The organism is Streptomyces pyxinae (assembly GCF_024756275.1).
Taxonomy (GTDB): domain Bacteria; phylum Actinomycetota; class Actinomycetes; order Streptomycetales; family Streptomycetaceae; genus Streptomyces; species Streptomyces pyxinae.
Genome location: NZ_JANUGQ010000018.1, coordinates 1 through 57,671 on the forward strand (window position 1 = coordinate 1; position 57,671 = coordinate 57,671).

Annotated in this window: 45 protein-coding genes, 1 tRNA gene and 2 pseudogenes (1 of these 48 running past the window's edge); 28 read left to right on the forward strand and 20 right to left on the reverse strand. The window is 74.7% G+C overall.

What is annotated here, in order from left to right; all coding sequences use genetic code 11:
• From NX801_RS20200 to NX801_RS20220, 5 genes and pseudogenes are all read right to left on the reverse strand, one after another.
• Window positions 1-183 (reverse strand): annotated as a pseudogene (locus tag NX801_RS20200) (RNA polymerase sigma factor SigF); the annotation flags it as partial.
• A gap of 245 nt (window positions 184-428) precedes the next feature.
• Window positions 429-2,978, reverse strand: a complete 2,550-nt coding sequence (locus NX801_RS20205) for a SpoIIE family protein phosphatase (RefSeq protein WP_258789203.1) — start codon at window positions 2,976-2,978, stop codon at window positions 429-431.
• A gap of 322 nt (window positions 2,979-3,300) precedes the next feature.
• Complete coding sequence (locus NX801_RS20210) at window positions 3,301-7,866, reverse strand: HAMP domain-containing protein (protein ID WP_258789204.1); 4,566 nt, start codon at window positions 7,864-7,866, stop codon at window positions 3,301-3,303.
• Window positions 7,867-8,451: 585 nt separating this feature from the next.
• Window positions 8,452-9,285: an aldo/keto reductase gene (locus NX801_RS20215; RefSeq protein ID WP_258789205.1), complete on the reverse strand. Its 834-nt coding sequence runs from the start codon at window positions 9,283-9,285 to the stop codon at window positions 8,452-8,454.
• A 250-nt stretch (window positions 9,286-9,535) separates the two neighbouring features.
• Entirely contained in the window at window positions 9,536-11,335 is a 1,800-nt protein-coding gene (locus NX801_RS20220; protein WP_258789320.1) for an AMP-dependent synthetase/ligase, read from the reverse strand.
• A gap of 1,201 nt (window positions 11,336-12,536) precedes the next feature.
• Between NX801_RS20220 and NX801_RS20225 the strand changes: the two genes are divergently transcribed.
• On the forward strand, window positions 12,537-12,938 hold the full coding sequence (locus NX801_RS20225; RefSeq protein WP_258789206.1) for a (2Fe-2S) ferredoxin domain-containing protein: 402 nt from the start codon (window positions 12,537-12,539) through the stop codon (window positions 12,936-12,938).
• A gap of 32 nt (window positions 12,939-12,970) precedes the next feature.
• Here the strand turns inward: NX801_RS20225 and fdhD are convergent, their stop codons facing one another.
• A complete protein-coding gene (gene fdhD / locus NX801_RS20230; protein ID WP_258789207.1) occupies window positions 12,971-13,864 on the reverse strand; it encodes a formate dehydrogenase accessory sulfurtransferase FdhD in 894 nt (297 codons plus the stop codon).
• A 279-nt stretch (window positions 13,865-14,143) separates the two neighbouring features.
• Here fdhD and NX801_RS20235 point away from each other — a divergent pair, with 279 nt between their 5' ends.
• From NX801_RS20235 to NX801_RS20245, 3 genes are all read left to right on the forward strand, one after another.
• Window positions 14,144-15,082 (forward strand): beta-ketoacyl-ACP synthase 3, encoded by a 939-nt coding sequence (locus NX801_RS20235; RefSeq protein ID WP_258789209.1) that lies wholly within the window; start codon window positions 14,144-14,146, stop codon window positions 15,080-15,082.
• Between the two features lie 208 nt (window positions 15,083-15,290).
• A tRNA-Leu gene (locus tag NX801_RS20240) sits at window positions 15,291-15,375 on the forward strand.
• A gap of 121 nt (window positions 15,376-15,496) precedes the next feature.
• On the forward strand, window positions 15,497-16,414 hold the full coding sequence (locus NX801_RS20245) for a ribokinase (RefSeq protein ID WP_258789211.1): 918 nt from the start codon (window positions 15,497-15,499) through the stop codon (window positions 16,412-16,414).
• Between the two features lie 78 nt (window positions 16,415-16,492).
• Here the strand turns inward: NX801_RS20245 and NX801_RS20250 are convergent, their stop codons facing one another.
• Together NX801_RS20250 and mmuM are read right to left on the reverse strand one after the other, a co-directional pair.
• Window positions 16,493-16,753 (reverse strand): hypothetical protein, encoded by a 261-nt coding sequence (locus tag NX801_RS20250; RefSeq protein WP_258789212.1) that lies wholly within the window; start codon window positions 16,751-16,753, stop codon window positions 16,493-16,495.
• Window positions 16,754-17,027: 274 nt separating this feature from the next.
• Window positions 17,028-17,972 carry a homocysteine S-methyltransferase gene (gene mmuM, locus NX801_RS20255; RefSeq protein ID WP_258789213.1) on the reverse strand — a complete coding sequence of 315 codons (945 nt, stop codon included), beginning with the start codon at window positions 17,970-17,972 and terminating at the stop codon, window positions 17,028-17,030.
• A gap of 634 nt (window positions 17,973-18,606) precedes the next feature.
• Between mmuM and NX801_RS20260 the strand changes: the two genes are divergently transcribed.
• Window positions 18,607-19,524 carry a S1 family peptidase gene (locus NX801_RS20260; RefSeq protein WP_258789214.1) on the forward strand — a complete coding sequence of 306 codons (918 nt, stop codon included), beginning with the start codon at window positions 18,607-18,609 and terminating at the stop codon, window positions 19,522-19,524.
• A 95-nt stretch (window positions 19,525-19,619) separates the two neighbouring features.
• Here NX801_RS20260 and NX801_RS20265 read toward each other — a convergent pair whose 3' ends face one another.
• The 4 genes from NX801_RS20265 to NX801_RS20280 all read right to left on the reverse strand — a co-directional run bounded on the left by NX801_RS20265 (window position 19,620) and on the right by NX801_RS20280 (window position 26,742).
• Entirely contained in the window at window positions 19,620-22,625 is a 3,006-nt protein-coding gene (locus tag NX801_RS20265) for an AAA family ATPase (protein ID WP_258789215.1), read from the reverse strand.
• A gap of 420 nt (window positions 22,626-23,045) precedes the next feature.
• Complete coding sequence (locus NX801_RS20270) at window positions 23,046-24,887, reverse strand: S8 family peptidase (protein ID WP_258789216.1); 1,842 nt, start codon at window positions 24,885-24,887, stop codon at window positions 23,046-23,048.
• 941 nt (window positions 24,888-25,828) lie between these two features.
• A complete protein-coding gene (locus NX801_RS20275) occupies window positions 25,829-26,185 on the reverse strand; it encodes a hypothetical protein (protein ID WP_258789321.1) in 357 nt (118 codons plus the stop codon).
• A gap of 95 nt (window positions 26,186-26,280) precedes the next feature.
• On the reverse strand, window positions 26,281-26,742 hold the full coding sequence (locus NX801_RS20280) for an ATP-binding protein (RefSeq protein ID WP_258789217.1): 462 nt from the start codon (window positions 26,740-26,742) through the stop codon (window positions 26,281-26,283).
• A gap of 210 nt (window positions 26,743-26,952) precedes the next feature.
• Between NX801_RS20280 and NX801_RS20285 the strand changes: the two genes are divergently transcribed.
• The 3 genes from NX801_RS20285 to NX801_RS20295 all read left to right on the forward strand — a co-directional run bounded on the left by NX801_RS20285 (window position 26,953) and on the right by NX801_RS20295 (window position 29,062).
• Window positions 26,953-27,816 (forward strand): helix-turn-helix domain-containing protein, encoded by an 864-nt coding sequence (locus NX801_RS20285; protein WP_258789218.1) that lies wholly within the window; start codon window positions 26,953-26,955, stop codon window positions 27,814-27,816.
• A complete protein-coding gene (locus tag NX801_RS20290; RefSeq protein WP_258789219.1) occupies window positions 27,817-28,053 on the forward strand; it encodes a DUF397 domain-containing protein in 237 nt (78 codons plus the stop codon).
• A 199-nt stretch (window positions 28,054-28,252) separates the two neighbouring features.
• Window positions 28,253-29,062 (forward strand): SAM-dependent methyltransferase, encoded by an 810-nt coding sequence (locus NX801_RS20295; protein ID WP_258789220.1) that lies wholly within the window; start codon window positions 28,253-28,255, stop codon window positions 29,060-29,062.
• Window positions 29,063-29,102: 40 nt separating this feature from the next.
• Here NX801_RS20295 and NX801_RS20300 read toward each other — a convergent pair whose 3' ends face one another.
• From NX801_RS20300 to NX801_RS20315, 4 genes are all read right to left on the reverse strand, one after another.
• Window positions 29,103-31,070 (reverse strand): M64 family metallopeptidase, encoded by a 1,968-nt coding sequence (locus NX801_RS20300; RefSeq protein ID WP_258789221.1) that lies wholly within the window; start codon window positions 31,068-31,070, stop codon window positions 29,103-29,105.
• A 76-nt stretch (window positions 31,071-31,146) separates the two neighbouring features.
• The gene (locus NX801_RS20305) at window positions 31,147-32,493 is read right to left on the reverse strand and encodes a 6-phospho-beta-glucosidase (protein WP_258789222.1); all 1,347 of its coding nucleotides are present in this window, start codon (window positions 32,491-32,493) and stop codon (window positions 31,147-31,149) included.
• Between the two features lie 289 nt (window positions 32,494-32,782).
• On the reverse strand, window positions 32,783-32,998 hold the full coding sequence (locus NX801_RS20310) for a ferredoxin (protein WP_258789223.1): 216 nt from the start codon (window positions 32,996-32,998) through the stop codon (window positions 32,783-32,785).
• Between the two features lie 5 nt (window positions 32,999-33,003).
• The gene (locus NX801_RS20315) at window positions 33,004-34,209 is read right to left on the reverse strand and encodes a cytochrome P450 (RefSeq protein ID WP_258789224.1); all 1,206 of its coding nucleotides are present in this window, start codon (window positions 34,207-34,209) and stop codon (window positions 33,004-33,006) included.
• Between the two features lie 153 nt (window positions 34,210-34,362).
• Here NX801_RS20315 and NX801_RS30805 point away from each other — a divergent pair, with 153 nt between their 5' ends.
• Together NX801_RS30805 and NX801_RS20325 are read left to right on the forward strand one after the other, a co-directional pair.
• Window positions 34,363-35,280: a TetR/AcrR family transcriptional regulator gene (locus NX801_RS30805; RefSeq protein ID WP_309505866.1), complete on the forward strand. Its 918-nt coding sequence runs from the start codon at window positions 34,363-34,365 to the stop codon at window positions 35,278-35,280.
• Window positions 35,281-35,317: 37 nt separating this feature from the next.
• The gene (locus NX801_RS20325; protein ID WP_258789225.1) at window positions 35,318-35,767 is read left to right on the forward strand and encodes a YchJ family protein; all 450 of its coding nucleotides are present in this window, start codon (window positions 35,318-35,320) and stop codon (window positions 35,765-35,767) included.
• A 127-nt stretch (window positions 35,768-35,894) separates the two neighbouring features.
• Here NX801_RS20325 and NX801_RS20330 read toward each other — a convergent pair whose 3' ends face one another.
• Both NX801_RS20330 and NX801_RS20335 read right to left on the reverse strand, forming a co-directional pair.
• Window positions 35,895-36,161 carry a hypothetical protein gene (locus NX801_RS20330; RefSeq protein ID WP_258789226.1) on the reverse strand — a complete coding sequence of 89 codons (267 nt, stop codon included), beginning with the start codon at window positions 36,159-36,161 and terminating at the stop codon, window positions 35,895-35,897.
• Window positions 36,162-36,303: 142 nt separating this feature from the next.
• Window positions 36,304-37,524: a PucR-like N-terminal domain-containing protein gene (locus NX801_RS20335; RefSeq protein ID WP_258789227.1), complete on the reverse strand. Its 1,221-nt coding sequence runs from the start codon at window positions 37,522-37,524 to the stop codon at window positions 36,304-36,306.
• Between the two features lie 568 nt (window positions 37,525-38,092).
• Between NX801_RS20335 and NX801_RS20340 the strand changes: the two genes are divergently transcribed.
• The 16 genes and pseudogenes from NX801_RS20340 to NX801_RS20415 all read left to right on the forward strand — a co-directional run bounded on the left by NX801_RS20340 (window position 38,093) and on the right by NX801_RS20415 (window position 54,888).
• Entirely contained in the window at window positions 38,093-38,743 is a 651-nt protein-coding gene (locus NX801_RS20340) for a hypothetical protein (protein WP_258789228.1), read from the forward strand.
• A 174-nt stretch (window positions 38,744-38,917) separates the two neighbouring features.
• Entirely contained in the window at window positions 38,918-40,537 is a 1,620-nt protein-coding gene (locus tag NX801_RS20345; RefSeq protein ID WP_258789229.1) for a DUF6801 domain-containing protein, read from the forward strand.
• Between the two features lie 292 nt (window positions 40,538-40,829).
• A pseudogene (locus NX801_RS20350) lies at window positions 40,830-41,765 on the forward strand (ABC transporter ATP-binding protein); the annotation flags it as partial.
• Between the two features lie 182 nt (window positions 41,766-41,947).
• Window positions 41,948-42,874 carry an MlaE family ABC transporter permease gene (locus NX801_RS20355; protein WP_258789230.1) on the forward strand — a complete coding sequence of 309 codons (927 nt, stop codon included), beginning with the start codon at window positions 41,948-41,950 and terminating at the stop codon, window positions 42,872-42,874.
• 26 nt (window positions 42,875-42,900) lie between these two features.
• A complete protein-coding gene (locus tag NX801_RS20360) occupies window positions 42,901-43,707 on the forward strand; it encodes an MlaE family ABC transporter permease (RefSeq protein WP_258789231.1) in 807 nt (268 codons plus the stop codon).
• Window positions 43,704-44,969: an MCE family protein gene (locus NX801_RS20365; protein ID WP_258789232.1), complete on the forward strand. Its 1,266-nt coding sequence runs from the start codon at window positions 43,704-43,706 to the stop codon at window positions 44,967-44,969. Before NX801_RS20360 ends, NX801_RS20365 begins: the two co-directional genes overlap by 4 nt.
• On the forward strand, window positions 44,966-46,132 hold the full coding sequence (locus tag NX801_RS20370) for an MCE family protein (RefSeq protein WP_258789233.1): 1,167 nt from the start codon (window positions 44,966-44,968) through the stop codon (window positions 46,130-46,132). The genes NX801_RS20365 and NX801_RS20370 overlap by 4 nt, the downstream gene beginning before the upstream one ends.
• Complete coding sequence (locus NX801_RS20375; RefSeq protein WP_258789234.1) at window positions 46,129-47,157, forward strand: MCE family protein; 1,029 nt, start codon at window positions 46,129-46,131, stop codon at window positions 47,155-47,157. The genes NX801_RS20370 and NX801_RS20375 overlap by 4 nt, the downstream gene beginning before the upstream one ends.
• Window positions 47,158-47,239: 82 nt before the next feature.
• Window positions 47,240-48,325 (forward strand): MCE family protein, encoded by a 1,086-nt coding sequence (locus NX801_RS20380; RefSeq protein WP_258789235.1) that lies wholly within the window; start codon window positions 47,240-47,242, stop codon window positions 48,323-48,325.
• Window positions 48,326-48,357: 32 nt separating this feature from the next.
• Window positions 48,358-49,671 carry an MlaD family protein gene (locus tag NX801_RS20385; RefSeq protein WP_428986188.1) on the forward strand — a complete coding sequence of 438 codons (1,314 nt, stop codon included), beginning with the start codon at window positions 48,358-48,360 and terminating at the stop codon, window positions 49,669-49,671.
• Window positions 49,668-50,825 carry an MCE family protein gene (locus NX801_RS20390; protein WP_258789236.1) on the forward strand — a complete coding sequence of 386 codons (1,158 nt, stop codon included), beginning with the start codon at window positions 49,668-49,670 and terminating at the stop codon, window positions 50,823-50,825. Before NX801_RS20385 ends, NX801_RS20390 begins: the two co-directional genes overlap by 4 nt.
• Complete coding sequence (locus tag NX801_RS20395) at window positions 50,822-51,394, forward strand: hypothetical protein (RefSeq protein WP_258789237.1); 573 nt, start codon at window positions 50,822-50,824, stop codon at window positions 51,392-51,394. The genes NX801_RS20390 and NX801_RS20395 overlap by 4 nt, the downstream gene beginning before the upstream one ends.
• Window positions 51,391-51,987, forward strand: a complete 597-nt coding sequence (locus tag NX801_RS20400) for a hypothetical protein (RefSeq protein ID WP_258789238.1) — start codon at window positions 51,391-51,393, stop codon at window positions 51,985-51,987. The genes NX801_RS20395 and NX801_RS20400 overlap by 4 nt, the downstream gene beginning before the upstream one ends.
• Before the next feature lie 87 nt (window positions 51,988-52,074).
• Window positions 52,075-52,602 (forward strand): hypothetical protein, encoded by a 528-nt coding sequence (locus NX801_RS20405; RefSeq protein WP_258789239.1) that lies wholly within the window; start codon window positions 52,075-52,077, stop codon window positions 52,600-52,602.
• Window positions 52,603-52,750: 148 nt separating this feature from the next.
• Window positions 52,751-53,458, forward strand: coding sequence for a hypothetical protein (locus NX801_RS20410; RefSeq protein ID WP_258789240.1), 708 nt, complete (start codon window positions 52,751-52,753; stop codon window positions 53,456-53,458).
• Window positions 53,459-53,592: 134 nt separating this feature from the next.
• Window positions 53,593-54,888, forward strand: a complete 1,296-nt coding sequence (locus NX801_RS20415) for a lytic transglycosylase domain-containing protein (protein ID WP_258789323.1) — start codon at window positions 53,593-53,595, stop codon at window positions 54,886-54,888.
• Here NX801_RS20415 and NX801_RS20420 read toward each other — a convergent pair.
• Window positions 54,874-55,941, reverse strand: coding sequence for an ATP-dependent DNA ligase (locus NX801_RS20420; protein ID WP_258789241.1), 1,068 nt, complete (start codon window positions 55,939-55,941; stop codon window positions 54,874-54,876). The two genes, NX801_RS20415 and NX801_RS20420, sit on opposite strands and share 15 nt — an antisense overlap.
• Before the next feature lie 92 nt (window positions 55,942-56,033).
• Between NX801_RS20420 and ligD the strand changes: the two genes are divergently transcribed.
• Both ligD and NX801_RS20430 read left to right on the forward strand, forming a co-directional pair.
• A complete protein-coding gene (ligD, locus tag NX801_RS20425) occupies window positions 56,034-57,053 on the forward strand; it encodes a non-homologous end-joining DNA ligase (RefSeq protein ID WP_258789242.1) in 1,020 nt (339 codons plus the stop codon).
• A gap of 162 nt (window positions 57,054-57,215) precedes the next feature.
• Complete coding sequence (locus NX801_RS20430) at window positions 57,216-57,473, forward strand: WhiB family transcriptional regulator (protein WP_258789243.1); 258 nt, start codon at window positions 57,216-57,218, stop codon at window positions 57,471-57,473.
• Between the two features lie 129 nt (window positions 57,474-57,602).
• On the opposite strand, the gene NX801_RS20435 is transcribed toward NX801_RS20430, so the two are convergent.
• On the reverse strand, window positions 57,603-57,671 hold the end of the coding sequence (locus NX801_RS20435) for a peptidoglycan-binding domain-containing protein (RefSeq protein ID WP_258789244.1). 393 nt of this gene lie beyond the right edge of the window; the window shows 69 of its 462 coding nt (coding positions 394-462); its start codon lies beyond the right edge, outside the window; its stop codon occupies window positions 57,603-57,605.

Genomic DNA, 57,671 nt, shown 5'->3' on the forward strand with positions numbered 1-57,671 from the left:
CCGCTTGGCGGCGTACCGCACCAGGGACATGTTCATCTCGATCAGCGTGTTGCGGGCGTACGCGTACGCGTGGGTGCCCTCCTCCACGACCGCGAGCTGCTGGAAGAACAGCTTGCTCAGCTCTCGCGCGTCCTTCGGCGCCAGCGAGCGCGGGTCGGCCACCTCGGGCAGGGCCACGCCCATGTCCGCCGTCCCGGTCTCCGCAAGCACGGTCACCACCGTGTCCGTCGTCGCCGTCGTCATGTCGCGTCCCTCCCCATTCAACAAGGGCATCCTTCTCGTCCCCCGACGAGCCCGTGACCGCCGCCTACCCGGAGCCACGCGTCTCATGCGTACGAATTTCCACCCGGGTTCCGCGCGGCTTCCGCCCGGCCGTCACGGAGTGCGGGACCCGGTCACCGGTGGCCCGGTCCCGCGCCCGTACGCGGTCACTCGACCTGCAGCCCCACCACACAGGTGTCGTCGTCGGTGTCCGCCCTGCTGTGCGCCAGCAGCCGGTCGAGGCGCTGTTCCAGGGAGGCCGTCGACTCGCCCGCGGTGCCCAGCAGATGGGTCAGCGAGTCCTGGAGCGAGGAGTCCCTCCGCTCCACCAGCCCGTCGGTGTACATCAGCAGGGTGTCGCCCGCCGACAGCTGGGCCTCGGCCTCCTCGTACTCCGCCTCCGGCAGGGCGCCGAGCAGTATCCCCCGGATGAGCGGCAGCGTGTCGGTGCGGCCGCCGCTCACCAGGACCGGCGGCAGATGGCCGGCCCGGGCCCAGCGGAGCACCCGGCGCTCCGGGTCGTAGAGCCCGCAGACGGCGGTGGCGGTGACCCGCTCCGTCAGATGGTGGGCCACGATGTTGAGCCAGCTCAGCAGCTGGGCCGGGCCCGCCCCGGTGACGGCGAGGCCGCGCAGCGCGTTCCGCAGGACGATCATGCTGGTGGCGGCCTCGATGCCATGGCCCGCCACATCGCCCACACAGACCAGCACCCGCTTGGACGGCAGCACGAAGGCGTCGTACCAGTCGCCGCCCACCAACTGCTCCTCGCCCGCCGGGCGGTAGCGCACCCCGACCCGCAGTCCGGGGGCGTCCAGCGGACCGCGTGCCGGCGGCATGATGGCGTGCTGGAGCTGGAGGGTGAGCCGGTTGCGCTCCGCCGCCTCCTGCTCGGTGTGGGCCAGCCGGTCCCGGGTCGCGGCGAGCGCCACCTCGGTCCAGTGCTGGGCCGAGATGTCCTGATAGGCGCCCCGCACCTTCAGCAGCCGGGAGTCCGCGTCGAGCACCGGCTCGGCGATCACCCGGACATGCCGGGTCACCCCGTCCGGCCGCATCAGCCGGAACGCCGTGGACGCGGCCCGGCGGTGCTGGAACAGCGTGCGCAGGAACCGGTTGATCGCCACCGCGTCGTCCGGGTGGGCATGGGCCGGCAGCCGCTCCAGCGGGACGGGCGCCGCGGTCGGCGGCAGCCCGTGCAGCAGATGCATCTGCTCGTTCCAGGTGATCTGCCCGGTGACGGCGTGCTCCTCGAAACCACCGATCCGGCCCAGCCGCTGGGCGTGCTGGAGCAGGCTGGCGAGCCGGCCCGACTCGTCCTCGGTGCGCCAGATCAGCAGCACCGCGCCGCCCTGCCGGCTGGCGCTGATGTCCGCGACCGCCTCCAGCGCGACCTGGTCGACCAGCGCCGTCAGGGTCATCCGCCGGGCCCGGAACGGCTCTCCGGTCGCGTAGACCCGTTCGATCGTCTCGAACAGCTCGCTCTTCCCGGCGGCCATCGGGTACGCCTCCAGGAACAGCGCACCGCCGATCGCCCCGCGCGCCCGGCCCGCCGGGTCGATGAAGTGCCCGTTGACATGGTGGATCCGGAAGTCGGTGAGCTGACCGGACCGGTCCAGCTGCGGCAGCAGCACCAGGGCCGGGTCGTGCAGCCCGTCCGCGAGGTCCACCAGTTCCGCCACGTCCCGCTGGACGGCATCGGCCGGTCCGGCGGCGGCCGGGAGCACCGCGGGCCCGGCCTCCAGAGTGTGGGCGCACAGCTCCGCCAGGGCCTCGATCTGCCGCTCGATCTGCGGCGGCTGCGGCGCCAGCGGCTCGGGCCAGCACATCTCCAGGACGCCCAGGATGCGGCCCCCGGTGCCCGCGGGGACGGCCACCCGGCCGCCCTCGGGCACGGCGGCGGCACCGATGGACGGCACCCCCGGCTCCGCGAGCGAGGTGTACCGCACGGCGCGCCGCTCGGTGAGCGCCCGCCGGGCCACCGTCGCCACGCCCGGCGGCACATACCGCCAGCGGGTCGCCTCCTCGGCCGGGAAGCCGGCGTGCCCGGCCAGGGTGAGGGAGGCGTCCGGACCGGCCGCCCAGATGGCGACGGCGGTGGCACCCAGCGGGGCCAGCGCGTGCTCCAGCAGGGACTGGGCCACCGCCTGGGTGTCGCCGGCCGCCAGCGCGCCGCTCTCCGCCGTGCGCAGCCGTACCGCGGCGGCGGCCTCGTCGGCGGCCTCGTCGGCGGCGTCGTCACCGGCCGGATCGGTGGCCGAGACGAATTCGCTCGCCGCCTCCGAGAGCCGGTCGCGGGCCGTGCGGTTGATGATGTCGGCGGCCAGCTCCAGCCGGGAGACCCCCGCCTGCTCGGCCAGGTCCGCCAGTTGCCGGCCGGCCTCGGCCGGACCGCAGCGGAGCCGTTCCACCAGCACGCCCTTGGCCAGTTCGATCAGCGCCCGGCCGTCCGCCGCCGCGTGCGCCGCCCGGACCTCCCGGCGGAGCCGCTCGACGGTGGCCGCCAGCCGCCCGACCGAGGTGACCCGCACCTCCGCCGGCTCCCCGGCCGCCGACGTGCCGCCGGACGGTACGGCCGCCGGCTCCCCGGCCCCGGTCGAGGACGTCCCGGTGCCGGGTCCCACCGGCCGGGGATCGCCGGCCGGTCCCGGGACGTGGGCACCGGTGGGCGCCGTGGCCACCGGCTCCGGGGCCGGCTCGTCGGGGAGCTGCGGAGTCTTCACCGTGCTGCTGCTCCTCGGTGCGACGGAGAGGGGGAGGGGGAGGCCGGCCGGAGACCGTCCGCCCGGCGGCCGGGCGGAGCGGGCGGGCAGGCACCGCCCGCCGGACGGCCCGGTGGGGTGGGCGGGCGGGCGGAGTCCGCCGGACGGTCCCGTGGGGTGGGCGGGCGCGCGGAGCCGGCCGGCCGGAGGCCGCCCCCGGGACGGCAGCCGCCCGCCGGACGGCGGCGGGGGCTCGGCCGGCCGGCGGCCGGACGGCCCGGTCGCGCTTCCGGCCCCGGTCCCGGTCCCGGGGCGCCCGGCCGGGCGACGGCGGTGCGGGGGGTCACGGGGTCAGCCACCGCCGCACACAGGCGATCAGATCGTTGGCGTCCAGCGGCTTGGTCACATAGTCGCTGGCGCCGGCGGCCAGGCACTTCTCCCGGTCGCCCGGCATCGCCTTGGCCGTGACGGCGACGATCGGCAGCCCGGAGTGGGCCGGCATCCCCCGGATCTCCGCGGTGGCGGCGTACCCGTCCATCTCCGGCATCATCACGTCCATCAGGATCAGATCGATCTCCGGATGCCCGCCCAGCGCGTCGATGGCCTTCCGGCCGTTCTCCGCGTGCAGCACCTTGATCCCGTGCATCTCCAGGATGCCGCTGAGCGCGAAGAGGTTGCGGGCGTCGTCGTCGACCACCAGGACGGTACGCCCGGCCAGCGCCGCGTCCGCGTCCTGGGCGGAGAGCTGGTCCGGCTCCTCGGACCGCATCAGCGGCAGGACGTCGCCGGGCTGCTCGGCCGACAGGTGCAGGGCGACCCGCTCGCGCAGCTCGTCCAGGCTGGACAGCAGCTCCAGCGGCCGGTTCCGGGCGTGTGCCACCAGCGCGCGCTCGTGCTCGGCGCTCATCCGGCGGCTGTTGTGGGCCAGCACCGGCACATTGGCCAGCGCCGCGTCACCGGCCAGGTCGGACAGGAAGCGCAGCGCCTCGCCGTCGGCCATGTCCAGATCGAGCACCACGCAGTGGCAGGCGTCCGCGGCCAGCGCGCCGGCCGCCTCCTGGGCGCCGACGACGCCGATCACCTCCACCGCGCCCCGGGAGCCGGTGGCGTCCCCGCTGTCCGCGAGCTCGGCCACCGCGCTCTCGGCCACCAGGGACATCAGCCCGCGCGGACGCTCCTCGACCACCAGCAGTCGGCGGCCGCGGGGCACCGGACGGGCGCCGGGCGGGGTGGGCCGGCGCTCCGCCGGGGGCAGCTCGGCGGTGGCCTGGTCGGCCGGCGGGGGAGTGGTGTGCTCGTCGAACTCCCGGTGGCGCACCGGGAGATAGAGGCTGAAGACGCTGCCCTTGCCCGGGGTGCTCTCGGCGGTGACCGCGCCCCCCAGCAGATAGGCGATCTCCCGGCTGATCGACAGCCCGAGGCCGGTGCCGCCGTACTTGCGGCTGGTGGTGCCGTCCGCCTGCTGGAAGGCGCCGAAGATCGCCTCCAGGTGCTGTTCCGCGATGCCGATGCCGGAGTCCTTGACCCGGAAGACCACCGCCGGGCCGGTGCCGCGCAGGGTCGGCGGCAGCTCCCGGTCCTGGGCGGGCTCGATCCGCAGCTCCACGCCGCCGTTCTCGGTGAACTTCACCGCGTTGGAGAGCAGATTGCGCAGGATCTGCCGCAGCCGGGCGTCGTCGGTGAGCAGGTCCACCGGGGCGCCCGGCGCGGTGGTGATGGCGAAGCTCAGACTCTTCTGGGTGGTCAGCGGCTGGAAGGTGGCCTCCACGTACTCCAGCAGCCGGCGCAGCGGCACCCGCTCCAGATTGAGGTCCATCTTGCCCGCCTCGACCTTCGACAGATCGAGGATGTCGTTGATCAGCTGGAGCAGATCGGAGCCGGCCGAGTGGATGATGCCCGCGTACTCCACCTGCTTGGGGGTGAGGTTGCGGCTCGGGTTCTGGGCGAGCAACTGGGCCAGGATCAGCAGGCTGTTGAGCGGGGTGCGCAGCTCATGGCTCATATTGGCCAGGAACTCCGACTTATACTTCGAGGCCAGCGCCAGCTGCTGGGCGCGTGCCTCCAGCTCGCCCCGGGCCTGCTCGATCTCCAGGTTCTTCGCCTCGATGTCGCTGTTCTGCGCGGCCAGCAGCGCGGCCTTCTCCTCCAGCTCGGCGTTGGAGAGCTGCAACTCCTCCTGGCGCACCTGGAGTTCGCCGGAGCGGGCCTGGAGCTCGGCGGCCAGCCGCTGGGACTCGCCCAGCAGCTCATCGGTGCGGGCGTTGGCGGTGATGGTGCTGACATTGACGCCCACGGTGCCCATCAGCCGCTCCAGAAAGTCCCGGTGGAGCGCGGTGAAGGCGCTGAACGAGGCCAGCTCGATCACGCCGAGCACCTGGTCCTCGACCATGATGGGCAGCACCACCAGGCTGCCGGGGGCGCTGCGGCCGAGGCCCGAGGAGAGCGCCACATAGTCGCCCGGCACGTCCTCGGCGGCGATGACCCGGCGGCTCAGCGCGGCCTGGCCCACCATGGACTCGCCCAGCCGGAAGCGGGCCGTCTCCGGGGAGCCGGCCGGCCGCCCGTAGGCGCCGACCAGGGTCAGCTCGGTGCCGGCGTCGCTCTCCTCGGCCAGGTAGAAGGCGCCGTACTGGGCGTTCACCAGCGGCGTCAGCTCGTCCATGATGTTCGCCGCCACCACGGAGAGGTCCCGGTGGCCCTGCATCAGGCTGGAGAACCGGGCCAGATTGGTCTTCAGCCAGTCCTGCTCCTGGTTGGCCCGGGTCGTCTCGCGCAGCGAGCCCACCATGGAGTTGATGTTGTCCTTGAGCTCCGCCACCTCGCCGGAGGCGTCCACGGTGATCGACCGGGTCAGGTCGCCCTCCGCCACGGCGCTGGTGACCTCCGCGATGGCCCGCACCTGACGCGTGAGGTTCCCGGCCAGCTCGTTGACGTTCTCGGTGAGCCGCTTCCACATGCCGGAGACGCCCTCGACCTCGGCCTGCCCGCCGAGCCGGCCCTCGCTGCCCACCTCCCGGGCGACGCGCGTCACCTCGGCGGCGAACGAGGAGAGCTGGTCGACCATGGTGTTGATGGTGGTCTTCAGCTCCAGGATCTCGCCCCGGGCGTCCACGTCGATCTTCTTCGACAGGTCACCGTTGGCGACGGCGGTGGTGACCAGGGCGATGTTCCGCACCTGACCGGTGAGGTTGTTCGCCATCGAGTTGACGTTGTCGGTGAGGTCCTTCCAGGTGCCGGCCACATTGGGCACCCGGGCCTGGCCGCCGAGGATGCCCTCGGTGCCCACCTCGCGGGCGACGCGCGTCACCTCGTCCGCGAACGCGGAGAGGGTGTCCACCATCGTGTTGATGACGTCGGCGAGCGCCGCCACCTCGCCCTTCGCCTCGACGGTGATCTTCTGTGACAGATCGCCGCGCGCCACGGCGGTGGCCACCTGGGCGATCGAACGCACCTGGCTGGTCAGCTTGGACGCCATGACGTTCACATTGTCGGTGAGGTCCTTCCAGGTGCCGGAGACCCCGCGCACGGTCGCCTGGCCGCCGAGATTGCCCTCGGTCCCCACCTCGCGGGCCACCCGGGTGACCTCGTCCGCGAAGGCGGAGAGCTGGTCGACCATCGTGTTGATGGTCTCCTTCAGCTCCAGGATCTCGCCGCGCGCGTCCACCCGGATCTTCTGCGACAGATCGCCCTGGGCGACCGCGGTGGTCACCTCCGCGATGGAGCGCACCTGGGCGGTGAGGTTGTCCGCCATCACATTGACCGACTCGGTCAGCGCCTTCCAGGTGCCGGAGACGCCCTTGACGTCCGCCTGCCCGCCGAGCCGGCCCTCGGTGCCGACCTCCCGGGCCACCCGGGTGACCTCGTCCGCGAAGGCGGAGAGCTGGTCGACCATCGTGTTGATGGTGTTCTTGAGCTCCAGGATCTCGCCGCGCGCGGTGACGTTGATCTTCTGCGAGAGGTCGCCCTGCGCCACCGCCGTGGCCACCTGGGCGATGGAGCGCACCTGGTTGGTGAGGTTGCCGGCCATGAAGTTCACCGAGTCGGTGAGGTCCCGCCAGGTGCCGGAGACGCCCTTGACGTCCGCCTGCCCGCCGAGGATGCCCTCGGTGCCCACCTCGCGGGCCATCCGGGTGACCTCGTCCGCGAAGGCGGAGAGCTGGTCGACCATGGTGTTGATGGTGTTCTTGAGCTCCAGGATCTCGCCCCGGGCGTCCACCGTGATCTTCTGCGACAGGTCGCCCTTGGCGACGGCGGTGGTCACCTGCGCGATGTTGCGCACCTGGTTGGTGAGGTTGCCGGCCATGAAGTTCACCGAATCGGTGAGATCCCGCCAGACCCCGCCGACGCCCGGCACCTCGGCCTGGCCGCCGAGCCGGCCCTCGCTGCCGACCTCCCGAGCCATCCGGGTGACCTCGTCCGCGAACGAGGAGAGCTGGTCGACCATCGTGTTGACGGTCTCCTTCAGCTCCAGGATCTCGCCGCGCGCGTCCACGTCGATCTTCTGCGACAGGTCGCCCTTGGCGACCGCCGTGGCCACCTGGGCGATGTCCCGCACCTGAGTGGTCAGATTGCCCGCCATCGCGTTGACGGAGTCGGTGAGGTCGGCCCAGGTCCCCGAGACGCCCGGGACCACCGCCTGCCCGCCGAGCGTGCCCTCCGTGCCCACCTCGCGGGAGACCCGGGTCACCTCGGAGGTGAACAGCGAGAGCTGGTCGATCATGCCATTGAAGACGGTGGCGATCTCGCCCATCAGCCCGTCGGCGTCGTCCGGCAGCCGGGTGCCGAAGTCGCCGTCCCGTACCGCCGTCAGCCCGGCCAGCAGCTGCCGCAGCTCCGGCTCACCGACGCCACCGGCGCCGCGCGCGGTGCCTCTCGCCGGCGCCGTACGCGTACCGGTCGTGTCAGCCATGCCAACCTCACTCAGAATCGGGCGCACGAGAGGGTCGTACGGTGCCCCGCCGCCCCTCCGGGCGACCGGGCCGTTGTCCCCCGGTGCTGCGATCCGCCGCCCCACCGGACGGCAAATTCGTCAAAGGCTAGCCCAGAACCCGGGACCCCCACAAAGGGCCGCCGGCCCCGCCCCCGTCCTGCCACCACCCGCCGGAGCGCGCCGGTCCGCGCCTCCGGGCGCTCCGCGCGCCCCCGGGAGGGGACACGGCGCGCGCGCCGGGAGAGCAGGCCCCGGGAGCCCGGAGAAAGGGGATACGGCCATCCGCCCCGGAGCGGCTACGACGCCCCCGCCGGCGCGGCCTGTCGGCGTCGGCGGGGGCACCGCGTACGGCGAGCGGCATGGCCACCGGACGCGACCGCGCCGCCGGGACGGCCGGACCCGGGACGATCGGTTCGGGATGCCGGACCGGGACGATCGGTCCGGAGCGATCGGTCCGGCCTTCCGGACCCGGGCGACCGGACCGCCGTCGGGCCCGGGCCCGGCCGTCCGTGCCCCTTGGCCGGGCGACATCCGGGTGACGGCCGTCCTACAGCCGGGCGACGGTCAGACGACCTCGAACTCCGCCGGGTCGGGGCCGAGGCGCTTGGCCTCGTCCAGCGCGGCGAGCGCGGCCAGGTCGTCGTCGTCCAGCGTGAAGCCGAAGACGTCGATGTTCTCCTGGATGCGCGAGGGCGTCACCGACTTGGGGATGACCACATTGCCCAGCTGGAGGTGCCAGCGGAGCACCACCTGCGCCGGGGTCTTCCCGTACTTCTGGGAGATCGCCACGATGGTCGGTACCTCCAGCAGGCCCTTGCCCTGCCCCAGCGGCGACCACGCCTCGGTGGCGATGCCGTGCCGGGCGTGGAAGGCGCGGGACTCGGCCTGCTGGAGCTGCGGGTGCAGCTCGATCTGGTTGACCGCGGGCACCACCGAGGTCTCGCCGAGCAGCTGCTCCAGGTGCTCGGGCAGGAAGTTGGAGACACCGATGGCCTTGGCGCGGCCGTCCGCCTGGATCTTCTCGAACGCCTTGTAGGTGTCGGTGAACGTGCCCTTGGACGGCATCGGCCAGTGGATCAGGTACAGGTCCACATAGTCGAGGCCGAGCCGGTCGAGCGAGGCGTCGAAGGCGCGGAGCGTGGAGTCGTACCCCTGGTCCGTGTTCCACAGCTTGGTGGTGACGAACAGCTCCTCGCGGGCGATCCCGGAGGCGGCGATGGCCTGGCCGGTGCCCTTCTCGTTCTCATAGATCGCAGCCGTGTCGATGCTGCGGTACCCGGCGTCCAGCGCCGTGCCCACCGCCTTCGCCGCCTCGTCGTCCGGGACCTGCCAGACGCCGAAACCGAGCTGCGGCATGCTGACGCCGTTGTTGAGGCTGATGGAGGGGACCTTGCTCACGAGAGGTCGTTCCTAACGTCGTCTTCCGGTTGGTACGCCCAGCGTCAACGATCACGGCGGGCGGGTTGTTCCCGCCACGCGGAGACGCCTCCGGCCGGGCGGTCCCGGCCCCCGACGTGCCGGAGGAGCGGTGACGAGACGGAGAAGCGGCGCCGTGCCGGGGAGACGGCGGCCCGGCGCGGGAACGGCGGTGGCGCGGCCCGGAACGGCGGCGGTGCGGTCCGGAACGGCGGGGGCCGGGGGGCGGGCCTCAGCGGTACAGCGCCGCTATCTCGCGGGCGTACGCCGCCTCGATCGCCCGCCGCTTCAGCTTCAGCGACGGCGTGAGCAGCCCGTGCTCCTCGCTGAACGGCCGGGCCAGGATCCGGAACGTACGGATCGACTCGGCCTGCGACACCGCCGTGTTGGCGGAGACCACCGCCCGCCGGATCTCCGCCTCCAGCTCCGGGTCGCGCACCAGCTCGGCGGGTGGCGGCTCCGGCCGGTCCCGGAGCGCCAGCCAGTGCGCCACCGCCTCCGGATCGACCGTCACCAGCGCGGCGACGAAGGGCCGGTCGTTGCCGACCACCAGGCACTGGGCCACCAGCGGATGGGCGCAGACCCGCTCCTCCAGGGCCATCGGCGACACGCTCTTGCCGCTCGACGTCACCAGGATCTCCTTCTTCCGGCCGGTGATCGTCAGATAGCCGTCCGCGTCGAGCGATCCCAGGTCCCCGGTGGCCAGCGCGCCGTCCCGCAGCACGGCGGCGGTGGCCTCCGGGTCGCCCAGATATCCGGAGAAGACATGGGGGCCGCGGAGCCACACCTCGCCGTCCTCCGCGATCCGTACCGAGGTGCCCGGTACGGGCGGGCCGACCGTGCCGTACTTGACCCGGCCGGGCGGATTGGCGGTGGCGGCCGACGCCGACTCGGTCAGGCCGTACCCCTCGTACACGGTCACCCCGGCTCCCGCGAAGAACAGCCCGAGCCGGCGGCTCATCGCGGAGCCGCCCGACATGGCGTGCCGCACCCGCCCGCCCAGCGCCTCCCTGACCTTGGCGTACACCACCTTCTCGAAGAACTGGTGCTGGAGCCGGAGCGCCGCCGAGGGGCCGGGGCCCAGGCCGAACGCCTTGTGCTCCTGCGCCTCGGCGTACGCCACCGCCACCTCCACGGCCCGGTCGAACGGGGCCGCCCGGCCCTCGGTCTCCGCCCGGCGCCGGGCGGCCGCGTAGAGCTTCTCGAAGACGTGCGGCACGGCGAGCACGAAGGTCGGGCGGAAGGACGCCAGGTCCGGCAGCAGGGCGCTCGCCGTGAGCGCCGGCTGATGGCCGAGCCGGACCCGTCTCCGTACCGCCGCGACCTCCACCATCCGCCCGAAGACGTGCGCCAGCGGCAGAAAGAGCAGAGTGGACGCCTCCTCGCCCGGCCGGGCGCCGAAGACCTCCTGCCACCGGCCGACCAGGGTGTCCGCCTCGAACATGAAGTGGCCGTGGGTGAGGACGCACCCCTTGGGCCGGCCGGTCGTCCCCGAGGTGTAGATGACGGTCGCCACCGACTCCGGGGTCACCGCCCGCCGGTGCCGGTGCACCACCTCCTCGTCCACCCGCTCGCCCGCCGCCACCAGCGCGGCCACCGCCCCGGCGTCCAGCTGCCAGAGCCGCTGCAGCCGGGGCAGCCGGTCGACCACCGACCCGACCGTCATGGCGTGGTCCTCGTGCTCCACCACGCACGCCGTCACCCCGGCGTCGTGCAGCATCCAGTGCACCTGGTCGGCGGAGGAGGTCGGGTAGACGGGCACCGACTGCGCCCCGACCGTCCACAGCGCGAAGTCGAAGAGCGTCCACTCGTAGCGGGTACGCGCCATCAGCGCCACCCGGTCGCCGAACCGGACGCCCTCCGCCAGCAGCCCCCGGGCCAGTGCCAGTACCTCGTCACGGAACTCCAGCGAGGTCACCTCCCGCCATCGCCCCGCCGCGTCCTTGCGGCTCAGCGCCGCCCGGTGCGGCTCGGTCCGGGCGTGCTCGAACACCGCGTCGGCCAGCCCGCCGACCGGGGGAGCCGTCGGCAGGGGCGGCACAGTGGACTCGCGCAATGGTGCTCCTCGTGGCGCTCTCACAGCGGGGAGTGACCGTACCCCAGACGGGGGCCCGCGGGGAGGGGGTTCGGGTGGACCGGTGGCCGGTGCATCCCCACAGGTCACACCCGCATTCCTGGTCCGGCCGGGCGGACCGGCCGAAATTACTGACCCATGGGTAAGTAGCGGCCCGGCAAATCTCCACAGAATCCGTACGCCCCACCCACCGCCCGGCCGCCGGTCGGGGCGTCCGGCTCCCCCCCCCGGGGGGCGCGGGTGCTTGGCCGGGAATCCGGCGGGCCGGGGCGCCCGGCTCCTCCCAGGCGCGGGTGCGTGGCCCCGGCGGGCCGGCCTCCTCGTTCCCAGGGGACCCGGGGCGTGGGCCGGGCTTCTGGTTCCGGGGCCCCGGCTCCTGTCTCCGGCCGGACCGGGCCCGGCTCCCGCCGGTCCGGGGACCGGGCTCCGGCAGCCGGGCGGCCCGCGCGATGCCCGTGCCCGGCATCCGGCCCCGGGGGTCGAGTTCCGGCTCCGGCGGGCCCGGGTCCGGCATCCGGCGGTCCGGGCGGCTCGTTTCCGTGGGCCCGGGCCCCTGTTCTCAACCGGCCCGGATACGTGGCCTCGGGACGCGGCGGGCCCCGGTTTCCGAGGGCCCGGGCGCCCGGTGCCTGCCCACGGGTCCGGCACCTGGTCTCCGGAGGCCCGGGCACCTGGTTCCGGCGGATCCGGGCCCATGGCACTTGCCCGCAGGTCCGGGACCTGGTCTTCGGAGGCCCGGGACCCGTTTGTGGCGGTTCAGGCCCCTGGCTCCGGCGGGTCCGGGCGCCCGGCTCCCGAAGCTCGGGTGGGTGGCCCGGCGGGTCCGGGCACCTGGTGCCTGCCCGCAGGTCCGGTCCCTGGTTCAGGCGGCCCGGGCCCCCGGTCCTCCAGGGCCGGGCACCTGATTCCGGCGGTCCGGGCCCCGGTCCCGGAGGCTCGGACCCCGGTTCCGGAGGCCCGGGTGGGATCGGGGACCTGCCCCGCCCGGCGGTCGTGATCACCGGGGCCGCTACGGTGCTTCCATGCCCGCACCCGCCACTCCCGCCGCCGCCCTTGCCCGTACCGGCCCGCCGGGGCCCCCGGCCGCGCGGCCTCCGCTCCGGCGCCCCGGCGGAGGCGTACCGGCCGCCGGGATCACGCCCGACCCGGATCCGGCCCCGTGACGCGCTCCTGGATACGCCCCGGCGCGTCCCGCCCCTGCTCCCTGGTCGTCTGCCGGGGCTGCTGCTGCGGCGACGCCCGCAAGCACCCGGGCACCGACCACGCCGGCCAGCTCGACCGGCTGCGCGCCGCGGCCGCCGCCTCCGGTGGCCGGCTGACCGTCCGGACCAGCGACTGCCTCGGTCCCTGCGGCCAGGCCAATGTGGTGGTCGTCCAGCCCTCCGGCGAGGCCCGCCGGCGCGGGGCCCGGGCCGCCTGGGTCGGCTTCACCCTGGACGACGACAGCCTGGACGAGATCCTCGCCTGGGTGGACGCGGGCGGCCCCGGTGTCGCCGAGCCCCCGGCCGGCCTGGCGCTCCAGTTCATCGATCCCCCCGGCCGGGACGCCGCCCGGCGGTAGCCGCCCCGGCACCTCCCCGGGGAGTCGGTGCCTCAGCGGGGCGCGGACGCGTCCCCGGCGGGGGCGTACCCCCGGCCCGGCCCCGGATCCGCCGCCTCGTCCAGGGCGAGCCGCTCCTCGCCCGCGTACACGTTCATGTGCGGCCCGCGCAGAAAGCCGACCAGGGTCATCCCGGTCTTGGCCGCCAGGTCCACGGCGAGCGAGGACGGTGCCGAGACGGCCGCCAGGAACGGGATGCCGGCCATCACCGCCTTCTGCGCCAGCTCGAACGAGGCCCGGCCGGAGACCAGCAGGACGGTCCGCCCCAGCGGCAGCCGCCCCTCCCGCAGGGCCCGGCCGACCAGTTTGTCCACCGCGTTGTGCCGGCCCACGTCCTCCCGTACGTCCAGCAGTTCGCCGTCCGGCGAGAACAGCGCCGCCGCGTGCAGCCCGCCGGTCCGGTCGAAGACCCGCTGCGCCGCGCGGAGCCGGTCCGGCAGCTCCGCCAGCAGCGCCGGCGCGACCCGGAAGTCCGGGGCCCCGGCGAGCGGGAAGCGGGTGGTGGTGCGCACCGCGTCCAGGCTCGCCTTGCCGCACAGCCCGCACGAGGAGGTGGTGTAGACGTTCCGCTCCAGCGTGATGTCCGGCACCGGGACGCCGGGCGCCAGCCGGACGTCCACCACGTTGTAGGTGTTGGAGCCGTCCTCGGCGGCGCCCGCGCAGTAGACGACGTTCCGTACGTCCTCGGCGGCGCCCAGCACGCCCTCGCTGACCAGGAAGCCCACCGCCAGCGCGAAGTCGTCCCCGGGGGTGCGCATGGTGATCGCCAGCGGCCTGCCGTCGAGCCGGATCTCCAGCGGCTCCTCCGCGACCAGGGTGTCCGGCCTGGCGGACACGGCCCCGTCCCGGATCCGGAGCACCCGGCGGCGTTCGGTGACCCGTCCCATGACTTCCGACCCCGCTTCTCCCGGTGCTGCGCCCGGAGTACCCGTACGAACCGACCGTCACATTGTCGCGCACCGGTCCCGCGCCCCGCCGCGTACCGTCCCCCTGGCCTCCTACCGCTCCCCCTCCCCGCCCCGGCCCCGTGTCCCGTCCGCCCATGAGGCGGTTTCTCCAAGCGGAGGCCAGGAATCCTGTCGGGTCACCTGCCTGGTTACCCGCCGGTCGCTGACGAGACTGGTGAGCTTCCGCACGACGAACGAAAAGCAAGGGGGTCCCTGGGCATGACGGGCACTCGTATCGCCGCGCTCGGGCACTACCAGCCCGCCAAGGTGCTCACCAACGCCGATCTGGAGGATCTCGTCGACACCAGCGACGAGTGGATCACCAGCCGGGTGGGCATCCGCACCCGCCACGTGGCGGGCCCGGACGAGCCGGTGGACGAGCTCGCCGCCCACGCGGGCGCCAAGGCGCTGGCCGCCGCCGGGCTGACCCCCGCCGACATCGACCTGGTGCTGGTCGCCACCTCCACCGCCATCGACCGTTCGCCCAACACCGCCGCCCGGGTCGCCGCCCGGCTCGCCATGGGCGCCCCGGCCACCATGGACCTCAATGTGGTCTGCGCGGGCTTCACCCACGCGCTGGCCACCGCCGACCACGCGGTGCGGGCCGGCGCCGCCCGCCGGGCCCTGGTGATCGGCGCCGACAAGATGACCGAGATCACCGACTGGACCGACCGCACCACCTGTGTCCTGGTCGGCGACGGCGCGGGCGCCGCCGTGGTGGAGGCGGCCCCCGAGGCGGCGATTGGCCCGGTGCTCTGGGGCTCCGTTCCCGAGATGGGCCACGCCGTCCGCATCGAGGGCACCCCGCCGAGGTTCGCCCAGGAGGGCCAGGCCGTCTACCGCTGGGCCACCACCCAGCTGCCGCCCATCGCCCGCGCCGTCTGCGAACGGGCCGGAGTGACCCCCGAGGAGCTGGGCGCGGTCGTGCTGCATCAGGCCAACCTGCGGATCATCGAGCCGGTCGCTCGCCGGATCGGTGCCGTCAACGCCGTGATCGCCCGCGACGTCGTGGACTCCGGCAACACCTCGGCCGCCTCCATCCCGATGGCCCTCGCCAAACTGGTCGAGCGCGGCGAGGTCCCCTCCGGCGCCCCCGCCCTGCTCTTCGGCTTCGGCGGCAACCTCTCCTACGCCGGCCAGGTCGTCCGCGTCCCCTGACCCGGCACCCCGCCACGGCGTCCGGCCCGGCACCCCGCCCCGGCGTCCCGGTGACGCTCCGTACCCCCGCCGGCACCCTCCGCCGCGCCACCCCGATTCCCCGCCGCCGACCCACCTGACCACGGCAAACGTGGTCGTGAGCCGCCTCCGACCCCTGGTAGAGTTGTCGATGTCGCCGCGGGGAACACCCCGGAGCGACAGACACCTTGTCCGGGTGGCGGAATGGCAGACGCGCTAGCTTGAGGTGCTAGTGCCCTTTATCGGGCGTGGGGGTTCAAGTCCCCCCTCGGACACCGGCGAAAGACCCCAGTCGATCTGGGGTCTTTCTGCTTTTCCGGAGAGGGGCCCAAGGGGCCGGGGCGGCCGCCCCGGGGATCATGGGGCGAGGAGTGAGTGCGAGCCGTGGAGGTGGCCGTGACGCGGGAGAGTGAGCCGTACGACGTGCTGGTCGTCGGGTCGGCCAATGCCGATCTGGTGATCGGGGTGGAGCGGCGGCCCGGGGCCGGGGAGACGGTGCTGGGGTCGGATCTCGCGACGCACCCGGGCGGGAAGGGGGCCAACCAGGCGGTCGCGGCGGCCCGGCTGGGGGCGCGCACGGGGCTGGTGGGCCGGGTCGGGGAGGACGCGCACGGGCGGCTGCTGCTGGACTCGCTGCGGGCGGCCGGGGTCGACACGGCCGGAGTGCTGGTGGGCGGGGCGCCGACCGGGGTCGCCGTCATCACGGTGGACCCCTCGGGTGACAACAGCATCGTCGTCTCGCCCGGCGCCAACGCGCGGCTGTCCCCCGGTGACATCGCCGCCGCCGGACCGCTGCTCGCCCGGGCACGGGTCGTCTCGACGCAGCTGGAGATCCCGCTCGACACGGTCGCCGCGCTGGTGGACGCCCTCCCGCCGGACGCGCGGCTGGTGCTGAACCCGTCGCCGCCCGCGCCGCTGCCGGACCGGGTGCTGGCCGCCTGCGATCCGCTGGTGGTCAATGAGCACGAGGCCCGGTTCATCCTCGGGGACGCGGCGGGCGGGACGCCGGAGGAGTGGGCGCGGGGGCTGCTGGGGCTCGGGCCGCGCTCGGTGGTGATCACGCTCGGCGCGGCGGGCGCGCTGGCGGCGGACGGCCGTACCGGGGAGCCGGTGCGGGTGGCGAGCCCGGCGGTGACGGCGGTGGACACCACCGGGGCCGGGGATGCCTTCACCGCCGCCCTCGCCTGGCGCCTGGGCCGGGGCGACGACCTCGCTGGCGCCACCGGCTTCGCCGTCCGGGTGGGCGCCGCCGCGGTCACCGCCCGGGGTGCCCAGGAGTCGTATCCGACGGCCGAGCGGGCCGTCGCGCTCTGAGGGACGCGTACGGGGACGGGGCCCGGGTCCGTGCGTACGGGGACGCGGAACCGGGCCCCGTCCGGGGCGGGGGGGCCGTTACCAGCGGCCTTCGACCTGGCGGCCGCCCGAGATGTTGCCGCCGGAGATCTCCGAGCCGCCGGCCGACTCCAGCTCGATGAAGCCGCCCTTGAACCACTCGGTCGCGCTGAAGCTGTTGCAGACGTCGCAGTAGCGGTGATCGCGGTCGTCCCGGCCGCCGCGGTGGTCGTTGTCGTTGCCATTGGCCATGGCGGACGGGGTGCCGAGAGCCATGGCGGCGACGACGAGGGCCGCGCCGGCGAGGGCCTTCTTGATCATCTGATCCTCCGAACTCGGGTTGACGCGCCGCCCGGTCCGTCCGGGCGCTGTCGGAGGAGGCGTTCCCGGGACGGCGGGGGCGCCGCGCGGGACCCGGCCAAGCCCACTCCATCGAGCGGAGCTGGCGGCCGGGCGGATCAGTTCGCCTGGCGCCGTACGCGTTCCTGATGCGGGGCGCCCGCGCCGGCGCTCGGGGTGAGGTTCTTCCGGCGGGCGCGCCGCCGCGCGCCGGGCGCGTGGGGGACGTGGCGGCCGGGGGCGTGCGCCGGGCCGGTCAGCCGAGGTGGGCGGCCAGTTCGGTGACGGCGGCGGGTCCGACCCGGCAGCAGCCGCCGATCAGCCGGGCGCCGGCCTCCCGCCAGCCGGTCACCGGGTCGGCGGAGAAGGTGGCGGGACCGCGCCAGCCTCGGGCCGTCGCGTCCCAGGTCTCCCCGCTGTTCGGGTACACCACGACCGGTTTGCCCGTCACCCGGGCGGCCGTCTCCACGGCGGGCCCGGCGTCCTCCGGGGCGCAGCAGTTCACCCCGACGGCGATGATCTCCGCCGACTCCGCCGCCACCGCGAACGCCTCCGTCAGCGGCTGCCCCGCCCGCGTGCGGTCGCCGGCCACGCTGTACGACAGCCAGGCCGGGACCCCGAGCCCGCGCACCGCCCGGACCAGGGCCCGGCCCTCGTCCGCGTCCGGCACGGTCTCCAGCGCCAGCACGTCGGGCCCGGCGGCGGCCAGCGCTTCGAGCCGGGGGCGGTGGAACCGTTCCAGCTCCCCGGCGCCCAGCCCGTACCGGCCCCGGTACTCCGAGCCGTCGGCCAGCATCGCCCCGTACGGCCCGGCGGAGGCGGCGACCCAGAGCGGCCGGGTGACACCGCTCGCCCGGGCCCGGCGGGCGGCCTCCCGGGCGAGTTCCACACTCCGGCCGAAGAGCGCGCCGGCCCGGTCGCGCGGCACGCCGTGCCGGACGAACCCCGCCAGGGTGGCCTGGTAGGAGGCGGTGGTCGCCACCTGTGCCCCGGCCAGGTAGTAGGCGAGGTGCGCCGCCACCAGCGCCTCCGGTTCCTCGGCCAGCAGCCGGGCCGACCAGAGGGCGCCGCTCAGATCCTGCCCCGCCGCCTGGAGCTGGTTGGAGAGCCCGCCGTCCAGGACGACGCCGGAGCCGGCGGCGAGCGCTTCCGGGAGGGAGGGGTGAGGGGCGGGGCGCGGGGTGGGAGTGCGGGGGGCCATGGGGCCGACGGTAGTCCGGGGCGGGCCGGACCGGGGTGGGGCCTATTCGGACACGGTGCCCGCGGGGCGAACGGTCTGTTCCGGTGCATTTGGCCCGCGCCCGGGGGAGGCGTGGCCCGGCTTCTCGCACCCGGCCCGGGCCCGGGTCGGCGGGGGCGGGCGCGTCCTGGTGCCGGGGCGGACGCGGGGGTGGCGCGGCGGCCGGTCAGCCGGACCGGGCGGCGGCCGGGGACGGGGCCGTGCGTTCCGCCGGGGCCGGTGCGCGGTCCGCGCTGAACAGTACGAACGGTGGGGGTGCTTCCGGTTGTCCGGCCCGGCCGGGGTGCGCGGCCGGGCCGGGCCGGACACCGGGGGCGCGATGCGGGGTGCGGCCGGAGGGGCGCCGGGCGGCGGCTCCTCGTGGCGGGGCGCCGGACGCCGTGCGCGCGGGCGGCGCCGGTAGTGTGCGCGGGGCGCGTGGGAGCGGCCGAAAGGCCACCTTGTCGCCGGGCGGACCGGAGCCCACGATTCCTATTACTCCACCTTGTCAGGCTCATGGCGGGCACCTCGCTCCGCGGTGCCGTCCGCCGTCCGTCCGACAACGCTGTCGGGCCCGTCCACCCAGCGGGCCCCGGATCCCCCCACGGAGGACGTAGTGAAGATCACGCGCATCGCCCGCCCCGGCGGACTCGCGAGAGGCGCCCGGCTGACCGCCGTCGCCGGGGCCCTCCTCGCCACCGCCGCGCTCGCGAGTCCCGGCGCCGCCGCCGCGCCCACCGCCGGCGTCCGGGCCACCACCGCGCAACTCGCCCAGGTGAGCGACGCCGTCCGGACCGCCGATGTGCCGGGCACCGCCTGGTACACCGACGCCGCCTCCGGGAAGCTCGTCGTCACCGCCGACTCCACGGTCACGGCCGCCGAACTCGGCCGGATCAAGGAGGCCGCCGGCAGCCGCGCCGGCGCCCTGGAGATCAAGCGCACCCCCGGTACCCTCCGCAAGCTCATCGCCGGCGGCCAGGCCATCTACACCGGCGGCGCCCGCTGCTCGCTCGGCTTCAACGTCCGCAGCGGCAGCACGTACTACGCCCTGACGGCCGGGCACTGCACCAACAGCGGCAGCACCTGGTACACCAACTCCAGCAACACCACGCTGCTCGGCAACCGCACCGGTTCCAGCTTCCCCAACAACGACTACGGCATCATCCGGCACGCCAATGCCTCGGCGGCGGACGGCCGGGTCTATCTCTACAACGGCAGCTACCAGGACATCACCTCGGCCGGGACCCCGAGCGTCGGGCAGACCGTCCAGCGCAGCGGCAGCACCACCGGCGTGCGCAGCGGGCGGGTCACCGCGCTCAACGCCACCGTCAACTACGGCGGCGGGGACGTGGTGTACGGCCTGATCCAGACCACCGTCTGCGCCGAGCCCGGCGACAGCGGCGGCTCCCTCTTCGCGGGCAGCACGGCGCTCGGACTCACCTCGGGCGGCAGCGGCAACTGCTCCTCCGGCGGTACGACCTTCTTCCAGCCGGTGACCGAGGCGCTCAGCGCCTACGGGGTGAGCGTCTTCTAGGCGGGCGGCTCCTCCGGGGCCGTTCGTTTCCTCTTCGCTCGCTCGCTGCCGTCCGGGCCGGCGGTCCGCCGTGTGCGGCCGCCGGCTCGCGGGGTTCAGCGGGGGAGGGGCGGGGTGGCGGAGAGCGCCGCGGCGAGCTGGGCGCGGGAGCGGACGTCGAGCTTCTGGTAGATCCGGGTCAGCCGGGCCTCGACCGTCTTCACGCTCAGATACAGCCGGGCCGCCGCCTCCTGGTTGCTGGCGCCCTCCCCGACCAGCCGGGCCAGATGCAGTTCGGCCTCGGTGAGCCGGGCGAGGGCGTCGCCGGGCGCCGGGGCCGGGACGGAGCCGGCCGGGTTCTCGGCGGTCAGGGCCAGCCAGGGCACGGCACCGGCCCGTTCCAGGAGCGCGGCCGCCGTCTGGAGCGCCTGGTGAGCGGCCGACCGCCGGCGGCGGCGGCGCTCCACCCGGGCCAGCGCGATCAGGCAGCGGCCCTGTTCCAGCACCAGGCCGTGCCCGCCGAAACGGTCCGCCGTCTCCGCGAGCAGCGCGGCCGCCTCGTCGGCCTTGCCGCCCGCCGCCAGGCAGAGCGCGTACACCCGGTCGGCGCCCAGCAGCACCGTCGTACGCCCCAATCGCTCGGCGACCGGGCCCAGATCGGCCAGCAGCGCCCGGGCCTCGTCCACCGCGTCCGCCCCGGCCAAAGCCTCGGCCAGCTCCTCGTGCCAGCGGAGCATCGAGGGATCGACCACGCTCTGGGCGGCCTCGTTGTCGCGGGTCCGGCGCAGTGACTCCAGGGCCCCGGTCACATCGCCGGTGATCAGCTGCACCCGCCCCAGCGCGTAGAGGCTGCGGGAGAGGAAGACATGGTCGCCCTCCTCCTCCGAGGCGCGGACGCTGCGCCGGGCATAGCCGGCCGCCCGGGCGAAGCTGCCGCCCGCCGTCTCGGCCAGCGCCAGGGTGTACCAGGCGGGCCCCGGTGAGAGCCCCGCCTCCAGGGTGAGCGCCAGCGACCGGTGGGCATGGGCCAGGGCGGCCGCGCACTGCCCGAGCCGGGCCTCCACGGCGGCGAGCGTGTGCAACAGCTCGATGGCGTCCTCCACCGGTCCGCGCCGCTCCACCAGCGGCAGCAGGGCGTGCGCCTGGGACCTGGCCTCGGTGAGCCGGTCGTCGAAGAGGGCGTGCCGGATGGTCAGGATCTGGGCCGAGTTGCGCACCCCCAGCGGCCGGCCGGCCATCTCCAGCTCCCGGGCCTCGGCCAGGGTCCGCTCGGCCTCCGGCGAGCCCAGCGCCCGGTCGATCCGGGCCTGCTGGGTGAGCGCGGCGGCGGCGGTGTGCCGGTCGTCCACCGAGCGGGCCAGGGCGGCGGCGGTGACGGCGGCGGCCCTGGCCCGTACCGGGTCACCGTCGGCCAGCATGTGCTTGAAGATGAGCCGGAGCAGCACCCCGGCGCGCAGCCCCGGATCGTCCGCCGAGTCCTCGGTGGCGTGCACGAACAGCTCGTCCAGATCGGTGAGCCCCTGGCCCGCCGTGTCCAGCACCGCCAGCCGCACCCGGACCCGGTCGGCGGGCGCCGCCTCCCGGGCCAGCAGTTCGCCGGCGGCCCGCAGCGCGAGGTCGGCGCGGGCGGCTCTGGCCGCCTCCTCGGCGGCGTCCACCAGCCGGGCCAGCCGCCTGGGGGCCTGCCCGGCCGGGGTGGTCTCGGCCGCGAGCAGGGCCAGTTCGGCGGCGAGCGCGCTGTTGCCGCGCCGCCGGGCGGTGTCGGCCGCCTCCGCCACCCGCGCGGCCAGCTCGCCGTCCGGTACGTCGGTGGCGAGCGCCCGGTGGCGGACCGCCTCCACCGGGTCGTCCACCACCCCGGCGAGCGCGGCGTGGCCCCGGCCGCGGTCGGCCCAGCTGGTGTCGTGGACCAGCGTGGACGGCAGCAGTCCGGCCGTGAAGGCGACCGTGCCGTCCTCGGTGAGCGAGACGAGCCCGGCCCGCTCGGCCGCCGCCAGCTCGGCCTCGGCCAGCGGCCGCCCGGCCCGGCGGATCAGGGTGGCGGTCGGGCGCAGCGCCAGGGCGGCGAGCAGCAGGGTGGACCGTACGGCGGGTGAGGCGACGGCCAGCATCCGGCGGGCCACGTCCCTCGCCCGGCCGGAGAGCGGCAGCGCGTCGGCGTGGTGCACGGGGGTCCGGGAGTCGGCCAGCGACCGGCCGACCGCCAGGGCGAGCCGGGCGTTGCCGCCGCTCGCCCGGTGGATGCGGCCGGCCATCCGGGACGGCAGCCGGTGGTGCACCAGCAGCTCGGCGATCTCGTCGGCCTGGAGCGGCGGCACCAGGAGCACATCGGCCTCCGACGCCACCCAGAGGGTGAGCGGGGCCCCGGCGGCGCCGTACGGCGGGATCTCGGCCGGGGTGGCCCCAGGACCGTCGGCCGGGCCAGGGACGCGCGGGGGGTTCGGGGGCCCCGCGGTGGCCGGGGGCCCCTCCGGGCAGGCGGCGGCCCCGGGGCGCCCGGAGGCTCCCGGGTACTCCGGCGGGTCCGGGTGCTGCCGCGGCTCGGGCGCCGCGTTCTCGGGGCCGTACGGTGCCGGGGTCTCCACCGCCACGACCCGTAGCGCGGGCGGGGCCAGGTGCAGCGCGAAGCGCAGCAGGTCGGCGCTGACCGGGTCGATCCGCTGGGCGTCGTCGACCACCAGCAGCACCGGCCCGCGCTCGGCCAGGGTGCGAAGGACGCGGGCGACGCCGAGCCGCAGGGCCACCGGGTCCCAGCCGTCCGCCGGAGCGGCGGCCTCCCGGCAGAGCACCGCCACGGCCGCCCGCTGGGGCCCCGGCAGTCCCGCCAGCGCCCCGGGTGGCACCGAGGCGACCAGTGCCGCGGCGGCGGCGCCGGTCATCTCCCGGTCGGCGGGCTGCGGAGCCAGCCGCAGCACCGTCTCGCCGCGTGAGACGGCCCGGTCGGCCAGCGCTCCGGCCACCTCGGTCTTGCCCACTCCGGGCGCCCCGGTGAGCAGCGCCCGGCCCCGGTTGCGGAGGACGGTTTCCAGCCGCTGGAGCAGCTCCGAACGGCCGATCGGAGCGGGCCGCGCGGCGGACTCGCCGGCCGGGGACCGCGTGGCTCGGTACGGCGCCGACCTCATCCGCCACCCCCTCCGGCCCCTGGCGTCGGCGCCGGTCCGCGCCTCGCCGAAATGTGTGCTCGCCAGCAGAGGATACGAACTCGGCCACCGGAGTCCAGGTGTGCTGTCCGGAATGTGGGACGCGGGGCCGGTGGGGGCGAGGGAGCCGGGGCCCCGGGGCGGGGCGGGAACGCCGGAGGGGCGTACCGGTGGGCGGGGTGCCGCCGGTACGCCCCTCGGAGAAGCGGGCCGGGTTCCCGGGGTGGGGAAGGACTCCGGGAACCCGGCCGGGGCCGGGACCTGACCGGGGCCGGGGCCGGGAACGAGGCTCGGAACCGGGGCCGGGGCCGGGGGCGCGGCTCGGAAGGCTCAGAGGACTCAGAGGACTCAGAGGACTCAGAGGACTCAGAGGACTCAGAGGGTCCAGAGGGCCCAGAGGGCTCAGAAGGTGAGGCCCCAGGAGTCGAGGTAGCCGGTGTCGCCGGCGGCCACGTCCTGGACGCGGAGCTTCCAGGTGCCGTTCGCCGCCTCGGACGAGGCGTTCACGGAGTAGGACGCGAGCACGTTGTCGGCCGAGTCGCCGGAGGCGGAGTTCTTCAGCCGGTAGGCGGTGCCGTCCGGTGCCACCAGGTCCAGGACCAGGTCACCCCGGTAGCTGTGCTTGATGTCCACGTCCACCTTGAGCGCCGCCGGAGCGTTGCCGCTGATCCCGCTGACGGTGATCGGCGAGGTCACGGTGGCGTTGTCGGCGATGGTCACGTCCGCCGTGTTGCTGAAGGCGGTACCCGGGTTCGGGGTACCGCCGCCGGTCACGGCGGCCACCGTCTTCGCCGCGTCCGCGATACCGGTGCCGCAGCCGCCGGAGCAGACGCCGGGCAGCGGCCGGGCGTTCTCCTTGATGGCCGACTCGATCTGGGCCGGGGTGAGGGAGTTCTTCGCGGACTTGAGCAGTGCCGCCAGGCCCGCGATGTGCGGGGCGGCCATCGAAGTGCCCTGGTACGGCTTGTAGTTCTCGGCCGCCTGGGTGGTGGCGCCCGAGTTCAGTGTGGAGAGAATGCCGTTCTGCGGGGTGGTGACCGTGCCGGGGGTGTCGGTGGCGCGCCGGGTCTCGCCGCCGGGGGCCGCCACGTCCACGATGGAGCCGAAGTTGGAGTAGAACGAGCGGGCGCCGTCCCGGTTGGTGGACGCCACGGTGACCACGTTCGGGCAGTTGGCGGGCGAGAAGCCCGAGGCGTCGGCGTTGCTGTTGCCCGCCGCCACGACGACGGTGGTGCCGCGCGACACGGCTCCGTCGATGGCTGAGCGGTAGACGCTCGGGCAGGACGAACTGGGGCCGCCGAGGCTGAGGTTGATGACCCGGGCCGGGGTCGGGTTGGCCGCCAGGCCGGGCACCGAGCCGCCGGACGCCCAGGTGATGGCGTCCGCGATGTCCGAGGAGGCGCCACCGCACTTGCCGAGCACCCGGACCGGCTGCACCTTCGCCCCGTACGCGATGCCCGCGACGCCCTTGGCGTTCCGGGTGACCGCGGCGATGGTGCCCGCCACATGGGTGCCGTGCCAGGAGGAGCCGGACGCCTTGGAGTCGGTGCCGCACTCGCCGTCGGTGGCCGTCCAGTCGCCCTCGTCCTTGGGGTCGTTGTCCCGGCCGCCGCCGTCGCGCGAGGTGGCGGAGCTGGAGATGAAGTCGTAGCCGGGGACGATGTTTCCGGCCAGGTCCGAGTGGGCCGCGTACCCGGTGTCGATCACCGCCACCGTGACGCCGCTGCCGGTGGTCTTGTCCCAGGCCGCCGGTACGTTCATGCCGCCGGTGGGCTCGAAGAGGTCCCACTGCTTGGCGTACTCGGTGTCGTCGGGGGTGACGGCGAGCGGGTAGGCGCGGATGTCGGGCTCCACCGACGCGACGGCCGGGTCGGCCCGGAAGGCGCTCATGACCTCGCCGAGGGACCGCTGATCGGTGGTGGCCGGGCCGAGGTCGACCAGCGCGCCGCCGCCGGCCAGCCGGCGCTCGAAGGTGAGCTTCTCGCCGGTCTCGGCGGCCTTCTCGGTGGCGTCACCGCGGGCCGCGTCGTTCGATGTGGCCTCTGCGGTACGGGACTTGTAGGTCACGATGACCTTGTCGACGGGCGCCCCGGCGGGGGTGGCGATGGCGGCCGGGGCCGCCGGGTGGGGCGTGGCGGTGGCGGTGGCGGCCGGGGCCGCCGGGCGGGGCTGGGGGGTGGCCTCCGCGGCGAGGGCCACCGAGGAGGTGGCGGCGACGCCGACGATCGTGGCACTGGCGGCCACGACGGATATGAGTCTCCGTCTGGAACCGATCAAGGTGTTCCCTTTCCGGGGCAGCTCCGGCGACTCCCGGAGCGGCGACACGGCGCACGGACGCCGAGGTGGAGCGCGGAGCGCGGCAGGCGGGGCGCGGGACCGCGGAGCAGCCGTGGGGGTGGCACTCCGATGTCCCCGGGCCGGGTATGCCCGTGCGCGCCGCCGCCGGCCCGCGGACGGCTCCTCGCGGAGCCGCCCCCGGCGGGCCTCGTGCGCGGTGCGCCTGTCTGGCAGTGGATGGCCAGAAAACGGGATCCGCCGGTGCGCCAGACAGTAGGGAAACCTTGGATGACGCCGATACGGGGAAAACCCTTGTCCCCTCCCCGCGCTGCCCCTGGGGACGAGGCGGGGGTGCGGTGGGTGGTGCGGGTGCGCGGTGCTGTGGGGCGCGCGGTGGGTGGTGCGGTGCGGTTCCGTACGCGGTGCGCGCCTGTGCGCGGTGGGGGTGCGGTGGTGCCTGTCCGTGCGCGGTGCGCTGCCGTGGTGCGGTGCGCGCTGGTGGAGGTGCCGCCGTGGTGCGGCACGGGGCCGTGCGCTGCCGCGCTGTTGTGGGGTGGGTGGTGCGGTGCGCCTGGTGGGTGGGGCGTCGCGGGTCTGTGCGCGGTGCGGGTGGTGTGCCGCCGGTGGGATGGGGGCGTGGCCCCTCCGGGCTCACCTCCTCGGAGCCGGCGGAACAACCGTTACGGGGGTGAGTGGGCCGGGTATGACCACCGTCTCCTGCGGGGGCGACCCTGGGCGCCCCCACCCCGGGCCGTCACTCCCGTGTCCGTGCGTGTCCGTGCGTGGGTGACTGGGCCTCTGGGGGCCCGCCCGGGGCTGTCACCCCGTGTCCGTGGGTGGGTGGCCGGGCATCTTCGGCCGGTGCCGTCCCACACGCGTGGGCGGGGCCGTCCTGCGGGCGCGCCGGGTCAGAGGCGGGAGCGGATGTCGCCGGGGAGGGACCAGTCCGGGGTGCTGCCGGTGAGCTGGCAGACCAGGAGGTACAGGGGGATGGGCGGGGTGTACGGGGAGGTGCTGTCCGGTCGGTGGATGAGCCGGGGCCGGCGGTTGGGGATGCGGCCGGCGGGGGCGTAGCAGGAGGGGAGCGGCCAGCGGAGGTCGGCGTCGGAGCCGGCCGGTACGATCCACCACCACCATTCGGGGTCGGCGAAGACCAGCCCGTTGCCCGGGAGCCGGGACATCAGCCGGAAGCCGTAGCGGGCGGGCAGCCCCACCGCGTCGTGACCGAGGGTCGCGGGGAGTGACGGGGGCGGCGTCAGCCGCAGCTCGCCCCGGGCCGTGGCCCACTCCCGGCGGAGGTGGCGGGAGGGGGAGCGACGGTCGCGCCGGGCCTTGGCGGCCAGCAGCGCGGTCACCGGGCTCAGCACGGTCCGGCCGTGTCGTGCGGCAGCTCGGCCCAGACCACCCGGCCGGCCCCGTGCCGCGCCTCGTGGGCGCCCCAGGCGCTGCTCACCGCGTCCACCAGCATCAGTCCCCGGCCCCCCTCCTCGGGGCAGCTCCTGCTCAGCCGCGGTCCCGAGGCGGGACAGCCCTCGTCCTGCACGGCGACCCGCAGCCGCTCGCCGCCGTCCCGCAGCTCGCAGACCACCCGGCCGCTCATGGTGTGCACCACGGCGTTGGTGAAGAGCTCGGAGACGACCAGGGTCACCGCGTCGCAGATCTCGGCGGCTATCTCCCAGAGGAGAAGGCGCTCCTCCACCAGATGGCGCGCTCTGGCCACCGCCTCGGCGTGGGCGGGCAGCTCGAAGGCGAAACGCCGGACATCGGCGGTCTGCGGTCGCGGAGCGGTGGGCCGGGGGGTGAGGGCATTGCCAGGGACCACGACCGATTTCCTAACGTGGGGAGCGGCGCCGGCTCGCCTCTCCCGTGGCGCGCGGCAGCCTCGTGAACTGGTTCTCAACGCGGTTCACCGGAACACTTTCCTCCCGTCCCGGACACTTGGCAAGTGCCACTCTGGAAAATGCAGAGTGCGCTGTCCGGAACGGTGATCGCATGGCACACTCATCGAAAACAGCGCGTGGGGAGGTCTCAAGTGAGCGAGCCGCGGTCCGCCCCCACCGTGGGTCAGGTCGTACTCGGCAAGCGACTGCAGGATCTGCGGGAGCGAGCGGGCCTGAAGCGGGAGCAGGCCGCGAAGGTGCTCCGGGTCGCCCCGGCGACGATCCGCCGGATGGAGACCGCCGAGGTCGCGCTGAAGATCCCGTACGTACAGCTCCTGCTGCAGGCGTACGGCGTGCCCGCCGGTGAGGCCGAGGGCTTCGTACAGCTGGCCGAGGACGCCAACCGGCCCGGCTGGTGGCAGCGGTTCCACGACGTGCTGCCCGGCTGGTTCAGCATGTACGTGAGCCTGGAGGGCGCCGCCAGCGTCATCCGGGCGTACGAGCCGCAGTTCGTGCCGGGGCTGCTCCAGACCGAGGAGTACGCCCGGGCCATCCTGCGTGGTGGGGCCGTCGGCCAGATCGGCCATGAGGACATCGAGCGCCATGTGGCGCTGCGCATGCGGAGACAGGAGCTGCTCGCCAGGACCGACGCGCCCAGATTCTGGGTGATCATGGATGAGACGGTGCTGCGCCGGCCGGTGGGCGGCGGGCCGGAGATCATGCGCGGGCAGCTCGACCGGCTCATCGAGGAGGCGGAGCGGCCGCACATCACCCTCCAGCTCGCCGAGTTCTCCTCGGGGCACCACCCCGGCACGTACGGCCCGTTCGTGCTCTTCCGATTCGCCGTGCCGGAGCTTCCGGACATGGTCTACAGCGAGTACCTGACCGGCGCGGTCTATCTCGACGCGCGCCCCGAGGTGGCCGTCCACCTGGAGGTCATGGACCGCATGGCGGCGCAGGCCGCCACCGCGCAACGTACCAAGGAGATCCTCCGGGAACTCCGCAAGGAGCTGTGAATGGACCCCATATACAACGGCATGCCCGCCGCCGAACTCGGCGCCGACGGATGGCACAAGCCGTGGAGCGGTGGGAACGGGGGCAACTGCGTCGAGGCCATGAGACTGGCCGACGGGCGGATCGCCGTCCGGCAGTCCGCCGATCCGGACGGGCCCGCGCTCATCTACACCCATGGCGAGATCGCCGCGTTCATCCAGGGGGCCAAGTCGGGGAAGGCCGATTTCCTGGTGAGCTGACGGGCGGTACGGAGGAACGGGCCGGATCCGGGGCGCCGCGCGGGTCCGGCCCGGTGCTGTGCGCGGGCGGCTTCGCGGCCGCCCGTACGGGGTGTCCCCGAACAGGGGCGGGTCCGCCGGAAGTCCTCGCGCCGCCGGGCCGCCGGGCCGTATTCTCCGTCCGACCCGTCCCCGTCCTGCCGACCACAGGAGCCGCCCGATGACCCTCTCCGAATCGTCCCCCGTGCGGATCGACACCAGCAAGCCGCACCCGGCCCGGATGTACGACTGGTTCCTGGGCGGCAAGGACAACTATCCGGTGGACGAGGAGATGGCCCGGCAGCTGCTCACGCTGGACGCGCGGGGGCGGGACATGGCCCGGGTCAACCGGGCGTTCATGCACCGCGCCACCCGCTGGGTGGGGGCGGCGGGGGTCCACCAGTACCTGGACATCGGCACCGGCATCCCGACCGAGCCCAATCTCCACCAGATCGCCCAGCAGGTGACTCCGTACGCCCGGATCGTCTACTGCGACAACGACCCGATCGTGCTCGCCCACGCCGAGGCGCTGTTGCGGTCCACGCCGGAGGGCGCCACCTCGTACATCCAGGCCGACGCCCGGGATCCCGAGGCGATCCTCGAACAGGCGAGCACCATACTGGACTTCGGCCGGCCGGTGGCGCTCTCGCTGCTGGCCCTGCTGCACTTCCTGGACGACGAGGAGGGGGCGTACGAACTGGTGCGCAAGCTCATCGAGCCGCTGGCGCCGGGGAGTTACCTGGTGCTGTCGCAGGTCACCGGCGACTTCGACCCGGAGGGCGCGGCCAGGGCCCAGGCGATGTACCAGGAGCGCGGGCTGACCCTGCGGCTGCGCGGCCGGGCGGAGTTCGCGCGGTTCTTCGAGGGGCTCGAACTGGTGGAGCCCGGGGTGAGCCTGACCGCCGAGTGGCACCCCGAGCTGGGCGAGCCGGTCCCGGTCGGCGGCGACGCCCCGATCCCCGGGTACGCGGCGGTGGCCCGCAAGCCCTGAGCGGGGCCGGGGAGTTCCGGCCCCGCCTTCCGGTATCCGGTCAGGGAGTCTTCGGCGGGACCAGGGTCACCAGGAAGCTCCGGGCCGGGCCGGTGTTGCCGGCCGGGTCGACGGTGCGGTACTCGATCCGGTGGGTGCCGTACTCCGGAGCGGCGTCGTCCCAGGGCACCACGCGCGGGGTGCCCAGCTTGCCGTAGACCAGGCCGTCCACCTCGGTCCCGCCGGGGGTGAAGCGGAACGGCGCGTCGGCGTCGGTGGGCCAGCCGTAGTACGTGTACCAGCCGTCGCCGTCCACCCGGAACTGCCGTACCACCGGACCGGCTTGGTCGTCCCGGGCGGTGAGGCCCAGGGTGAACGGGCCGTCGTAGACGTACTCCACGGGCCGCCCGGGGCGGTGCACCGTGCGCAGTGGCTTCGAGACCCGGTACGCCGCCCGGGCCGGGGTGGCGTCCACCGTCCAGCGCAGCTCCCGGCCGGTGCCGGCGATCCGGGCGGTCAGGGTGTGGGTGCCGGGACGCAGCCGCAGCGCGGCCAGGTCGAGGTCCCGGTCGTTGCCGGTAGTGGCCGGCGCGCGGCCGTCCAGCCGCCAGTGGACGGCGAGCCGGCGGTCGGCCGGGTGCGTGGTGTCGGCGTACACCGTGGCCCGGGCGCCCACCGGGGTACCGGTGTCGGTGTGTCCGGTGAACGCGGCGGCCACCGGCTCCCGGGGGGTGGTCGCACGGGTGTCCACGGTCCAGGTGACGGTGCGGGTCAGCGCGGCGGAGCGGCGGACCGCCGGGTCGCGGACGAACGGCGTGGGATCGGTGACCGTGGCGGTGAGGGTGTGGGTGCCGGGGGACGGCCGCAGCCCGCGCAGGTCCACGGTGCGGGAGCCATGGGTGGGCAGTTTCCGGCCGTCCAGCCGCCAGACCACGTCCAGCGCGCCGCCCACCGGGTGCAGGGTCTCCACCCAGACGGTGCGGTCCGTCCCGATCGGCGCGGTGTTCGGGGTGTGGCCCTGCACCAGGTTCACCTTGGCCGAGACGGCCCGCACCATCACCTCGCGCTCCACCTGGTCGAAGGCGTAGCCGAGGGTCTTCATCATCGAGTGCCGGCTCGGCCGCCAGACGCCCCGGGTGCTGTAGAGCCCGCCCTCGTACCGGCCGACGGTGCCGCCGGACTCGCTCGGCTCGTCCAGCCACCGCCACCACTTGGCCCGCTGCTCGCGCATCTGCCGTTCGGTCAGCAGGGTGTGGTGGACGGAGCCGGGCTCGCCGTCCTGGTAGGTGCCGCCGGGGACGCCCCGGGCGTAGTAGTCGTACTCGTCCTGGAGGCCGCCCAGCGAGTGGCCCAGCTCGTGCGGGGTGATCAGCGCGGAGAGGGCGTTGCCGCCGGAGGCGGTGGCATGGGTGCCGCCCGCGCCGCCGTAGGTGTCACTGTGGGCGAGGGCGACGATCTGCCGGTTGGCGGCGCTCGTCCCGGGCACCAGATCGGCCAGCGCGTCGGCCGCCCGGGTGTTCACGGTGAGCAGCCGCTGCACACTGCCCGGGTCGCAGTCGCCCCAGAACGCCATCCCCAGCGGGGTGTTCCGGCGCGGCGCGTCAAGGCCGGGGTCGCAGTCCACCCCGGACTCGGGGGACGGGGTCTCGACGGCCCAGACATTGATGTAGGAGCGGTACGAGGCGAACGGCTCGACGCTCCAGAGCACATTGAGGTGCTCGGCCACATCGGCCCGGAACCGGGGAAGTTCGGCGGCGGTGTAGCCGTCGCCCAGCAGGACGAGATTGAAGCGCTTGTCGGCGGGGCCGGTGGTCTGTACGGGCACCACCGTGCCGGCCGGCGCGGCGGCGGCGCCGTCCCGGGCGCCCTCCCGGGCGGCGGCGGGGCCGGCGGCCAGCAGCCCGGTGGCGAGCAGGAGGGCCGCCGAGAGCAGGGCCCCGGCCCTGCGGCGGGCGGTGGCCCCGGCGACCCGGCGCGGGCGGGTGCCCGCGGGGCGGACGGGTGGTCGGGTGCGGTCGAGAGCGGTCATGGAGCCGGAGCGTACGGTCGCCGCGGGGCCGCCGTAAACCGTGCGGTGAGCCGTTCCGTACGCCTCCGCCGGCGCGTCAGTGCCGGGCCAGGTAGGCGAGTTGGGGGTGGGCCGCCACATAGCCGTCGAGCAGCCGGCGGGCCACCGACACGGAGTCCACCAGCGGGTGGAGGGCGAAGGCCCGTACGGCGGCGGACCGGGAACCGGCGTCGGCCGCGGCCATGATCTCCCGCTCCACGGCCTTCACCGAGGTCACCAGACCCACCGCGTGGGCCGGCAGCGGCGCGGTGGGCAGCGGCCGGGCGCCGGCGGCGTCCACCCGGCAGACCACCTCCACCACCGCGTCCGCGTCCAGCACCGGCAGGGTCGTACCGTTGCGGACGTTGAGGATCAACTCGGCGGGCTCGTCCCGGGAGATGGCCCGCATCAGCGCCAGTGCCACCCCCTCGTACCCGCCGGGCTCCAGGTCCTCACCGGCCCGGCCGCCGGCCCCGGCCGCCGCCCGGTTGGCCGCCATGTAGGTGGCCTCCCGGTCGGCCAGGGTCCGGTGCCAGGCGTCCAGCGCCCCGGTGCCCGGCCGGCCGGCGGTGGCGTAGAACCCGGCCTGCTGGTCCCGGAGACAGGCGCCCCGGGTCCGCCCGGCCGACCGGTAGGCGCCGACCGTCTCGCGGTTGAAGTAGTAGTAGTGCAGATACTCGTTGGGCACCGCGCCCAGCGACCGCAGCCAGTCGGCGCCGAACAGCTCGCCCTCCTCGAAGGAGCCCAGCGCCCGTTCGTCCGCCAGCAGCCGGGGGAGCTCGTCCCGGCCGGCCACCCGCAGCCCGCGCAGCCAGCCCAGGTGGTTCAGCCCCACGTAGTCGGGCGACGCCGCCGCCGGGTCCACCCCCAGCGCCCGGGCCACCCGCCGGGCTAGACCCACCGGCGAGTCGCAGATGCCGGTGACCCGGCCGCCCAGCACCCGGGCCATCGCCTCGGTCACCAGACCGGCCGGATTCGTGAAGTTGATGACATGGGCCGCCGGGGCCAGCTCCGCGATCCGGTGCGCCAGCGCCATGGCCACCGGAACCGTGCGCAGCCCGTACGCGATGCCGCCCGCGCCCACCGTCTCCTGCCCGAGCACCCCGAGATCCAGCGCCACCCGCTCGTCGGCCGCCCGGCCCGCGAGCCCGCCCACCCGGATCGCCGAGAACACGAAGTCGGCGCCGCGCAGCGCCTCGTCCAGCAGGGTCGTCGCGGTCACCGCCGGCGCGTCCGGGACCCCCGCCGCCTGCTCGGCCAGCACCGCGCCGATCGCCGCCAGCCGGCCGGCGTCCACATCGTGCAGCACCACCTCGGTGACCCGGCCCGGCGCCCGGTCGTTCAGCAGCGCCCGGTGGACCAGCGGCACCCGGAACCCGCCGCCGCCCAGAATCGTCAGCCTCATGCGCGCCACGCTACCGGGGCCGGGCCGGGCAGCCGGAACGGCCCCGCGCGCCGGACGTGCCGAAACGACCCCGGAGCACCGGGCCGGGGCCCGCATGCGCCGGCCCATGGCGCGGACAAGGGCCGGCGGGCCGGACGGCACCCGAGGGCACCGGACCGGAACGGCCCCGGGCGCGGGCACGGACCGGCGCCCGGACCGGATCCGAGGCACCGGCCGTACCGGCCCCGGGCGCGGGCATGCACCGGCGGCCCGGACCGGACCCGAGGGCCCCGGCCCGGGCCCCGGCGGCTCAGGGCTGCGGGCCCACCACCCGGTCGCCGTCCCGTACCAGGATGGCCAGGGCCGGGCAGACCTCGGCGGCCTCCAGCGCGCTCTCGTCCGGGTCGATCTCCCGCCGCACCGGCTCGGCCCGGTAGTCCTTGAGCCGGTAGAGGTGCGGCGCTATGCCGACGCAGATACCCGAGCCCATGCACTGGTGCCGGTCGACCTCAGTGGTCCACGACATCGCGGTCACCACCCGACCGGCATGACCCGGGGGCCGCGTACCAGCATCTGGTTCTTCCAGGCCACATCGCCCGCCAGCCGCAGGCCGGGGAAGCGGGCGAGGAGCGCGGCCAGCGCCTCCTGGAGCTCCAGCCGGGCCAGCGGCGCGCCCAGACAGTGGTGCACCCCGTGGCCGAAGCCCAGATGCTGCACCCCGGTCCGGGTCACGTCCAGCCGGCCGGGCGCGGTGAACCGCAGGGCGTCCCGGTTGGCCGCGCCCACCGCCACCAGCACCGGCTCGCCCGCGCGTACCAGGGTGCCGCCGACCTCCACGTCCTCGGTCGCGTACCGGGGGAAGGCGGCCCCGCTGCCGAGCGGCACGAACCGCATCAGCTCCTCGACCGCGCCCCGGATCAGTTCCGGCCGCTCCCGCAGCAGCTTCCACTGGTCCGGGTGGTCCAGCAGGGCGTGCACGAAGTTGGGGATCTGGCTGGCCGTCGTCTCGTGGCCGGCGACGAGGATGCCCACACAGAGGTCGATCAGTTCGAGCTCGGAGAGCCGGTCACCGGTGTCCCGGGCCTCGATCAGTCCGGTCATCAGGTCCGGGCGCGGGCTGCGGCGGTGCTCCTCGATCAACCCCGCCATGTAGGCCCGCAGTTCCTCCTGGTTCCGGGCGAACTCCTCGGGGGTGAGCGAACTGGTGGAGAGGGCCGCGTCGCTCCACTCCCGGAATCTCGGCCGGTCCTCCTCGGGCACCCCGAGCATCCGGCAGATGACCGCCACCGGGATCGGCAGGGCGTACCGGTCCACCAGGTCGGCCGGCGGCCCCGCCGCCTCCAGCTCGTCCAGCAGCCCGTGCGCCAGCTCCCGCACCGCCGGCCGCAGTTTTTCCACCCGGTGGACGGTGAACGCCCGGGCCACCAGGGTGCGCAGCCGGGTGTGCCCGGGCGGGTCCATGCCCAGGATGCCGCTGTCCCGCCGCTCCTCGGACTGCCGGGGCTCGTCGTGCCGCTGCCCCTCCGCGCGGCTGAACCGCCGGTCGCCCAGGACCAGTCGGGCGTCCTCGTACCGGGTGGCGAGCCAGGCGGGCTCGCCGTACGTCATCCGGACGCGTAACAGCCCCGGCCGGTCCAGTGCCGCCGTGTACGCCTCCGCCAGGTCGAGCCCGGCGGGTTCGTTGAACGGGTACGGCACCGGGGACTGCTCCGCCGCGGTCTCCGCTGTGGTCGACATCGCTCGGCCTCCCTTGTGTAAGCAGCTGCTTACGAACCTAGAGTTGGCCGCACGGCCGGTCAACGGGGCGTCCGGGAAGCCCGGTTGCCGAGGGCCGGGAATGGCCGGAAGCCGTCGTGGAGCAGGGGTACGGGACGTGGTGGAGGTGCGCGGGTGACGTCGGGAGGGCCCGGAGCGGCGGGTGCGGCGGTGGTGCCGGAGGCCCCGGATCCGGAGGCCCGGACGGTTCCGGCGGGTGGGGAGCCGGGGCCCCGGGACCCCGTGCGGGGCATCGGTCCCGGTGAACGGCGGCGGCCGGAAGCACCCGGCGGCGGACCGGAGCGGGACCCGGACGCCCCCCGGCAGAACGGAGCGGCCTCGACCCGGGAGCGGCTGCTCGCCGCGGCCTCCGGGCTCTTCGCGGAGCGCGGCTACGAGCGCGCCACGGTACGGGAGATCGCCGCCCGCGCCGAGGTCAACCAGGCGCTGCTCTTCCGCTACTTCGGGTCCAAGCAGGGGCTGTTCGGCGAGGTGGTGGCGCGCGACGGACAGGAGCAGCTGCGCGGCACCCCGCCGGAAGACCTGGTCGATGTGGTGCTGCGGGCCATGCTCCAGTCACCGGCGGAGGGCGAGGCGGACGCCGGACGGTCGCTGGAGACCCTGCTGCGGTCGATCGGCGGCGGTGAGGTGCCGGCCGCCGTGACGGAGCTGGGCGACGACTACGCCCGGGTCTTCGCCTCGCTCTCCGGGTCCGAGGACCGTGCCCTCCGCGCCGATCTGGCCCTCTCCTGGCTGCTGGGCATCGGTCTGCTGCGGGTGGTCGTCGGCCGCCGGGCGCTGGCCGACGCCGATCCGGACCGGGTGTGCCACCTGGTCACCGGCGCGCTGCGGCAACTGCTCAGCGGCGGCGACGGCAGCGGTGACCACGACCGCGGTAACCCCGGCGGCGGTGCCGACCACGAACGCGACGGTGGTGACGCCCGTGACGGTGACGGTGGCGGCGGTGACCACGACCGCGACGGTGACGGTGACGGTGACGGTGGTGACGGTCGTGACGGCGGCGGCGGGCGATGCGGGCGGGGCGGGGCGTGAAGCCGGCGGCCCGGGCACGACCGGGCACAATGGGGGCATGTCCCGACGCACCACCCGCGCTCGCCGTTCCGCCGGCCCCGGACCGGAACCCACCGCCGTACGTCCCGGCTCGCCCTGCCCCTGCGGGCTGCCCGCCGGATACGCCGACTGCTGCGGCCGGTTCCACGACGGCCGGGCCACCGCGCCCACCGCCGAGCTGCTGATGCGCTCCCGGTACTGCGCCTTCGTCGTCCGGGACGAGCCGTATCTGCTCCGCACCTGGGCGGCCGCCACCCGGCCGCCCGCCGTGGACTTCGACCCCGAACTGCGCTGGGCGGGGCTGGAGATCACGGAGACCTCCGAGGGCTCCCTGTTCCACACCACCGGTACGGTCGCCTTCACCGCCCGGTACACCCACCGGGGTACCCCCGGCGCCCTCCGGGAACGCAGCCGGTTCACCAAGGAGGGCGGCGCCTGGGTGTACCTCGACGGCACGTTCACCGACTGACGTACCGCTGGGCCGGTGGCGGACCGGTGTGCCGACGGGCCGCTGTGCCGAGGTGCCGGTGTACCGGCGCCCCGGGGCCGTACGGAGCACACTCCCGTACGGCTCCGGGGCTTCCGGACCGCGCGTCTCAGTGGCTGAACAGCCCGCCGCCCGGCCGCAGGACGAGCCCGGGGTTGTAGGCGGCGAGCACCTTGTTGGCCCGGGCCAGGGCGGCGAGAGCGTGCTCCCGGTCGGCCTGGTCCTCCGGGCAGAGCGGGGCGCGGAAGCGGTGCGCCTCCCGTGCGGCGCACTCGGCGTCGACCTCCGCCTGGAGAATGCCGATCGGCATGCACGACCCGATCAGGGCGGCGACGCGATCGGGGATCGGGACGGGGACGAGAGGCGACGCGGTCACGTGAAGTCCTTCGCTGCTGCGGCGCGCTGCTGGGGCAGCCGACTGTTTGCTGTGCTCCCTCCATGGGTACAGCATCAGGTTCACGTTTATCCCAAGGCTTTGTATCTGTGCTGCAACCGTTTGGCTCACCCGTCCCGGGCCACTAGGATTCGGCGGCCTCCCGGCGCCGGCGGTCGCGTAACCGCAGCGCCCGCAGCACCGCCTCGGTGGCGAACCGGGTCTCCGGGTCGGCGAGCCGGCCGGCGAACCGCTGCTCAAGACCGCGCATCCGGTAGCGCACGGTCTGCGGGTGCACGGCGAGCAACTCGCCCATCTGCGCCGCCGTTCCCCGGGTGTCCAGCCACACCCGCAGGGTCTCGACCAGCCGCTCCCGCCGGGTCGTCGTGAGCCCGGCGAGCGGCGCCAGTTCACGGGCGGCCAGCTGTTCCATCAGCGCGGGGTCGGCCAGCAGCCAGAGCGAGACCAGGTGGTCGGCGCAGCGCATCAGCGGGGCGTCCGGGACCACGCCCCCGTCCACCAGTTCCAGCAGCCGCCGCGCCCAGCGGATCGAGTCGGCCGCCGAGGCGACCGGCACCGTCAGACCGATGGCGCCCCGGGCCGCCGGGAGCGCCTTCTCCAGCATCCGTCCCCGCTCCTCGTCCACCGGGCCGGGTACCAGCAGATGCGGCTGGGGGTCCCCGAGGTCCACCAGGACGTCGTCGTCCAGCGCGGTCCTGGTCACCTCGGCCGGGGAGCGCAGCGCGACGAGGGTCACCTCCTTCGGCAGCGTCCAGCCGGTCTGCTCGCACAGCTCCGCGAGGGCCGTGTGCGGGACTGGCGGCCCGGCCAGTACGAGATGGAGCAGACGCCGGCGGACCGTCTCGGACTTCTCGGCGGAGTGCGACCGCACCTCCAGATAGCCCTCGCGGGAGAGCCCCTCCAGGTCGTCGATGTAGGCGAAGAGGGCGTCGGCGAAGCTGAGCATCAGCGTGGGGGAGAGGTGGTAGCGCCGGCCGACCTTCTTCACCCGCCGCAGTGCCACCCGTGCCCCCAGCCGGTACGCCCCCTGGAGGCTCTCCAGCGTCCGCCCCTCGTATGCCTCGAACCGCCCGAAGCGGCGGCACAGCTCGTCCCGCAGGGTGGTGGGGGCGGCGGGTGAGGCGACCTGCTCAACGAAGGCCGAGGTGCTCTGCTCCACGCAGAGCCGCACCGCCTGGCCGTGCGGACCGCTCATCAGCCGGGCGTACTCGGGGTAGGCACGGGTGACCTCGAAGCCGATCTCCTTGATGAGACTCGGCAGTTCGGGGCGGATGATGGCGGCGAACTCCTGCGGCAGCGGGCCGAGCGGCTCGCCCGCGTCCGAGGGCTGGGTGGTTCTGGGCATGCGGGTGTCCCCTCGTTCTCCGGGCTGTCCGGTGGGGGTGGGCGGGGCACGGGCGGCGGTGGCGGCGGCGTCCCGGACCGGCGCGGCCCGAGGCGGGACCGGGCGGGCACCGGGTGGGGCGTGGGAGCCGAACATAGACCAGGACCGGCCGCCCGCGCAGCAGTTGGGACAGCCGCGGGCGCCCGCGCCACGGATCTGGCCGAACCCCGACCGTGGCCGGAGCCATGGGGGCCCGGCCCGCGTCCGCCGGCCGCCGGTGCTCACTTCCGTACAAAAAACCGAGCGGACCTGTTGCGCCGCGGACAAGAAAATACCGGCCGGTACGGGTGTCGGGGAAAACTTACGGTCCCGTATTGCGCGGCTGGTTACCCACTCGTAGCGTCAATCGCGCAACGTGCTCGACCTGGTGTCCGGTGAAAATCGGCGCCGCGTCCCGTGAAGTGAGCCGCCTCCGCTTTTCGCTCCGTGCCGGAGCTCCGACCCCCATTTCGCTACGCGTCGGAGCATAACCCATGGGCGAAAAGCGGTGCATCAGGTACGCCCGACTCCCCTCAGGAGGGAACAGCCCGTGCGACGTACGACCAGAATTACCGCGATAACCGCCGCCGCGCTCATGACGGCGGCGGGTGCCGCCGTCACCACCGCGTCCGCCACCCCCCAGGCGACGTGGACCGTCAGCAACCCCTCGGCCAATGACACCTTCACCGCGGTCAACACCTCCGGGGTCTCGGCGGTGCTCACCAATGTGACCACCGGGGCCACCATCACCTGCGCCGTCTACGGCGCCAACGGCACGGCGGTGGACGGCACGTACGCGAGCGGGGCCGGACTGGCCACCATCGCCAGTGCCACGTTCGGCACCACCGCCAACAAGTGCAACGGCCCGCTCGGCTCCAAGTGGGTCTCGTCGTCCGCGCAGCCCATGAAGCTCAACGGGGTGAGCTACGCGGGCGGTGTCACCAAGGGCACGCTGACGAGCATCAAGGTGAACCTCACCGGCACCAGCCTGCTCGGCACCTGCACCGCGACCATCGAGGGCTCCGCCAACACCGGCAGCTACAGCAACACCGGTGTGCTGGAGATCGTGCCCGACGCGACGCCCGCGCTGACCGTCACGGCCGCTTCGGGGGCCTGCGCCGGCCTCATCAACACCGGCAACAAGGCCAAGTTCGGCGCCAAGTACCAGGTGACCCCCGCCATCACCGTCACCAGTCCGTGACAGAACACCGGCCGGCAGGCCGGGCCGCGCGGCCGGAACCCACCGGCCGCGCGAGCGGGGCACCACTCACGCCCGGGGCCCGCACGGCCGGGGCGTCGACCACCGGCCACGCGAACGGGACATGACCGGTTCACCGGCCACGACCGGTTCACCGGCCAGGAACGAGGGGGAACGATGAACAGCGCCGGGAACGGCGGCGGTACGACGGGTGACCGCGGCCGGCGGTACCGGGCGGGAGCCCGTACGGCGGCGGTCGGCGGTGTCGTCCTGGTGGCGGGGCTGCTCCCCGGTGCCGGCGCCGATGCCGGAGCGGCCGGGGCCGGCGGGGAGCAGGCGGTGGAGCGGGAGTTCGCCTACCGCTGCCGGCTGCCCGGCGGTGAACACCCGGCCACGGTGGCGGTCACCGCCGCGCTGCCCCGGGAGACCACCGCCGGGCAGCCGGTCCGCGCGGAGCGGGTCGCGGTGGCACTGCGGCTGCCGGAGGAGGCGGCCGCGGAGCTGCGGGCGCTCGGCGCGGCCGAAGCGGCGGGCGCGGCCCGGCTGACCACCCGGGTCACCCAGGACGGGCAGGCGGCGGAGACGGAGTGGGCCCAACTCGCCGTCCCCGACACCGCGATCCCCCCGGCCGGCGGCCTCACCCTGACCGCCTCGGGCGCCGTACCGGCGGTGACCCCCAGGACCGGCGGCCCGCTGAGCCTCGCCACCGGTGCGCTCTCCCTGGACCTGCTGCCGCGCTCCGTGGACGGCGCCGCCACCGACCCGTCCGCACTGCCGGTGGCCTGCGCCCCGGCGCCGGACCAGGACACCACGCTGGCGACCGTCGCCGTACGGCCCCGCCCGGGGCCGGCCGGTCCCTCCGCGCCCCCCACGGCCGACCCGCCGGCCGGCTCGGCACAGGGCCCCCGGCCCGCGCCGGCCCCCACCGGCGGCACCGGTCCGGGACGGCCGGCCGGCGGCCAGGAGACCGGCGGAACGCCCGGGAGACCCCCGGCGGCCGGCCCGGGCACGGGCGGAGGACAGGGCGCCGGGAACGACGGGCCGGACGCCCGGAAAACCGGCCGGGCGGTGGCCGACTGCGTGGAAAACCCCCCGGTGAAACAGGACCCGAAACCCAGTCACGGGTATCTCGCCGGATTTTCCAACGTCCGCAAACTGAAGGCCGCCATGTTCATCAAGGACCCGGGGCTGATGCGGGTCAATATGGCGAAGGCGACCCAGGTCTACCAGTGCCCGCGCACCGACGGACTGCTATTCACCATGTACAGCGACGGCACCTTCGATTACCGGGGCAAGCCGCAATTGCCGCCCGTCCGCTCCACGTTCCTCACCTTCGGATTCATGCCGACCACCGCCACGGCGGAACTGACCCTGAAGGGCCGGCTGGAGATCGCCACCGGCAGCTATTTCTCGCCGTCCGGGCAGTTCTCCGAGGTCACCGAGGCGACCGGAGACGTGTCGATCAGGCTCTCCGGCGTCCGGGTCAACGGCACCCCGCTCGACGTGGGACCCGCCTGCCGCACCGCCCGTCCCATGCGTCTCACCCTGCGGGGGCAGGGCTGGTACGACACCGAGGGCGAGCCGCACGGCTACACCGTGGTCACCGGCGGGCCGCTCACCGGTACCGCGACCATCCCCGAGTTCAGCGGCTGCGGGGCCACCGAGGACCTGGACCGGATCTTCACCGCCGCGCTCTCCGGGCCCGGCAACTTCGTCAAGATGACCCAGGGAGTGCTGTGTTCGCCCGGCCAGCCCGAGTTCTGCCCCGACCCGCCCCGACCGAAGCCCGAACGATGACCCGGGTGGTGACCCGGCCGGCGGCCCCCGGCGGTGGCGCGGAGTTCGCGCACCGGAGCACAAAGTCCCGGGAGCTCCTTGTCACCGGATGACAAGGAAACCGGGGTGGCCGGCGCGGTCCGCACCACCCGCCGCAGAACGCTTGTCCACGGCCGGTGACCGAACGTACCGTGCGCGCGCCGGTGGACCTTCGCCCGTGCCCGCACCCCAGGTGCCGGCACCTCAGCTTTTCGTCAGCGCCTCGGCCCGGCACGCCCCGGCGTGCGGGGCGGAACAGCCTCCGGGAGTCGCGGTGGGAACAGAAGTGGTGGTCGAGGGACTGACCAAGTCCTTCGGCGGACAGAACATCTGGCAGGACGTGACCCTGACGCTGCCCGCCGGCGAGGTGAGCGTGATGCTGGGGCCCTCGGGCACCGGCAAGACCGTGTTTCTGAAGTCCCTCGTCGGACTGCTCAAACCGGAGCGCGGCCGGGTCCTGGTCGACGGCGTCGACATGATCAACAGCCCCGAGCGGGACATCTACGCGGTCCGCAGGCTCTTCGGGCTGATGTTCCAGGACGGGGCCCTCTTCGGCTCGATGAGCCTCTACGACAACATCGCCTTCCCGCTCCGGGAGCACACCCGCAAGAAAGAGGGCGAGATCCGCCGGATCGTGCTGGAGCGGATGGAGATGGTCGGTCTGCTCGGCGCCGAGTCGCGGCTGCCCGGGGAGATCTCCGGCGGGATGCGCAAGCGCGCCGGGCTGGCCAGGGCGCTGGTGCTGGACCCGCAGATCATCCTCATCGACGAACCCGACTCCGGGCTCGATCCGGTCCGGACGGCCTTCATCTCCCAGCTGCTCATCGACCTCAACGCCCAGATCGACGCCACCATGCTGATCGTCACCCACAATCTGGACATCGCCTCGACGGTCCCGGACAACATGGGCATGCTCTACCGGCGCAACCTGGTCACCTTCGGCCCGCGCGAGGTCCTGCTCACCAGTGACGAACCGGTGGTGGCGCAATTCCTCAGCGGGCGGCGCGAGGGGCCGATCGGGATGTCGGAGGAGAAGGACGCCGCCACCCTCGCCCAGGAGCGGCACGTCGCGCCCGCCCCCGCGCCCCGGGTGCTCGCGCCGCAGCTCCAGCCCTCGCCGGGGCTGCCGGAGCGGGCGGCGGTGGAGCGCCGGCGCGCCCGGGTGCTCGCCATGCTCGCCGACCTCCCGGAGCCGGCCCGCGCGGCGATCCTCCAGGGCCAGGGCGAGAACTGGGGCCATGGCCAGGGCCACGGCCAGGGCGCGGGCCAGGACCACGACCGGGGGCGCGGCGAGGACGCGGGCCAGGACCACGACCGGGGGCACGGGGAGCGCGAGGGCCAGGACCAGAGCCGGAGCCGGCGGCACGCGCCGGCCGGTGGCGGAGGCGCCCTGTGACCGCCGAGCTGCCCGTGCGGCCCGAGCGCACCGCCACCACCCGCCCGGCGACCCCGCCAGGCCCCGGTTCCGAGCCCGGTCCCGGATCGGGTCCCGGATCCGGTCCCGGCCGCCGCCGGGGCGGGCGCGGACCGGGTCGGCCCGGGCGGAGGGGCGGCCGGCTGCTCGCCCCGCTGCGCGAGACCGGCCGGCTCTTCACCCTGGCCGCCACCGTCACCCGGGAGACCTTCCGGAGGCCGTTCCAACTCCGCGAGTTCATCGAGCAGTTCTGGTTCATCGCCAGTGTGACCATCCTGCCCGCCGCCCTGGTGTCCATCCCGTTCGGCGCCGTCATCGCGCTCCAAGTGGGTTCGCTCACCCAGCAGCTGGGCGCCCAGTCGTTCACCGGCGGCGCCAGTGTGCTCGCCGTCGTCCAGCAGGCCAGCCCGCTCATCGTGGCGCTGCTGATCTCCGGGGCCGGCGGCTCCGCCATCTGCGCCGACCTCGGTTCCCGGAAGATCCGCGAGGAGCTGGACGCCATGGAGGTGATGGGGGTCTCGCCCGTCCAGCGCCTGGTCGTCCCGCGGGTCCTCGCCACCATGCTGGTAGCCGTGCTGCTCAACGGGCTGGTCTCGGTGGTCGGCACCCTGGGCGGCTACTTCTTCAATGTCATCCTCCAGGACGGCACCCCCGGCGCCTACCTCGCCAGCTTCTCCGCCCTCGCCCAGCTTCCCGACCTCTGGATCAGCGAGATCAAGGCGCTGATCTTCGGCTTCCTCGCCGGGATCGTCGCCGCGCACCGGGGACTGAACCCGCGCGGCGGACCGAAGGGAGTCGGTGACGCCGTCAACCAGTCCGTCGTCATCACCTTCCTCCTGCTCTTCTTCGTCAACATGGTCCTCACCGCGATCTACCTCCAGATCGTGCCCGCGAAGGGGGCCTGAGATGGCGTCCCCGAAGGGAGACTGAGATGGCCTCCCCGCTCACCTGGCTCGACCGCTCCGGCGATCAACTGCTCTTCTACGCACGGGCGCTGCTCTGGATCCCGCGCACCCTGCGCCGCTATCTGCGGGAGGTGCAGCGGCTGCTCGCCGAGGTGGCGTTCGGCAGCGGCGGGCTCGGCGTCATCGGCGGCACCATCGGCGTGATGATCGCGATGACCCTGTTCACCGGCACCGTCGTCGGGCTCCAGGGATACGCGGCCCTCGACCAGATCGGCACCTCCGCCTTCACCGGCTTCGTCTCCGCCTACTTCAACACCCGGGAGATCGCCCCGCTCGTCGCCGGACTGGCCCTCTCCGCCACCGTCGGCGCGGGCTTCACCGCCCAGCTCGGCGCGATGCGGATCAACGAGGAGGTGGACGCGCTGGAGGCGATGGGCGTCCGCTCGCTGCCGTATCTGGTCACCACCCGGATCATCGCCGGAGTGGTGGCGATCATCCCGCTCTACGCCATCGGGCTGCTCTCCTCCTATGTCGCCTCCCGCGCGGTCACCGTCCTCTTCAAAGGGCAGTCGGCCGGCACCTACGACCACTACTTCAATCTCTTCCTCTCCCCGGACGACGTGCTGCTCTCCGTCCTCAAGGTGCTGATCTTCAGTGTGATGGTGATCCTCGCCCACTGCTACTACGGCTTCCGCGCCGAGGGCGGTCCGGCGGGTGTCGGGGTCGCGGTGGGCCGCTCGGTGCGGAACGCGATCGTGCTCATCAGTGTCACCGACTTCTTTCTGTCGCTCGCCATCTGGGGCGCGACCACGACCGTGAAGGTGGCCGGATGATGGCCGGGGCCCCGACCGTCCGCCGGCGGCTCGCCGGGGTGGTGTTCCTGCTCGTGCCCTGTCTGCTGGCCTGGCTGGCGGTGGCGGTGTACGGCAAGGAGTTCAGCCGCGACGCCACCGTCACCGTGCTCACCGGCAGCGCGGGCAACGAGATGCACCGGGGCGCCGAGGTGAAGCTGCGCGGGGTGGTCGTCGGCGAGGTGCGGAAGATCGAGTCCGACGGCTCCGGCGCCCGGCTCACCCTGGCCGTCGCCCCGGACCGGCTGGCCCGGATACCCGCCGGGGTCACCGCCCAGATGCTGCCCACCACCCTCTTCGGGGAGCGGTTCGTCGCCCTGGTCCCGCCGGCCGGCGACCCCACCGGGCCCGCGCTGGCGGCCGGTGCCGTCATCCCCCGGAACCGGTCCGCCAACGCCGTCGAGCTGGAACAGGTCCTGGACCGGGTGCTGCCCCTGCTCACCGCCGTCCGGCCGGAGAAGCTCTCCGCCACCCTCACCGCCGTCGCCGGCGCCCTCCGGGGCCGGGGCGACCAGCTCGGCCGCACCCTGGTCACCCTGGACGCCCACCTCGCCCGGCTCAATCCCCAACTCCCCACCCTCAACCGGGACATCAACCGTCTGGTCCGGGTCAGCCACGCCTATGCCGACGCCGCCCCCGGCATCCTGGACGCGCTCACCGACCTCACCACCACCAGTACCACCCTGGCGGACGAACAGGCCCGGCTGGCCGAGCTGTACGGCTCCGCCACCACGGCCGCCCGGGACCTCACCGGCTTCCTCCGGCGCAACCAGGACACCCTGATCCGGCTCTCGGCCGTCTCCCGGCCCACCCTGGAGACGCTGGCCCGGCACTCGGGGGCGTACCCCTGCACCCTGCGCACCCTGGCCGGATTCGTCCCCGCCATGGACAAGGCGCTCGGCAAGGGCACCGACCGACCCGGTCTGCACATCACCCTCCGCACCGTCCCCTCGCTCGGCCGGTACGTGCCCGGCGAGGACACTCCCGGGTACGGCACCGGCGGTGCCACCGCCCACTGCTACGCCGTCCCCTACACCGGCGCCGCGGCCCCCGCCCGGACCGCCGCCGGGGCCCCGCCCGCGCCCGACGCCCCGGGACTCGGGCTGCCCAACTCGCCGCAGGAGAACCAGCTCGTCAATGAACTGCTCGCCCCCGGCCTGCGGGCCGCGCCCGGCACCCTGCCCGACTGGAGCTCCGTGCTCACCGGTCCCGCCTTCCGGGGAGCGGAGGTGACCCTGCGATGACCCTCCCTCCGAACACTCCCGGGAAGACCTCCGCGACCGCCTCCACGACCTCCGCGAAGACCTCCGCGCGAAGGACTCTCTTCCGGAGACCCGGCCGGAGCCGGGCCGGGAGCACCGCGCCCCCGCCCGGAGCCCGCCGCCGCTCGCTCGCCGGGCCGCTGCTCAAGTCGCTGGTGTTCGTGGTGGTCACCGTGGTCGCCACCACCGTGCTGGCCTTCTCGGTCGCCAACAAGGGCGTCGGGGACACCGTGTCGTACCGCGCCCGCTTCACCGACGTCACCGGCCTGGTCGCCGGGGACAGTGTGCGCATCGCCGGGGTGAAGGTCGGCCAGGTGGAATCCGTCCGGGTCGCCGAACGGCGGGTGGCCGAAGTGCGGTTCGCCGTCCGGAAGGGCCGTACCCTCCCCGCCTCGGCCACCGCCGCCATCAAGTACCTCAACATGGTCGGCCAGCGCTACATCGACCTGGACCGGGGGCCGGGACCGGTCGGCGGCACCCTGCCCGCCGGGGCGCTCATCCCACTGGAGCGCACCACCCCGGCGCTCGACCTCACCCAGCTCTTCAACGGCTTCCAGCCGCTCTTCGAGGGCCTGTCCCCGAAAGAGGTCAACGGGCTCGCCGGCTCGCTGGTGCAGGTGCTCCAGGGCGACGGCGGAACGGTGGACTCGCTGCTCCGCCACATCGGGTCACTGACCGGCACGGTCGCCGCCAAGGACCGGGTGATCGGGGAAGTCGTCAAGAACCTCAACACCGTCCTCGCCACCGTCAACACCCGGGAGGCCGGTTTCAACGAACTCGTCGTCACCCTCCAGAAGCTGGTCACGGGCTTCGCCACCGACCGCGCCCCGCTCGGCCGGGCCGTCGCCGCCCTGGGGGAACTCACCACCAGCACCGCCGGACTGCTGGCGGACGGCCGGGCCCCGCTCAAGCAGGACATCCGGGAACTGGGCCGGCTCTCCGGCCAACTGGGCGCCGCCACTCCGCAGATCGAGAACTTCCTGCGCAGGACGCCGGAGAAGATGACGGCCGTCGGCCGGCTCGCCTCCTACGGCTCCTGGCTCAACCTCTATCTCTGCGAGGCCCGGGTCACCGGCGTCACCACCACCGACGGCTCCCCGCCGCCCACCGGCGTGGCGATCACGGAATCGAGGTGCCGCGCATGACCCGCCGCCCGCTCTTCCGCCCCGTACGGGAACGCGACCCGGTCGCCGTCGGCCTCGTCGGCCTGCTCCTCCTCGCCCTCGTCGCGTTCGGCGCCTACCGGGCCGACGCGTTCGGCGGCGGCACCGGCTACACCGCCGACTTCACCGAGGCCGCCGGGCTCGACACGGGCGACGAGGTACGGATCGCCGGGGTGAAGGTCGGGGAAGTGACCGGCGTCCGGCTCGACGGGGCCAAGGTCGCCGTCTCCTTCGAGGTGGACGAGGACACCTGGGTCGGGGACACCAGCACCGCCGCCATCGCCGTCAAGACCCTGCTGGGCGAGAAGTATCTGGCGCTCGACCCGCTCGGCGCCCGCGCCCAGCCGCCCGGCACCCGCATCCCGGCCACCCGCACCACCTCCCCGTACGACGTCACCCAGGCCCTGACCGGACTGGGCCGGACCATCGACGCGCTCGACACCGAGCGGCTCGCCGCCAGTTTCGATGCCCTCTCCGCCACCTTCGCCGACGCCGCCCCCGATGTGCGCAGCGCCGCCACCGGACTCGCCGCGCTCTCCCGTACGGTCTCCTCCCGCGACGCCCAGCTCGTCCGGCTGCTGGCCGAGACCCGCAAGGTCACCAGCACCCTGGCCGGCCGGAACGACAACGTCGAGGCCCTGCTGCGGGACGGCGACCTGCTGCTCGGTGAGATCCAAGCCCGCAGGGACGCCATCCATCTGCTCCTCACCGGCGCCCGCGACCTGGGCACCCACCTCACCGGCGTGGTCCGGGACAACGACCGGCAGCTGAAGCCGGCGCTCGACGCGCTGAGCCGGGTCACCGGGGTGCTGCTGAAGAACCGCACCGGACTCGACCGAACCCTCGCCCTCGCCGGCCCCTACTACCGGCTGCTCGGCAACACCCTGGGCAACGGCCGCTGGCTGGACACCTATGTCTGCGGCCTGGTGCCCCGCGACTACCTGGCCCCCGGCACACCCCCGTCCACCGGCTGCATGCCACCGAAACCCACCGGAGGCGCCCGGTGAACGCCCGTACGAGGACAGCCCCGTGCCCGGTCAGCCACCGAGGCCCCCGGGTGCCCTCCCGCCGGACCACCGGAGGCGCCCGGTGAACGCCCGTCGTGCTCTGGCCCTCGCCGCCGGGCTCGCCGTGGTCGCGGTCGCCGGCGGCTCCGGGGTCATGGCCCTGGACGAGTCCGGCACCACCCGGATCACCGCCCGCTTCGACCGGGCCGTCGGCGTCTACGAGGGCTCCGACCTGCGGGTGCTCGGGGTGAAGGTCGGCACCGTCGGCCCGGTCCGCCCCGCCGGCAAGGAGGTCGAGGTCACCCTGCTGCTCGACGCCGACGTACCGGTCCCGGCCGGCGCCCACGCGGTCGTCGTCGCGCCCAGTGTGGTCTCCGACCGGTACATCCAGCTGGCCCCCGCCTACACCGGTGGGCCCCGCATCCGGCCGGGCGCCGTCCTCCCCGCCGCCCGGAACGCCACCCCCATGGAGATCGACCAGCTCTACGCCTCCCTCACCGAGCTGAGCGAGGCCCTCGGCCCGGACGGCGCCAACGCGCGCGGCGCCCTCGCCCGGCTGCTGGACACCGGAGCCGCCAACCTCAAAGGCAACGGCAAGGCGATCGGGGACTCCATCGAGGAGTTCGGCAAAGCGGCCAAGACCCTCAACCGCGGCAGCGACGACCTCTTCGCCACCATCGCCTCGCTCCAGTCCTTCACCACCATGCTCAAGAACAACGACGGCGGAGTCCGCCGGGCCGAGCGCCAACTCGCGTCGGTCACCGGCTTCCTCGCCGCCGACCGGGAGAACCTCGCCGCCGCCCTCCGGGAACTCGGCACCGCGCTGGCCCAGGTGAAGACCTTCATCGCCGAGAACCGGGGCGCCCTCAAACAGAACGTGGACATCCTGAAGCCGCTCACCGAGACCCTGGTCGCCCAACGGGCCTCACTGGCCGAGGCGCTGGACACCGCGCCGCTCGCCGCGGGCAACGCGCTCAAGGCGTACGACCCCGCCCACCGCACCCTCAACGGCCGCGCCGACATCAACGAACTCAGCCCGAAGGAGGGGGCCTCGGGCCCGGCCGGACTGGTGCCGGTCGGCCCCGAGCGGCGCAGGGCCCTGCCCGCCCTGCCGCTGCCGGCCGTCGGCACGGTCTACGGCAGCCCGGAGAAGGGGGCGTCCCGGTGAGTACCACGAGAAACCGCACCGGCCGGCCGCCCCTGACATCCCACTCGGACCGCCGCCACCGGGCCGCCGCGCTTCCGGGCGCCCTGGCGCTCACCGTCGCCCTGGCCCTGACCGCCTCCGGCTGCGACGCCCCGGACTGGGAGCTGTCCGGCATCGAGCAACTCCCGCTGCCCGGCGGCGCGGACCTCGGGGACGACCCGTACGAGATCACCGCCGAGTTCACCGATGTGCTCAGCCTGGTCCCGCAGTCGGCGGTCAAGGTGAACGATGTCGCGGTGGGCCGGGTGACCCGCGTCAACCTGGCGGAGGACGACTGGACGGCCCGGGTCACCATGCGGATCAACCGCGGGGTACGGCTGCCCGCCGACGCCGTCGCCCGGCTGGAACAGTCCAGCCTGCTGGGCGAGAAGTACATCCAGCTCGCCGCCCCCGAGCCCCGCCCGGACACCGCCCGGCCCGCCCCGGGCGCCCGGCCGGCCGGAGCCGCGCACCCCGTGGCCGCCCCGGCCGGGCCGCTCACCGACGGGGCGCACATCCCGGTCGAGCGCACCAACCGGAACCCGGAGGTGGAGGAGGTCTTCGGCGCCCTCTCCCTGCTGCTCAACGGCGGTGGCATCGCCCAGATCAAGACCATCACCACCGAGCTGGGCCGGGCGCTCGGCGGCAACGAGCCCGAGGCGCGCTCCCTGTTGCGGCGGCTCAACACCCTGGTGACCAGCCTGGACGGCAACAAGGCGGCCATCACGGCGGCTCTGGACGGCGTCAACCGGCTCTCCGCCACCCTCGCCACCCGCCGGCAGTCCATCTCCACGGTGCTCACCGGTCTCAGCCCCGGCCTGAAGGCGCTGGAACGGCAGCGCACCGCACTGCTCACCATGCTCCGCTCCCTGGACACCCTCTCCGCCGTGGCCGTCACCACCGTCGACAAGAGCAAGGACGATGTGATCGCGGACCTCAAGGCCCTCACCCCCACCCTGCGCGCGCTGGCCGACTCCGGCCGGGCACTGCCCGATTCGCTCCAGGTGCTGCTCACCTACCCGTTCACCGACGAGGTGCTGCGCGGGGTGCGGGGCGACTACCTCAACGTCTATCTGGACATCGCCGCGGTGCCCGGCACCGAGATCGTCCCCGCTCTCACCCCACCGGACGAGAACCCGCCACCGGCAGAGGACACACCCCCGGCCCAGGACACACCCCCGGGCGGGAACCCGCCGCAGGGGCAGGGCGCTGCCCCGCCCCAGGGCACCGCCCAGGGCCGGAGCACCACCCCGGGCGAGGGCGGGGCACGCCGGTCCGGGACGGCACCGCTCCCGCTCCCGTTCCCGTCGGCCGGGAGGGCGGGATGATCACCCTCGCCATCCGGCTGAAGAATCTGGTCTTCCTGGTCGTCGCCGTGCTCGTCCTCGGTTTTCTCGGTGTCCGGTACGCCGATCTCGGCCACTGGGCCGGCCTCCGCGACTACTACACCGTGCGTGTCCGTCTCCCCGCCACCGGCGGTCTCTTCACCCACGCCAATGTCACCTACCGGGGGGTCTCGGTGGGCCGGGTCGGACCCATCGGGCTGACCGGGGACGGGGTGGAGGCCGAGCTGCGCATCAAGGAGTCGGCCCCGCCGATCCCCGCCGACCTCCAGGCCGTCGTGGCCGGTCTGTCGGCCGTCGGCGAGCAGTACATCGATCTGCGGCCGGCCTCCGCCGACGGGCCGTACCTCCGGGACGGTTCGGTGGTCGACCGGGCCGACACCCGGATCCCGGCGCCGGTCACCACCGTGCTGAGCGGGGTGGACCGGCTCGCCGCGTCGGTGGACACCGAGTCACTGCGCACCGTCGTGGACGAACTGGGCACGGCGCTGAGCGGCCGGGGCGACGACCTCCAGGCCCTGCTGGACGCGAGCGACCGGTTCGTGGCCGCCGCCGACCGGGCGCTGCCGGCCACCACCCGGCTGCTGGTGGACGGTGAGACCGTACTGCGCACCCAGGCCGAGGAGGCCGAGTCGCTGACCTCCTTCGCCTCCGGCGCCTCCCGGCTCGCCGCCACCCTCAAGGCGTCCGACCGGGACCTGCGGAAGCTGATCGCGACGGCGCCCGGGGCGGCGGGCCAGGTGAGCGGATTGCTGAAGGACCTCGACCCGGCCTTCGGCGTGGTGCTGGCCAATCTGCTCACCACCTCGGAGGTGGCCGTGACCCGGCAGCGGGGCATCGACGAGTTCCTGGTGACCATGCCCGCCCTCGCCGCCGCCGGCGCGACCGCCGTCACCGGGAAGGGCGCCACCATGGGCATGTCGCTGACCTTCTTCGCGCCGCTGCCCTGCACCGCCGGGTACGGCGGGACGACCTACCGCAACGGCCTGGACCTCTCGCCGCCGCCGCCCCTGAACACCGGCGCCCGCTGCACCACCGCCCCGTCGAGCGGGGTCGACGTCCGGGGCTCGGCCAACGCCCCGCGCGGCGGGCCGGTCCCGGAACCGGCCCGCCCCGGCGGCTCCGGAGCCGGCCGGTGAGGCGGTACGGGCGGCCCGGCCGGCGCTCCGGGCCGGTGGGGTACGGCTGGTGGGCGGCGCTCGCGGTCGCGGCGGTCTGCTGCGGGCTCGCCGGCTGGGCCTGCGCCCGGGCGGCGGCCGACCCGGACCGCGCCCGGGCCCGGGAGCGCGCCGACGCGCTGGCCGCCGGCCGGCTCCACCTCGCCCGGCTGAGCAGCGCGGACCCGGCCCGCCCCGGCGCCGCCCGGGCGGAGTGGCTGGACGCCTCGGCCGGGCCGCTCCGTGCCCGGCTGGCGACGGCCGCCCCGGAAGCCCGGATCCCGGCCCGGGCGACCGTCACGGACGCCGCGCTCACGGCCCTCGACACCCGGGCGGGCACGGCCACCCTGATCGCCACGGTCCAGGTGGTGCTGACCCCCGGGACGGGCCGGCCCACGACCGACCGCCGGCGGCTGGAAGCCGGCCTCACCCGCACCCCGGAGGGCTGGCGGGTCTCCCGGCTCGCCGCAGTCCCGGTGGCCGGGACGGGAGGCGGACCGGGCGGCGAGAACGGCCGGACCGAACCGGACCGCGAAGGGGGCCCGGAATGAGCGTGGGCGCGGCGCCGTCCGCCGCGTCCCCCGTACCCGGCGCCCCGCCCGCCGACCCGGCCGGGCCGGCCCCCGGGTCCGCCGCGCGCCGGCCGCGCGCCGCCCGGACCCTGCTCGCCCTGGCGACCGCCGGGTTACTGCTCGCCGCCGCCGGACTCCTCGTACGAGCCGGCCAGTTGGCGGACGCCCCGGCCGCCGGTGACCGGGCCCTCGCGGACGGACCGGCGACCGCCCGGGTGACCGAGGAGGTCGGGGAAGCGCTGCGCCGGGTCTTCTCGTATCGCCCGGACGACACCGCCGCCACCCGGGAGGCCGCGCGCACCCTGCTGGCCGGCCGGGCCGCCCGGCAGTACGCGCTCCTCTTCGGTGGCCTCGAACAGCAGGCCGCCGCACAGAAGTTGACCCTCACCACCCGGGTCGTACGGGCCGGTGTCGTCCGGCTCACCGACCACGAGGCCCGGCTTCTGGTCTTTCTGGACCAGGTCGCGGTACGCGCCGGCGGACCCGCCACCACGGTCGCCGCCCAGCTCTCGGTGACCGCCGCACGAGAGGAGGACGGCCGGTGGCGGATCACCGAACTGGGCGCCCGGTAGGCGGGGTCGGGCCGACGAGAGCCCGGACGCACGGAGTAACCCACGACGTCACCCGCGAAGTCACCCACGGAGGAAGGCGGCCACCGAATGACACGCACGGTACGGAATCCCCTGCTGCTCACGGCGGCCGGTCTCGCCCTGCTCGCCGCCGGGGGAGCCGGCTGGGGCGGCTGGTCCTGGTACACGGCGGCCCATGACGAGGCGGCCGCCCACTCGGTGACCCGGGACGAGGTGCTGGCGGCGGGGGAGCAGGCCGTGCAGAACATGAACACCCTGGACCACCGGGACGTGGCGGCCGGGCTGAGGGCCTGGCAGCAATCGTCCACCGGTGAGCTGCTCAAACAACTCACCGACGGGCGGGACCGGTTCGAGCGGCAGATTCGCGAGGCGAAGACGGTGACCACCGCCAAGGTGCTCTCCGGCGCGGTCACCGAGCTGGACACCCGGGCCGGCCGGGCCAGTGTGATGGTCGCCCTCCGGGTCACGGTGACACCGCCGAAGGGGAAACCGGCCGCCAAGGAGAGCCGGATGCTCGGTGAGCTGACCCGGACCCCTGGGGGCTGGAAGCTCAGCGCCCTCGGCCAGGCCCCGGTCGGCACCACGGCGACCGGCTGAACACCACGGTCACGGCCCGGACATCACGGCGACCGGCTGAACGGCACGCCGACGGACCGGACACCGCACAACTGACACAGCACAACTGACACAGCGCAACTGACACCGCACGAAGGACACCGTACAAAGGACGGAGAGGACCCGCGAGATGTCGACCACCCGCCACCTCATCAACCGGCGGAGACGGCTGGCCACGGTCACCGCGTCCCGCACCGGCCCCTCGCCCCTCGCCGCGCCGCCCGGGGCGGACCGGCGCGTCCCGGCCGGGAGACCGGCGCGGCGCCGCCGGGCCACCGGAACCGAGGAGCCGGCCACCGCCGAGACGCCCCGGCGCCGGCACCTGGTCCTTCCGGTCGCCCTCGGCGTGGCCACCGTACTGCTGGGCGCCTTCGCGAGCTGGGCGGCGACCGAGGCGGCGGCCCTCCGGGACCGGCCGGCGGTCCGGAACACCGCGCTCACCGACGCCGCCCGGACCAGCGAGGCGAAGGGCGAGATCACCAAGGCGGTCAACGCGCTCTTCTCGTACAACTACGCCGCCCCGGCCGCCACCGACGCGGCGATCCGGGACCGTCTCACCGGCCCGGCGGTCGCCCAGCACCGGGCCCTGCTCGCCCCGGTACGGCAGCAGGCCGCCGCCCAGAAGCTGCTGCTCACCACCACCGTCACCCAGAGCGGAGTGGAGCTGATCGACGGCGACCGGGCGCGGCTGCTGATCTACGCGGACCAGACCAACACCCGTACGGCCGCCGCCAAGGACGGCACCACCCACGGCGCCGCGATGTTCGCGGTGGACGCGGTGCGCGGGGACGGCACCTGGCGGATCGCCGCCATCGACACCTGGGGAGCGGGCGCATGAGAACGACCGGGGCCGAACAAATCGCGGAACACACCACGCACACCGAGCACACCGGCCAAACCGAGCACACCAGGCGCAGGAGCGGCGTCCGCGCCCGCCGGGGACTGGGCGGTACGGCGGCGGCGCTTGCGGTCATGGCGGCGCTCACCGCCTCCCAGGCGCCCGGAGTGCCGCGTACCGGCGTCCCCCCGGCGGCTCCGGCGGGCCCGACCGTCCCGGCGGAACCGGTGGCGCGCGCGGACCGGCCCCCGGCCCCCGCCGCACCCACGCCCGGGGACGGCGCCTACCACACCGAACTGCCGCCCGCCCCCGACGTGCCGTCGCTCGCCGAGGCCCTGGCGCTCGCTTTGGCCGGGGCGACCGGCCCCGGGGCGCCCGCCGGCCCCGTTCCCCTCGGCCCGGCCGCCGGCCCGGGCCCCGGAGCCGTACCGGCCGTCCGGATCACCGCCCAGTCGGGCATCCCCGCGACCGTGCTCACCGCCTACCGCCGGGCCGAGGCGTCCCTGGCGCGCACCGACCCGGGGTGCCGGCTGCCCTGGCAACTGCTCGCCGCGATCGGCCGGGTCGAGTCAGGGCAGGCGAACGGCGGCCGGGTGGACGCCCGGGGCACGGCGCTGACCCCGATCCTCGGCCCGGTCCTGAACGGCGCCGGATTCGCCCGGATCACCGACACCGACGGCGGCCGGTACGACGGCGACCCCCGTTACGACCGGGCGGTCGGGCCGATGCAGTTCATCCCGTCCACCTGGGCGCGCTGGGGCGCCGACGGCAACGGCGACGGCCGCCGTGACCCGCAGAACGTCCATGACGCCGCCCTCGCCGCCGGCCACTACCTCTGCGCCGGGGCGCGGAACCTGACGGCCGGGGCCGATCTGGACCGGGCGATCCTCGCCTACAACCACTCGGACGCCTATCTGCGCACCGTGCTCTCCTGGCTCGCCTTCTACCGGAACGGCGTCCACCCGGTGCCGGACGGCACCGGAGTGCTGCCGGCCGGTCCCGCCACACGCCCCGCCACCCGCCCGGCCGGTGCTCCGGCCCCCCGGCCGGACGACCGCCCGGCGCCGGGGCCCGCGCCCGCTCCCAGCCGGCCCGCCCCGGCCCCGGCCACCGGCCCCGGTGGCCCCGTCAGGCCGGACCCCTCCCGGCCCGCTCCCGTACCCACCCGTCCGGCGCCGTCTCCGACCACTCCGCCCCCCACGCCCACGCAGCCGGCGCCGCCCACCCGCACGCCGGAACCCCCCCCGCCCACTCCCACCCCCGAGCCCACGCCGACCACCCCGGCTCCGCCCACCACTCCCACTCCGGATCCCACAACGCCGGTCCCGGCTCCCGATCCCACCCCGGATCCGGTTCCCACCCCCGAGGCGGACCAGGCGCCGGGGCCGCAGGCGATACCGGCCCCCGGCCGGCCGTCAGCCACTCCCTGACAGCACCTCCGCCAGGTCGTACGACACCGGTTCCGCCAGCTGGCCGTAGCCGCAGCTCTCCGGGGTGCGGTCCGGGCGCCAGCGGCGGAACTGGGCGGTGTGCCGGAACCGGTCGCCCTCCATGTGGTCGTACCCGACCTCGCACACCCGCTCCGGCCGCAGCGCCACCCAGGACAGGTCCTTCTTGCCCGTCCAGCGGCTCGGCGCGCCGGGCAGCCGGGAGGTCTCGTGGGCGGTCTCGTCGGCCCAGCGGGCCCAGGGATGGCCGGCGGGCGGGTCCATCCGCAGCGGCTCCAGCTCCTCGACCAGCTCGGCCCGGCGCCGCGCGGTGAACGCGGCGCACACTCCCACGTGCTGGAGCGTGCCCCGGTCGTCGTGGAGACCGAGGAGCAGGGAGCCGACGACCGGGCCGCTCTTGTGGAAGCGGTAGCCGGCCACCACCACATCGGCGGTGCGCTCGTGCTTGATCTTGTACATCAGCCGGGTGTCCGGCCGGTAGGGGAGGTCCAGCGGCTTGGCCACCACCCCGTCGAGTCCGGCCCCCTCGTACCGCTCGAACCACTCCTCGGCCACCTCGACGTCGGTGGTGGCGGGCGCGAGGTGGACCGGGGCCCCGACGCCCGCCAGCATCCGTTCCAGTGCCGTCCGCCGCTCGACGAGCGGGGTGTCCAGCAGCGAGTCGTCGCCCAGGGCCAGCAGATCGAAGGCGATGAACCGGGCGGGGGTCCGCTCCGCCAGCATCGCCACCCGGGAGGCCGCCGGGTGGATCCGTTCGCTGAGCCGGTCGAAGTCCAGCCGGCCGTCGTGGGCGATCACGATCTCGCCGTCCACCACGCAGCGCGCGGGCAGCCGCTCCGCCAGCGCCGCGACCAGTTCGGGAAAGTACCGGGTGAGGGGCTTGCCGGTACGGCTGCCGAGCTCCAGCTCGGGGCCGTCCCGGTGCACGATCGCGCGGAAGCCGTCCCACTTGGCCTCGTACTGCATACCGGGAGGGATCTTCTTCACGGACTTGGCGAGCATCGGCTTCACGGGGGGCATCACCGGCAGGTCCATGCCCCGATTCTGCCCACACGGGACATTCGACACCATTCACGGAGGTGAGTGCCGATATGCGGGTGGCGGCGGCCCGGCCTACGGTGACGGTTATGGCGAAGGCGTCGAACGCGGTGGAGCTGGAGGCCGGCGGGCGGACCGTACGGCTGTCCAATCCGGACAAGGTGTACTTTCCGGAGCGCGGTTTCACCAAGCTGGACGTGGCCCGCTACTTCCTCGCCGTGGGCCCCGGCATCGTCCGGGCGCTGCGGGATCGCCCGACCACCATGGAGCGGTTCGTGGACGGGGTGGAGGGCGAATCCTTCTTCCAGAAGCGCGCACCGAAGAATCTCCCGGAGTGGATTCCCACCGCGCACATCACTTTCCCCAGCGGCCGGTACGCCGACGAGATCCGTCCCACCGAGATCGCCACCGTCGTCTGGGCGGCCAACCTCGGCACCCTCACCTTCCACCCCTGGCCGGTACGCGGGGACCGCACCGACCACCCCGACGAACTCCGCGTCGACCTGGACCCGCAGCCCGGGACCGGCTTCGCGGAGGCGGTGGCCGCCGCCCATGAACTGCGCGCCCTGCTGGAGGAGTACGGGCTGCGCGGCTGGCTCAAGACCTCCGGCGGCCGGGGGCTGCACGTCTTCGTGCCGATCGAGCCGCGCTGGGAGTTCACCGGCGTCCGCCGGGCCGCCATCGCCGTGGGCCGGGAGCTGGAGCGGCGGATGCCCGGCCGGGTCACCACGGCCTGGTGGAAGGAGGAGCGCGGCGAGCGGATCTTCGTGGACTACAACCAGACCGCCCGGGACCGGACCATCGCCTCCGCCTACTCGATCCGGCCCCGTCCGCACGCCCCCGTCTCCGCGCCGCTGCTCTGGGAAGAGCTGGACGGTGTGGACCCCCGCGACTTCGACCTGGCCACCATGCCGGTGCGGTTCGCGGAGCGCGGTGACGTCCACGCCGACATGGAGGACCACGCCTTCGGGCTGGAGAGCCTGCTGGAGCTGGCCGCCCGGGACGAGCGCGACCACGGTCTCGGTGATCTGCCCTATCCGCCGGACTACCCGAAGATGCCGGGCGAGCCCAAGCGGGTGCAGCCCAGCCGCGCCCGCCGCGCGGAGTGACCCCGGGCCCGTACGGGACACGCCCCGCGTCCCCAACCCTTTGCCGCCCACCCGGTGCGCCGCCATGCTGACCGGGTGGGCGCCTCCGTGCCGGGGCGCCGCCTCGTTCGTGTTGACGAGGCGTTGAGGGATTGTTTATCCCCGCCGGGCACCGTGGGGCACATGCCGAAGAACCTCACCGTCCTGACCGACCACGACCTCTCCTGGCAGGAGACCGCCCTCTGCGCCCAGACCGGGGCCGAGTTCTTCTTCCCGGAGCCGGGCTCCTCCACCCGGGACGCCAAGCGGCTCTGCGCCGCCTGCGAGGGACGGGTGGCCTGCCTGGAGTACGCGCTCACGCACGACGAGCGGTTCGGCGTGTGGGGCGGGCTGTCGGAACAGGAGCGGTCCGAGCTCAGACTGCGGCGCGCCGGCCGCTGACCGCCCGGGGGGCCCCGGCCCCCGGCTTCCGTCCCGTACCGCGGACACCCGTCCCGGCCGTCTTCCGGCCGGCCTCGGAGGGCGCCCGCGTGGTGCGGACCGCCGCGGTACGCCGTGCCGGACGGCCGGTCAGCACCAGCTTCCGCCCTCGAGGTAGGAGAACGCCTTCCACGCGGCCTTGGTCTTGGCTCCGGCGAC

Bases quoted from the DNA above. Each gene is read 5' to 3' on its own strand.
- NX801_RS20210 (WP_258789204.1), bottom strand. From the start codon at position 7,866: ATGGCTGACACGACCGGTACGCGTACGGCGCCGGCGAGAGGCACCGCG.
- fdhD (WP_258789207.1), bottom strand. From the start codon at position 13,864: ATGGGACGGGTCACCGAACGCCGCCGGGTGCTCCGGATCCGGGACGGG.
- NX801_RS20235 (WP_258789209.1), top strand. From the start codon at position 14,144: ATGACGGGCACTCGTATCGCCGCGCTCGGGCACTACCAGCCCGCCAAG.
- NX801_RS20250 (WP_258789212.1), bottom strand. From the start codon at position 16,753: ATGATCAAGAAGGCCCTCGCCGGCGCGGCCCTCGTCGTCGCCGCCATG.
- mmuM (WP_258789213.1), bottom strand. From the start codon at position 17,972: ATGGCCCCCCGCACTCCCACCCCGCGCCCCGCCCCTCACCCCTCCCTC.
- NX801_RS20265 (WP_258789215.1), bottom strand. From the start codon at position 22,625: ATGAGGTCGGCGCCGTACCGAGCCACGCGGTCCCCGGCCGGCGAGTCC.
- NX801_RS20290 (WP_258789219.1), top strand. From the start codon at position 27,817: ATGGACCCCATATACAACGGCATGCCCGCCGCCGAACTCGGCGCCGAC.
- NX801_RS20295 (WP_258789220.1), top strand. From the start codon at position 28,253: ATGACCCTCTCCGAATCGTCCCCCGTGCGGATCGACACCAGCAAGCCG.
- NX801_RS20300 (WP_258789221.1), bottom strand. From the start codon at position 31,070: ATGACCGCTCTCGACCGCACCCGACCACCCGTCCGCCCCGCGGGCACC.
- NX801_RS20305 (WP_258789222.1), bottom strand. From the start codon at position 32,493: ATGAGGCTGACGATTCTGGGCGGCGGCGGGTTCCGGGTGCCGCTGGTC.
- NX801_RS20310 (WP_258789223.1), bottom strand. From the start codon at position 32,998: ATGTCGTGGACCACTGAGGTCGACCGGCACCAGTGCATGGGCTCGGGT.
- NX801_RS20315 (WP_258789224.1), bottom strand. From the start codon at position 34,209: ATGTCGACCACAGCGGAGACCGCGGCGGAGCAGTCCCCGGTGCCGTAC.
- NX801_RS20325 (WP_258789225.1), top strand. From the start codon at position 35,318: ATGTCCCGACGCACCACCCGCGCTCGCCGTTCCGCCGGCCCCGGACCG.
- NX801_RS20335 (WP_258789227.1), bottom strand. From the start codon at position 37,524: ATGCCCAGAACCACCCAGCCCTCGGACGCGGGCGAGCCGCTCGGCCCG.
- NX801_RS20345 (WP_258789229.1), top strand. From the start codon at position 38,918: ATGAACAGCGCCGGGAACGGCGGCGGTACGACGGGTGACCGCGGCCGG.
- NX801_RS20360 (WP_258789231.1), top strand. From the start codon at position 42,901: ATGGCCTCCCCGCTCACCTGGCTCGACCGCTCCGGCGATCAACTGCTC.
- NX801_RS20365 (WP_258789232.1), top strand. From the start codon at position 43,704: ATGATGGCCGGGGCCCCGACCGTCCGCCGGCGGCTCGCCGGGGTGGTG.
- NX801_RS20370 (WP_258789233.1), top strand. From the start codon at position 44,966: ATGACCCTCCCTCCGAACACTCCCGGGAAGACCTCCGCGACCGCCTCC.
- NX801_RS20375 (WP_258789234.1), top strand. From the start codon at position 46,129: ATGACCCGCCGCCCGCTCTTCCGCCCCGTACGGGAACGCGACCCGGTC.
- NX801_RS20390 (WP_258789236.1), top strand. From the start codon at position 49,668: ATGATCACCCTCGCCATCCGGCTGAAGAATCTGGTCTTCCTGGTCGTC.
- NX801_RS20400 (WP_258789238.1), top strand. From the start codon at position 51,391: ATGAGCGTGGGCGCGGCGCCGTCCGCCGCGTCCCCCGTACCCGGCGCC.
- NX801_RS20405 (WP_258789239.1), top strand. From the start codon at position 52,075: ATGACACGCACGGTACGGAATCCCCTGCTGCTCACGGCGGCCGGTCTC.
- NX801_RS20410 (WP_258789240.1), top strand. From the start codon at position 52,751: ATGTCGACCACCCGCCACCTCATCAACCGGCGGAGACGGCTGGCCACG.
- NX801_RS20415 (WP_258789323.1), top strand. From the start codon at position 53,593: ATGGCGGCGCTCACCGCCTCCCAGGCGCCCGGAGTGCCGCGTACCGGC.
- NX801_RS20420 (WP_258789241.1), bottom strand. From the start codon at position 55,941: ATGGACCTGCCGGTGATGCCCCCCGTGAAGCCGATGCTCGCCAAGTCC.
- ligD (WP_258789242.1), top strand. From the start codon at position 56,034: ATGGCGAAGGCGTCGAACGCGGTGGAGCTGGAGGCCGGCGGGCGGACC.
- NX801_RS20430 (WP_258789243.1), top strand. From the start codon at position 57,216: ATGCCGAAGAACCTCACCGTCCTGACCGACCACGACCTCTCCTGGCAG.